The sequence below is a fragment of the Streptomyces sp. NPDC046862 genome, from assembly GCF_040704615.1.
Taxonomy (GTDB): Bacteria; Actinomycetota; Actinomycetes; order Streptomycetales; family Streptomycetaceae; genus Streptomyces.
The window spans coordinates 113437-170504 of sequence record NZ_JBEYXP010000023.1 but is presented as its reverse complement, the minus strand read 5'-3'; the positions used below and the strand labels follow the sequence as shown (position 1 = coordinate 170504).

The 57068-nt window shown below is 70.3% G+C and carries 49 protein-coding genes and 2 pseudogenes; 25 read left to right on the top strand and 26 right to left on the bottom strand.

What is annotated here, in order from left to right:
• Positions 1-48: 48 nt before the first annotated feature.
• From AB0959_RS25730 to AB0959_RS25720, 3 genes are all read left to right on the top strand, one after another.
• Positions 49-2094: a beta-galactosidase gene (locus AB0959_RS25730; RefSeq protein ID WP_366828896.1), complete on the top strand. Its 2046-nt coding sequence runs from the start codon at positions 49-51 to the stop codon at positions 2092-2094.
• 167 nt (positions 2095-2261) lie between these two features.
• Positions 2262-4334 carry a glycoside hydrolase gene (locus AB0959_RS25725; protein ID WP_366828895.1) on the top strand — a complete coding sequence of 691 codons (2073 nt, stop codon included), beginning with the start codon at positions 2262-2264 and terminating at the stop codon, positions 4332-4334.
• A gap of 103 nt (positions 4335-4437) precedes the next feature.
• Positions 4438-5121, top strand: a complete 684-nt coding sequence (locus AB0959_RS25720; protein WP_366828893.1) for a DUF2238 domain-containing protein — start codon at positions 4438-4440, stop codon at positions 5119-5121.
• A 9-nt stretch (positions 5122-5130) separates the two neighbouring features.
• Here the strand turns inward: AB0959_RS25720 and AB0959_RS25715 are convergent, their stop codons facing one another.
• The gene (locus tag AB0959_RS25715; RefSeq protein WP_366828891.1) at positions 5131-5724 is read right to left on the bottom strand and encodes a TetR/AcrR family transcriptional regulator; all 594 of its coding nucleotides are present in this window, start codon (positions 5722-5724) and stop codon (positions 5131-5133) included.
• Between the two features lie 147 nt (positions 5725-5871).
• On the opposite strand from AB0959_RS25715, the gene AB0959_RS25710 reads away from it, so the two are divergent.
• Positions 5872-6876, top strand: coding sequence for a patatin-like phospholipase family protein (locus AB0959_RS25710; RefSeq protein WP_366828890.1), 1005 nt, complete (start codon positions 5872-5874; stop codon positions 6874-6876).
• A 1-nt stretch (position 6877) separates the two neighbouring features.
• A complete protein-coding gene (locus AB0959_RS25705) occupies positions 6878-8371 on the top strand; it encodes an NAD(P)/FAD-dependent oxidoreductase (protein ID WP_366828888.1) in 1494 nt (497 codons plus the stop codon).
• Between the two features lie 24 nt (positions 8372-8395).
• Here the strand turns inward: AB0959_RS25705 and AB0959_RS25700 are convergent, their stop codons facing one another.
• Complete coding sequence (locus tag AB0959_RS25700; protein WP_366828887.1) at positions 8396-8704, bottom strand: hypothetical protein; 309 nt, start codon at positions 8702-8704, stop codon at positions 8396-8398.
• Between the two features lie 135 nt (positions 8705-8839).
• Positions 8840-9415 carry a TerD family protein gene (locus tag AB0959_RS25695; protein ID WP_366828908.1) on the bottom strand — a complete coding sequence of 192 codons (576 nt, stop codon included), beginning with the start codon at positions 9413-9415 and terminating at the stop codon, positions 8840-8842.
• A 229-nt stretch (positions 9416-9644) separates the two neighbouring features.
• On the opposite strand from AB0959_RS25695, the gene AB0959_RS25690 reads away from it, so the two are divergent.
• The 3 genes from AB0959_RS25690 to AB0959_RS25680 all read left to right on the top strand — a co-directional run bounded on the left by AB0959_RS25690 (position 9645) and on the right by AB0959_RS25680 (position 12627).
• Positions 9645-10034: a BlaI/MecI/CopY family transcriptional regulator gene (locus AB0959_RS25690; RefSeq protein ID WP_366828886.1), complete on the top strand. Its 390-nt coding sequence runs from the start codon at positions 9645-9647 to the stop codon at positions 10032-10034.
• A 6-nt stretch (positions 10035-10040) separates the two neighbouring features.
• Positions 10041-10973, top strand: coding sequence for a M56 family metallopeptidase (locus tag AB0959_RS25685; protein ID WP_366828885.1), 933 nt, complete (start codon positions 10041-10043; stop codon positions 10971-10973).
• A 268-nt stretch (positions 10974-11241) separates the two neighbouring features.
• The gene (locus tag AB0959_RS25680) at positions 11242-12627 is read left to right on the top strand and encodes an LCP family protein (protein ID WP_366828884.1); all 1386 of its coding nucleotides are present in this window, start codon (positions 11242-11244) and stop codon (positions 12625-12627) included.
• A gap of 67 nt (positions 12628-12694) precedes the next feature.
• Here the strand turns inward: AB0959_RS25680 and AB0959_RS25675 are convergent, their stop codons facing one another.
• On the bottom strand, positions 12695-13405 hold the full coding sequence (locus AB0959_RS25675; protein ID WP_366828883.1) for an alpha/beta hydrolase: 711 nt from the start codon (positions 13403-13405) through the stop codon (positions 12695-12697).
• Between the two features lie 289 nt (positions 13406-13694).
• On the opposite strand from AB0959_RS25675, the gene AB0959_RS25670 reads away from it, so the two are divergent.
• Positions 13695-14639: an ion transporter gene (locus AB0959_RS25670; protein ID WP_366828882.1), complete on the top strand. Its 945-nt coding sequence runs from the start codon at positions 13695-13697 to the stop codon at positions 14637-14639.
• 357 nt (positions 14640-14996) lie between these two features.
• Complete coding sequence (locus AB0959_RS25665) at positions 14997-15407, top strand: hypothetical protein (protein WP_366828912.1); 411 nt, start codon at positions 14997-14999, stop codon at positions 15405-15407.
• On the opposite strand, the pseudogene AB0959_RS25660 reads toward AB0959_RS25665, so the two are convergent.
• The 9 genes and pseudogenes from AB0959_RS25660 to hppD form a co-directional block, all read right to left on the bottom strand.
• A pseudogene (locus AB0959_RS25660) lies at positions 15299-15535 on the bottom strand (TetR family transcriptional regulator); the annotation flags it as partial. The gene AB0959_RS25665 and the pseudogene AB0959_RS25660 overlap by 109 nt on opposite strands.
• Before the next feature lie 27 nt (positions 15536-15562).
• Positions 15563-16747 carry a fumarylacetoacetase gene (gene fahA, locus AB0959_RS25655; RefSeq protein WP_366828881.1) on the bottom strand — a complete coding sequence of 395 codons (1185 nt, stop codon included), beginning with the start codon at positions 16745-16747 and terminating at the stop codon, positions 15563-15565.
• A complete protein-coding gene (locus tag AB0959_RS25650; protein ID WP_366828880.1) occupies positions 16744-17622 on the bottom strand; it encodes a hypothetical protein in 879 nt (292 codons plus the stop codon). Before AB0959_RS25650 ends, fahA begins: the two co-directional genes overlap by 4 nt.
• Positions 17619-18818, bottom strand: coding sequence for a cupin domain-containing protein (locus AB0959_RS25645; RefSeq protein ID WP_366828879.1), 1200 nt, complete (start codon positions 18816-18818; stop codon positions 17619-17621). The genes AB0959_RS25650 and AB0959_RS25645 overlap by 4 nt, the downstream gene beginning before the upstream one ends.
• A 28-nt stretch (positions 18819-18846) precedes the next feature.
• On the bottom strand, positions 18847-19806 hold the full coding sequence (locus tag AB0959_RS25640) for an MBL fold metallo-hydrolase (RefSeq protein ID WP_366828878.1): 960 nt from the start codon (positions 19804-19806) through the stop codon (positions 18847-18849).
• A gap of 63 nt (positions 19807-19869) precedes the next feature.
• Positions 19870-20277, bottom strand: coding sequence for a RidA family protein (locus AB0959_RS25635; RefSeq protein WP_366828877.1), 408 nt, complete (start codon positions 20275-20277; stop codon positions 19870-19872).
• Between the two features lie 346 nt (positions 20278-20623).
• The gene (locus AB0959_RS25630) at positions 20624-21646 is read right to left on the bottom strand and encodes a hypothetical protein (RefSeq protein ID WP_366828876.1); all 1023 of its coding nucleotides are present in this window, start codon (positions 21644-21646) and stop codon (positions 20624-20626) included.
• Positions 21647-21821: 175 nt separating this feature from the next.
• Positions 21822-23252, bottom strand: coding sequence for a PLP-dependent aminotransferase family protein (locus AB0959_RS25625; RefSeq protein ID WP_366828875.1), 1431 nt, complete (start codon positions 23250-23252; stop codon positions 21822-21824).
• A 75-nt stretch (positions 23253-23327) separates the two neighbouring features.
• Entirely contained in the window at positions 23328-24473 is a 1146-nt protein-coding gene (gene hppD / locus AB0959_RS25620; protein ID WP_366828874.1) for a 4-hydroxyphenylpyruvate dioxygenase, read from the bottom strand.
• 227 nt (positions 24474-24700) lie between these two features.
• On the opposite strand from hppD, the gene AB0959_RS25615 reads away from it, so the two are divergent.
• The 4 genes from AB0959_RS25615 (at position 24701) to AB0959_RS25600 (ending at position 29038) form a co-directional block, all read left to right on the top strand.
• Positions 24701-25726: a Glu/Leu/Phe/Val dehydrogenase dimerization domain-containing protein gene (locus tag AB0959_RS25615; protein ID WP_366828873.1), complete on the top strand. Its 1026-nt coding sequence runs from the start codon at positions 24701-24703 to the stop codon at positions 25724-25726.
• A 378-nt stretch (positions 25727-26104) separates the two neighbouring features.
• Positions 26105-27505, top strand: coding sequence for an amino acid permease (locus tag AB0959_RS25610; RefSeq protein WP_366828872.1), 1401 nt, complete (start codon positions 26105-26107; stop codon positions 27503-27505).
• 145 nt (positions 27506-27650) lie between these two features.
• On the top strand, positions 27651-28403 hold the full coding sequence (locus tag AB0959_RS25605; RefSeq protein WP_366828871.1) for a CoA transferase subunit A: 753 nt from the start codon (positions 27651-27653) through the stop codon (positions 28401-28403).
• Positions 28400-29038, top strand: a complete 639-nt coding sequence (locus tag AB0959_RS25600) for a CoA transferase subunit B (protein WP_366828869.1) — start codon at positions 28400-28402, stop codon at positions 29036-29038. Before AB0959_RS25605 ends, AB0959_RS25600 begins: the two co-directional genes overlap by 4 nt.
• Positions 29039-29643: 605 nt before the next feature.
• Here the strand turns inward: AB0959_RS25600 and AB0959_RS25595 are convergent.
• Positions 29644-30582 carry a hypothetical protein gene (locus tag AB0959_RS25595; protein ID WP_366828868.1) on the bottom strand — a complete coding sequence of 313 codons (939 nt, stop codon included), beginning with the start codon at positions 30580-30582 and terminating at the stop codon, positions 29644-29646.
• A 125-nt stretch (positions 30583-30707) separates the two neighbouring features.
• Between AB0959_RS25595 and AB0959_RS25590 the strand changes: the two genes are divergently transcribed.
• Positions 30708-31310, top strand: coding sequence for a WHG domain-containing protein (locus tag AB0959_RS25590; RefSeq protein WP_366828867.1), 603 nt, complete (start codon positions 30708-30710; stop codon positions 31308-31310).
• 39 nt (positions 31311-31349) lie between these two features.
• The gene (locus AB0959_RS25585; RefSeq protein WP_366828866.1) at positions 31350-32537 is read left to right on the top strand and encodes a GDSL-type esterase/lipase family protein; all 1188 of its coding nucleotides are present in this window, start codon (positions 31350-31352) and stop codon (positions 32535-32537) included.
• Between the two features lie 42 nt (positions 32538-32579).
• On the opposite strand, the gene AB0959_RS25580 is transcribed toward AB0959_RS25585, so the two are convergent.
• The 6 genes from AB0959_RS25580 to AB0959_RS25555 all read right to left on the bottom strand — a co-directional run bounded on the left by AB0959_RS25580 (position 32580) and on the right by AB0959_RS25555 (position 40367).
• Complete coding sequence (locus AB0959_RS25580) at positions 32580-34049, bottom strand: dihydroorotase family protein (protein WP_366828865.1); 1470 nt, start codon at positions 34047-34049, stop codon at positions 32580-32582.
• 35 nt (positions 34050-34084) lie between these two features.
• Positions 34085-34879 carry an ABC transporter permease gene (locus AB0959_RS25575; protein ID WP_366828864.1) on the bottom strand — a complete coding sequence of 265 codons (795 nt, stop codon included), beginning with the start codon at positions 34877-34879 and terminating at the stop codon, positions 34085-34087.
• Positions 34876-35658 (bottom strand): ABC transporter ATP-binding protein, encoded by a 783-nt coding sequence (locus AB0959_RS25570; protein ID WP_366828863.1) that lies wholly within the window; start codon positions 35656-35658, stop codon positions 34876-34878. Before AB0959_RS25570 ends, AB0959_RS25575 begins: the two co-directional genes overlap by 4 nt.
• A gap of 42 nt (positions 35659-35700) precedes the next feature.
• Complete coding sequence (locus AB0959_RS25565; RefSeq protein WP_366828862.1) at positions 35701-36834, bottom strand: ABC transporter substrate-binding protein; 1134 nt, start codon at positions 36832-36834, stop codon at positions 35701-35703.
• Positions 36835-37077: 243 nt separating this feature from the next.
• Positions 37078-39948, bottom strand: a complete 2871-nt coding sequence (locus AB0959_RS25560) for an ABC transporter substrate-binding protein (RefSeq protein WP_366828861.1) — start codon at positions 39946-39948, stop codon at positions 37078-37080.
• Positions 39949-40148: 200 nt separating this feature from the next.
• Positions 40149-40367 (bottom strand): hypothetical protein, encoded by a 219-nt coding sequence (locus tag AB0959_RS25555; RefSeq protein WP_366828860.1) that lies wholly within the window; start codon positions 40365-40367, stop codon positions 40149-40151.
• A 121-nt stretch (positions 40368-40488) separates the two neighbouring features.
• Between AB0959_RS25555 and AB0959_RS25550 the strand changes: the two genes are divergently transcribed.
• On the top strand, positions 40489-40737 hold the full coding sequence (locus AB0959_RS25550; RefSeq protein ID WP_152771042.1) for a helix-turn-helix transcriptional regulator: 249 nt from the start codon (positions 40489-40491) through the stop codon (positions 40735-40737).
• Positions 40734-41312, top strand: a complete 579-nt coding sequence (locus tag AB0959_RS25545) for a hypothetical protein (RefSeq protein WP_366828859.1) — start codon at positions 40734-40736, stop codon at positions 41310-41312. Before AB0959_RS25550 ends, AB0959_RS25545 begins: the two co-directional genes overlap by 4 nt.
• A 9-nt stretch (positions 41313-41321) precedes the next feature.
• Here AB0959_RS25545 and AB0959_RS25540 read toward each other — a convergent pair whose 3' ends face one another.
• Entirely contained in the window at positions 41322-42713 is a 1392-nt protein-coding gene (locus tag AB0959_RS25540; protein WP_366828858.1) for an alpha/beta hydrolase, read from the bottom strand.
• Positions 42714-42877: 164 nt separating this feature from the next.
• Here AB0959_RS25540 and AB0959_RS25535 point away from each other — a divergent pair, with 164 nt between their 5' ends.
• The 7 genes from AB0959_RS25535 to AB0959_RS25505 all read left to right on the top strand — a co-directional run bounded on the left by AB0959_RS25535 (position 42878) and on the right by AB0959_RS25505 (position 51126).
• Complete coding sequence (locus AB0959_RS25535) at positions 42878-44356, top strand: histidine kinase (RefSeq protein ID WP_366828857.1); 1479 nt, start codon at positions 42878-42880, stop codon at positions 44354-44356.
• Complete coding sequence (locus AB0959_RS25530) at positions 44353-45054, top strand: response regulator transcription factor (protein WP_366828856.1); 702 nt, start codon at positions 44353-44355, stop codon at positions 45052-45054. Before AB0959_RS25535 ends, AB0959_RS25530 begins: the two co-directional genes overlap by 4 nt.
• Positions 45055-45352: 298 nt before the next feature.
• Positions 45353-46444: a substrate-binding domain-containing protein gene (locus AB0959_RS25525; RefSeq protein WP_366828855.1), complete on the top strand. Its 1092-nt coding sequence runs from the start codon at positions 45353-45355 to the stop codon at positions 46442-46444.
• A 52-nt stretch (positions 46445-46496) separates the two neighbouring features.
• Entirely contained in the window at positions 46497-47270 is a 774-nt protein-coding gene (locus AB0959_RS25520; RefSeq protein WP_366828854.1) for an ATP-binding cassette domain-containing protein, read from the top strand.
• A gap of 98 nt (positions 47271-47368) precedes the next feature.
• Positions 47369-48547: a sugar ABC transporter permease gene (locus AB0959_RS25515; protein ID WP_366828907.1), complete on the top strand. Its 1179-nt coding sequence runs from the start codon at positions 47369-47371 to the stop codon at positions 48545-48547.
• 148 nt (positions 48548-48695) lie between these two features.
• Positions 48696-50093 carry a cation:dicarboxylase symporter family transporter gene (locus AB0959_RS25510; RefSeq protein ID WP_366828853.1) on the top strand — a complete coding sequence of 466 codons (1398 nt, stop codon included), beginning with the start codon at positions 48696-48698 and terminating at the stop codon, positions 50091-50093.
• Between the two features lie 394 nt (positions 50094-50487).
• The gene (locus AB0959_RS25505; protein ID WP_366828852.1) at positions 50488-51126 is read left to right on the top strand and encodes a hypothetical protein; all 639 of its coding nucleotides are present in this window, start codon (positions 50488-50490) and stop codon (positions 51124-51126) included.
• 42 nt (positions 51127-51168) lie between these two features.
• Here AB0959_RS25505 and AB0959_RS25500 read toward each other — a convergent pair whose 3' ends face one another.
• From AB0959_RS25500 to AB0959_RS25480, 5 genes and pseudogenes are all read right to left on the bottom strand, one after another.
• Entirely contained in the window at positions 51169-52200 is a 1032-nt protein-coding gene (locus AB0959_RS25500; protein ID WP_366828851.1) for an oligopeptide/dipeptide ABC transporter ATP-binding protein, read from the bottom strand.
• Positions 52193-53158 (bottom strand): ABC transporter ATP-binding protein, encoded by a 966-nt coding sequence (locus AB0959_RS25495; RefSeq protein ID WP_366828906.1) that lies wholly within the window; start codon positions 53156-53158, stop codon positions 52193-52195. The genes AB0959_RS25500 and AB0959_RS25495 overlap by 8 nt, the downstream gene beginning before the upstream one ends.
• A 456-nt stretch (positions 53159-53614) precedes the next feature.
• A pseudogene (locus AB0959_RS25490) lies at positions 53615-54418 on the bottom strand (ABC transporter permease); the annotation flags it as partial.
• A gap of 29 nt (positions 54419-54447) precedes the next feature.
• Positions 54448-55374: an ABC transporter permease gene (locus tag AB0959_RS25485; protein ID WP_366828850.1), complete on the bottom strand. Its 927-nt coding sequence runs from the start codon at positions 55372-55374 to the stop codon at positions 54448-54450.
• A 15-nt stretch (positions 55375-55389) separates the two neighbouring features.
• Positions 55390-56883: an ABC transporter substrate-binding protein gene (locus tag AB0959_RS25480; RefSeq protein WP_366828849.1), complete on the bottom strand. Its 1494-nt coding sequence runs from the start codon at positions 56881-56883 to the stop codon at positions 55390-55392.
• Positions 56884-57068: the final 185 nt, after the last annotated feature.

Genomic DNA, 57068 nt, shown 5'->3' with positions numbered 1-57068 from the left:
GCGGCGCCCGGCGCCGCCCCCCCCGTGCGACACACCGGAAGGACCACCATGACCTCCACCCGCCTGACCCGTGTGCTGAGCGGGCCGGACGGTGACTCCACTCCCCGTCTCGGCTACGGCGCCGACTACAACCCCGAGCAGTGGCCGCGCGAGGTGTGGGACGAGGACGTCCGGCTGATGCGCGAGGCCGGCGTCACCGTCGTCTCCGTGGGGATCTTCTCCTGGGCCCGCATCCAGCCGGCCGCGGACGCGTGGGACTTCACCTGGCTCGACGAGGTCATGGACCTGCTGCACCAGGGCGGCATCGGGGTCGACCTGGCCACCGCCACCGCGTCCCCGCCGCCCTGGCTCACCACGGCCCACCCGGAGATCCTCCCGGTGACCGCCACCGGTGAGACGGTCTGGCCGGGGGCGCGGCAGCACTGGCGCCCCACCTCACCGGTCTTCCGCGACCACGCCCTGCGCCTGGTACGGGAGATGGCGACCCGTTACGCGAACCACCCGGCCCTGGTGGCCTGGCACGTCTCCAACGAGCTGGGCTGCCACAACATCTACGACTACTCCGACGACGCGGCCCGCGCCTTCCGCGACTGGCTGCGCGCCCGCTACGGCACGCTTGACGCCCTCAACCACGCCTGGGGCACGGCGTTCTGGTCGCAGCGCTACAGCGACTGGGAGCAGATCCTGCCGCCCCGGCTGGCAGGCTCGCACCCCAACCCCACCCAGCAGCTGGACTTCAAGCGCTTCTCCTCGGACGCGCTGAAGGAGTACCTGCGCGCCGAGCGGGACGTCCTGCGCGAGATCACCCCCGACGTCCCCGTCACCACCAACTTCATGGTGATGGGCGGCACCAAGGGCATGAACTACCCGGACTGGGCGGACGAGATCGACTTCGTCTCCAACGACCACTACGTCCACCCCGGCCCCCAGGACCGCGACGAGCTGTCCTTCTCCGCCAACCTCACCAGCGGCATCGCCGCCGGACGGCCCTGGTTCCTGATGGAGCACTCCACCAGCGCCGTCAACTGGCAGCCCGTCAACGTCGCCAAGCGGCCCGGTGATCTGGCCCGTGACTCGCTGCTGCATGTCGCCCACGGCGCCGACGCCGTCTGCTACTTCCAGTGGCGGCAGTCCGCGGCCGGTGCCGAGAAGTACCACTCGGCGATGGTGCCGCACGCCGGGGAGGACAGCGACCTCTTCCGCGCCGTCGTGGCCCTCGGCGACACCCTCAAGACCCTGGCCCCCGTCGCCGGTTCCGAGCGCGAGGCCGCCCCCGTCGGCATCGTCTTCGACTGGGAGTCGTGGTGGGCGAGCGAACAGGACTCGCACCCCACCTCCCTGCTCGACTACCGCCAGGAAGCGCTCGACTGGTACTCGTCGCTCCTCGCCCTCGGCGTCCGCGCCGACGTGATCACCACCCGCACCGACCTCGACCGGTACCAGGTGCTGATCACGCCCGTGCTCCACGTCGTCCCCGCCGACCTCGCCAAGGAGCTCACGCGGTACGCCGAGAACGGCGGCCACCTCGTGACCACGTACTTCTCCGGCATCGTCGACGAGAACGACCACATCTGGCTCGGCGGCTACCCGGGCGCCCTGCGCGACCTGCTCGGCATCCGCATCGAGGAGTTCGGCCCGCTGCTCTCCGGTGAGAGCGTCGAACTGGACGACTCCAGCACCGGCAGCCTGTGGACCGACCGGATCACGGTCACGGACCCGGAGACGGACGTCCTCGCCGCCTACCGCACCGGTGTGCACACCGGGCGCCCCGCGGTCACCCGCCGGGCCACGGGCAGCGGTTCGGCCGCGTACGTCTCCACCCGGCTCGGGGTCGAAGGGCTCACCGGCCTGTTGCCGAAGTTGCTGGCTCCGGCCGGCGTCGACAGCGAACTGCCGGGTGATGCGAGGGGGTTGGTCGAACTGACCGTCCGTCGTGGTCCCGGGGCACGCTTCCTGTTCCTGGTCAACCGCAGCGACGGGACGGTGCCGCTGACCGGGCTGACCGGAGAGGTGCTGGTCGGCACCACCGACGCCGACGGCGCTCTCGTCCTGCGGGCCAGGGACGTCGCCGTAGTGCGGCAGCCGACCGGCTGACCCTGTCCCGCCCACCGACCTGACCCCCAGTTCCACCCGCGCGACCTGACCACGTCCCACCCACCGACTCCTCGAACGGCTCCGCACCCGTTCGAGGGCCATCCCCTCCCGCCCCCGACGGGCGGGAGGGTCCACCACAGCGACCACACCTGAGTTGGGAGCACACGATGGCACGCCGTACCCGCAGCAGACGGCTCCTCGGAGCCGCGAGTCTCACCGCTCTGGCGACCGGGGCCGCGCTGGTCTCCGCCCCGTCGTCCACGGCACAGGTGGCAGCGGCGGACACCGCCTCCGTCACCGTCCAGCCCGACCCGTCGTACAAGCAGGAGAAGTTCGAGGGCTGGGGCACCAGCCTCGTCTGGTTCGCCAACGCCACGGGCAACTACCCGAAGCCGATCCGCGAGAAGCTCGCCAAGCTCCTCTTCGACGACGACGGCCTCGCCCTCAACATCGCCCGCTACAACATCGGCGGCGGCAACGCCCCCGACGTCAAGGACTACCTGCGCGCCGGCGGAGCCGTGGAGGGCTGGTGGAAGGCCCCCGCGGGCACCACCCGCGAGGACACCGACTGGTGGAGCGCCGACGACCCGGCGGACTGGAACAAGGACGCCGACCTCACCCAGCGCTGGTGGGTGGACCGCATCAAGGACGACATCGACCACTGGGAGACCTTCAGCAACTCCCCGCCGTGGTTCATGACGGTCAGCGGCTACGTCTCCGGCGGGTTCAACGCCACCGACGACCAGCTCAAGCCCGAGTCCATCGACGACTTCGCCGCCTACATGGCGGGCGCGACCAAGCGGCTGGAGAAGGCCGAGGGCATCAAGGTCGACACCATCGACCCCTTCAACGAGCCCAACACCAACTACTGGAGCACCCGCCTGGGCGCCGACGGCGAGCCCGTCGGAGGCCGCCAGGAGGGCGCCCACATGGGCCCCGCCCTCCAGGACAAGGTCATCAAGGCCCTGGCACCCGCCCTGAAGAAGGCGAAGGCCAAGGCCGAGATCGCCGCGATGGACGAGACCAACCCGGGCACCTTCGCGACGAACTGGAGCGGCTACTCGGCCGAGTCCCGCGACCTCGTCGACCAGATGAACGTCCACACCTACGGCACCGGCCAGCGCACCACCGTGCGCGACATCTCCAAGGCCGAGAACAAGCGCCTGTGGATGAGCGAGGTCGAGGGCGACTGGGGCGACGGCCAGAGCTTCACGGACATGCGGCCGGGCCTCGGCCTCGCCCAGCGCATGGTCGACGACCTGCGTGAACTGGAGCCGCGCGCCTGGGTGTTCTGGCAGCCGGTCGAGGACTACGACAACATGAAGCCGGGCGGCGAGTCCGCCAAGGGCGGCAACTGGGGCGAGATCCAGCTCCCCTTCAGCTGCACCTCCAAGGACACCCTGGAGACCTGCCCGATCTACACGAACACCAAGTTCGACACCGCGCGCAACTTCACCCACTTCATCAAGCCCGGCGACCGGCTGATCCAGGTGAACGACACCTCCAGCGCGGCAGCGGTGACGAAGAACGGCAACGGCGCCTCGATCGTCCACGTCAACAGCACCACCGAGGCCCGTGACGTCACGATCGACCTGTCCAAGTTCCGTGACGTCAGCCGGAACGCGACCGTCACCCCCGTCGTGACCGACGCGAACGGCAAGCTGAAGAAGCACGACCCGATCAAGGTCACCGGCCGCACGGCCACCTTCACCGTGCCCGCGCAGTCCGTGACGTCCTTCGCCGTCAAGGGCGTGTCCGGTGTCGCCAAGGACGCCCCGCTGCTGCGCAAGGGTCACACCTACACGCTGACGGGCGTCCAGAGCGGCAAGGCCGTCACGGTCGCGGACAACGGCACCAGCCTGGTCATCCGTTCCGGCGCCGCGGACACCGCCGCTCCCGGCCAGCAGTGGCAGCTGCGTTCCGTGCGCTCCGACTCCGGGGTCCTCGACCGGTACGTCTTCACCAACCCCGTCGAGGGCAAGCGGCTGGCCGTCCGTGACAACACCCCGGTGGCCGAGCCCGACGAGGGCAAGCGTGACGAGGCCGCGCAGTGGATCCTGTCCAGCACCGGTGACGGCACCTGGACCCTCGTCAACGTCGCCACCCACCGGCTCCTGGAGGTAGGCGGCCAGGCGACCAACGAGGGCGCGCCCGTCACCACGTGGACCCCGAACTCCGGGTCCAACCAGCGGTGGAAGGTGGCCGACGTGACGGAGCAGGTGAGCGACGCCACCGAGTAGCACCTGGGCACCCTCACAGGTGCCGATGAGTACTCGTACTCATGCCCGGCGGTCGGGAGCGACCGGAAGATGATGACCACCCTGACACGAGGAGACCATCATCATGTCCGCCCTCCCGACCGCCGTCCGCTCTTCGGAGGGCCTCGGGCCCGCTGCCGGCCTCTCCGGCCGGCGGCTCCCCGTCGTCCTGCTGGCAGGCGTCACCCTCGCGCTCGCCGTGTCGGCGTGGCACCCGAAGGACCCGACCACCTGGGTGCTGGAGACCGTGTGGGTGATGGTCGGCCTGCCGCTGGCGGTCCTGCTCCGCAAGCGGTTCCCGCTCAGCGACCTGCTGTGCTGCCTGCTGGCCGCACACGCCCTGGTCCTCATCGTGGGCGGCCACTACACCTACGCGGAGGTACCCGCGGGTGACTGGGTGCGCGACTGGCTCGGCCTGGAGCGCAACCCCTACGACCGCTTCGGCCACCTCATGCAGGGCTTCGTCCCCGCGATCCTGGTCCGGGAGATCCTGGTCCGCACCTCGCCGCTGCGCGGCAGCCGCTGGCTCGCCCCGTTGACCGTCTGCGCCTGCCTCGCCTTCAGCGCGGTCTTCGAGATGCTGGAGTGGGCCGCGGCCGTCGCCGGCGGCCACGCCGCCGACGCGTTCCTCGCCACTCAGGGCGACGTCTGGGACACCCAGTGGGACATGTTCTGCGCCCTGATCGGCGCCACCTGCTCGCTGCTGCTCCTGAGCAGGGTGCACGACCGGCGTCTCGCCCGCCTGGGACACTCCCTAGGGCACTCCTGAGACACGCGCCTACGAGCCCATGCGCAGCACGAGCCGCAGTGTGTCGGTCAGTACGGCGGTGGGGACGGCCGGGTCGGCGATCCGCTGGACGCCGAGCCCGATGCCGAGGCTGAGCAGGGCCGTCGCCGCCCGGTCGGCGGGCATCGCCAGTGAAACGCCCAACTCCTGGGCCAACGCTTCGAGAAGCCGGGCCAGCGCCTCGTGGATCGCGGACACGCGGGCCGTGATCTCACGCCTGAGCTCCTCGTCGTGACGGGCCCGGGTGAGGAACTCGACCTCCAGCGTGGTCCAGGCCTCGTCGCCGATGTGCGCCTCGCCCCACGCGGTGAACGTCGCGAGACGGTCCTCGATCCGGGTGCCGCGCATGACGGACTCCGTGAGCAGCGCCAGTTGCTCGGCCCGGATGTCGTCGAGGACAGCCAGACACAGATGGTCCTTGCTGCGGAAGTTGGAGTAGACGGCCCCCTTGGAGTACCCGGCCGTCTCGGCGACGTCGCTGAGCGACGTGGCGCCGTAGCCGTCGCGCAGGAACAGCTCCCGCGCGGTGGCGACGAGCCGCTCGCGCGTGCGCTCCTGACTCTCGACGCGGCTGAGGCGGGCCATGTCTCGCTCCCTCTCCCGTCCGGCGCGGGGTTCCACTGAAGTCCCTTTGAAGCAATCGGATCTTATCTCCGCCCAGGGCTGTCCCAGCCCTTTCGGATACCGCTAGTATCCGGATCTCGTTGGTATCCGAATGGGCGGAGATTCTCAGTGACCGCAGCGGGCACACGAACGACCCTTTCCCGCGGGCTGGTGCTGGGCTGCGGTGGAACACTCGGCGCGGCCTGGACGATCAGTGCACTGCACTCGCTCCAGCAGGCCCTGCGATGGGATCCGCGCGACGCGAAGGTCCTGGTCGGCACCTCCGCCGGGGCGGAGCTGGCGGCCCTGCTGGGCGGTGGCATCGGCGTGGAAGAGCTGCTGGCCGCGCAACTCGCCGGGGACGACGCCCGCCCGGAACTGGTCCGCCACTTCGCTGCCGCACCCCGGGGGATCCCGCCCCGGCCGGCGCTCTTCTCCGGGTCGCCGGGGCTGGCGCGGCACGCGTTGCGCCGTACCGTTCCCACGCTCGCCGGGCTCTCCGGCCTGCTGCCGCAGGGGCGGGGCGACGCCGGCCGGCTGGCGGCCCTGGCGGACCTGCTGACACCTGCCGGACAGTGGGTCCGGCATCCCGCGACCTGGCTGGTGGCCACCGACTTCGACACCGGCCGGCGCACGGTCTTCGGACACCCCGACACGCCTGCGGTCGCCCTGCGCGACGCGCTGCGGGCTTCCTGGGCGGTGCCGGGATGGTTCCCGCCCGTACGCGTCGACGGACGGCGCTACGCGGACGGCGGCATCCTCTCCACAGCCTCCGCCGACCTCCTGGTGCCGAGCGGGCTCGACGAGGTGTACGTCGTCGCGCCCATGAGCTCGCTCGCTCCCGGACCGCGCAGAGGGCTCGGCCGGGCGGAAGCGCTGCTGCGCCGCACCATGACCCGCACCCTCACCGAGGAGTGCGCCGCGCTGCGGGCCGCGGGCACCCGGGTCGTCCGCATCGAACCCACCGCCACCGACCTGGACGTGATGGGCGGCAACTTCATGGACCCCCGGCGCCGCCAGGCCGTCCTGGAGACCTCCTTGCGCACGACACGGGCCGTCGTCCGCGACAGCCTCCGCCCACCCGCCCAGCACCACCGAACCGTCAGCCGCCCCGACGCCCGGACAGGAGCCTGACATGCCGCACCCCGACGGCCCCGCAGTGACCGTCACCCGTGAGACCCGCGACGTGGAGGCACTGATCATCGGCAGCGGTCTGTCCGGCATCGGAGCGGCCATCACACTGCGCCAGGCCGGAGTGCGGGACCTCGTCCTCATCGAGAAGGCGGACGACCTGGGCGGCACCTGGCGGGACAACACGTACCCGGGCTGCGCCTGCGACGTCCCCTCCGCCCTGTACTCCTACTCCTTCGCGCCCAACCCGGAGTGGACCCGCGCCTTCGCCGGCCAGCCCGAGATCCGCGCCTACCTGCACAGCACGGCGGCCACGTACGGCATCTCGCCCCTCATCCGCTTCGGCACCGAGGCCACGCGCGCGCAATGGGACCCCCACGAAGCCCGCTGGCACGTCGAGACGACCCGCGACCGCTACACCGCCCGCTTGCTGATCGCGGCAGCCGGGCCCTGGCACGAACCACTGCTCCCCGAGATACCCGGCCTGGCCGGGTTCCCCGGCGAGGTCTTCCACTCCTCGCGCTGGCGCCACGACCACGACCTCACCGGTGCTCGCGTCGCCGTCGTCGGCAGTGGCGCCTCGGCCGTGCAGTTCGTCCCCGCCATCCAGCCCCGCGTCGGCCGGCTGCACCTGTTCCAGCGCACCGCCCAGTGGGTGCTGCCCAAGCCCGACCACCACGTGCCGCGCGCCGAACGATGGCTCATGCGACGCTTCCCGGCAGCCCAACAGGCCTTGCGCAACGCCGAGTACGGGGCGATGGAAGCCCTGGGCGTCGGGTTCCGTCATCCGTCCCTCCTGCGCGCGGTGCAGAAGCTGGGCTCGCTCCACCTCAGGACTACGGTCAAGGATCCGCGACTGCGCCGGGCACTGACCCCCGACTACACGCTGGGCTGCAAACGGCTGCTGCTGTCGAGCACGTACTATCCGGCCCTGACCCGGCCCAACGTCACCGTCCACCCCACGGCCGTCGAGGCCGTGGACGGCGGTCGTGTCATCGGCGCGGACGGCAGCGTGGCCGACGTCGACACCATCATCCTGGGTACCGGTTTCCACATCCTCGACATGCCCGTCGCCCAGCGGGTGTTCGACGCCGACGGCGCCAGCCTGGACGACCACTGGAAGGGCAGCCCGGACGCCTACCTGGGCACCACCGTCAGCGGATTCCCCAACGCGTTCATCCTCCTCGGACCGCACCTCGGCACCGGGCACTCCTCCGCCTACATGGTCCTCGAAGCCCAACTGGACTACCTGGCGGGCGCGGTGCGCCACTTCCGCTCGTCGGGCTGGACCAGTATGAACGTACGCCCCGAGGTCCAGGCCGCCTTCAACGCGGAGGTGCAGCAGGCGCTGCCTTCCACCGTCTACAACGCGGGCGGATGCTCCAGCTACTACCTCGACGGCAACGGCCGCAACAGCTTCAGCTGGCCCTGGTCGACGGGCCGGATGCGGCGGCGTCTGGCCCGGTTCGACCCCGAGGCCTACGACACCACCACCTGAGGCCGGCGACGACGGCCGGGTCACTCAGTCGGAACGGGAAGGGTCCTGGCTGCTGGATGTGGTGCTCCGCGCGGGGTCGCGTACGGCCTTGCTCAGCAACGCGCCGAAAGCGAGAAGAGCGCTCAGTCCGGCGACGAGTGCCAGGATCCAGCCCGCGGTGACGAGGGAGCCTGGCAAGGTGCCCCGTAAGCCGGCCAGTTGGAGCGCATGGCCGAGCACGAGCAGGGCCGCGGCGGACGCGACGGCCAGGGGCGGAGTCAGTATGGCCAGGGCGGCCAGCAGGTCGCTACGGGCGTGCCGGTTCCGCACGGTAGGGCCGGTCGGGTGGGGCACGTGATCTCCTGACGGGTAGGGGTGCTCGAGTGCGGGACGGGGGCCGGGCCCGCCCCCGGTGAGCAGGCCCGGGGACGGGCTGTCCGTGTCAGACGTTGATGTGTCTCAGACGTTGGTGTCTCAGACGTTGATGTGTCAGACGTTGACGCCGAAGTCGGCGGCGATGCCGGCCAGTCCGGAGGCGTAGCCCTGTCCGACGGCACGGAACTTCCATTCGGCGCCGTTTCGGTAGAGCTCGCCGAAGACCATGGCGGTCTCGGTGGACGCGTCCTCGGAGAGGTCGTAGCGGGCGATCTCGGCGCCGCCTGCCTGGTTGACGACGCGGATGAAGGCGTTGCGGACCTGGCCGAAGCTCTGGCCGCGGTTCTCGGCGTCGTGGATGGAGACGGGAAAGACGATCCGGTCGACCTCGGTGGGCACGGCGGCCAGGTTCACCTTGACCGACTCGTCGTCGCCCTCGCCCTCACCGGTGAGGTTGTCTCCGGTGTGCTGGACCGAACTGTCGGGGCTCCGGAGGTTGTTGTAGAACACGAAGTGCTGGTCGGAGAGCACCTTGCCGGAGGTGTCGAGCAGCAGCGCGGAGGCGTCGAGGTCGTAGTCGGTGCCGGTGGTGGTGCGCACGTCCCAGCCGAGGCCGACCAGCACCGCGGTGAGACCGGGCGCCTCCTTGCTGAGCGAGACGTTGCCGCCCTTGGACAGGGAAACTCCCACTGCGTACTCCTTCATGAGTGAATGTGATCGGTTGAGCAGGTGTGATCGAGGACCCCAAGCGTGGCCCTCGCTCTAGAATCTACAACACTGTAGAAGTCGGGATGGAGTGCGTGAACGCGCGGAGGTGAAGGAAGGGGTGCGCGTGGCCGGGTGGGGCGGCGGTGGCAGTCGCCGTCATCTATACGATGTCCGCTCGGGAAACGGTCGGTCGGCGGAAGGGAGACAGGGCGTGACGGATCACCCACAGCGTGCCCGGCGGCGGGGGCAGGGTGAGCTCGAGGCACTGGTCCTTTCCGCCCTGCGGGAGGCGGACGGGCCCGCCACGGCGGGATGGGTGCAGGAGCACCTGGGCGGCGATCTGGCCTATACGACGGTGATCACGATCCTGACCCGGTTGCTGGCCAAGGGCGCGGTGACCCGGGAGCGCGCCGGCCGGTCCTTCGCGTGGACCTCTGCCTCGGACCAGGCCGGCCTCGCCGCGCACAAGATGCGCAAGGTGCTCGACAGCGAGAGCGACCGCGAGGCCGTGCTGGCGAGCTTCGTGACGGGACTGGGGCCCGACGACGAGCGGCTGCTGCGCGAACTGCTGGGCGGTGCCAAGGGCGAAGGGGAAGACTGAAGCCTGATGGGGGTGTTCGTCTTTCTTCCGCTGGTGCTGCCGTTGACGGCGTGGCCGATCGCACGGCTGGCCGAGCAGCGTCTGCACCCGAGGACCGCGACCCGTCTCCTGACCGCGGTGGCCATGGTGATGGCCGCGTGCAGCACGGTGTGCCTCGGGCTCCTCATGGTGGTCGGCACGGCCCAACTGCCGGGCAACCCGCTGCCCGACGGCTGGTCGGACCCCGAGGTGCGCGAGGCGGTGCCGTACGACGAGGTGGCCGGCAGGCTGGCCATTCCGGCGCTGCTCGCGGTCGTGCTGGCCTGCGCGCGCACCCTGTGGCGGCACGGCCGGATCCGCCGCGGTGCCCACCGGGCACTGGCCGCCCTGCCGGACACGGAGGTGGCGGTACTGCCCGACGCGGTGCCGTACGCCTATGCGCTGCCCGGCGGCCGTCGTGGCCGTGTCGTGGTGACCACGGCCTTGCTGGCCTCCCTCGAACCCGCCGAGCGGCGGGCGCTGTTCGCCCATGAGCGGGCTCATCTGGCGGCCAGGCATCACCGGTTCCTGCTCGCCGTCCAACTCGCCGCGCGCGCCAACCCGTTCCTGCGTCCGCTGCGTACGGCCGTGTCGTACACGGCGGAACGGTGGGCCGACGAGGACGCGGCGCACGCCGTCGGCAGCCGCAGAGCCGTGGCGCGTGCGATCGGCAAGGCGGCGCTCGTCTCCCGCGGGACCCCGGTGGCGACGCTCGCCGGCCTCGCCGCCGCGGGCCCCGTGCCCCGGCGGGTGGCCGCCCTGCTCGATCCCGCGCCCTCGGCGCGCAGTTGGCCCTCCGTGTTCACGTCGGTGGGCCTGGCCGCGTGGGGAGCGGCGGTGGGGGCGGCCGTGTCGGCGATGTCGTCGGCGAACTCGGCCGTGACCATGTTCTTCATCCTGTATGCCGCGACCCCCTTGTGAGCGCGAGGGGCGGAAGATGCGGAAGCGGGTGGAGAGGGGTAAGCGGAGGAAGCGTCAGCGGGGGCCGTCGGGCGGCGCGTAGGCTTCTGCGTCTCGACGACCTGCTGGGACGGGACGTGGAGCGTTCGGTTCCGGGTGCGGTGAGACGCGCCCGTCCGAACGTATGTATCTCTACATGACTGTAGAGTTACCGCGTCCGGTGCGCACCGGCATCGGACGCTCGGGGAGTCGACCGGCCCGGTGCGGCCGAGACGGGGGAGGGATGCCGGTGGGCAGCAGGGGAAAACAGAGGGGTGCGCCGAGCGGTGGCCGGCCGACGCGGCTGACCCGGCGGGGGCGGATCGTCATCTGGGGTGCCGGGGGACTGGCCGTGTTCGTCCTCGGCGCCGGCGGTGTCGGCACCTGGCTGTACCAGGACCTGAACAACAACATCGGGTCCGCCGACCTCGACAACAAGCTCGGCGAGGGCCGGCCGGTCAACCTCAGCCCCGGCTCGAAGAACATCCTCGTCGTCGGCTCGGACAGCCGCGACGGGGCCAACGCCAAGTACGGCAAGGACCTGACCACCATGCAGTCCGACACGCTGATGGTGATGCACGTTCCGGCGAACCGTAAGTGGGCGACCGTGGTGTCCTTCCCGCGTGACTCGTGGGTGGAGATACCGGAGTGCGACAAGGGTGACGGCGCCACATCGGGCGCCCAACGCTCCAAGATCAACGCCGCGTTCGCGATCGGGGGCAGCACCGGCGAGGTCGGTTCCGCCGCCGCCTGCACGATCAGGACGGTCGAGGCGAACACCGGTCTGCGCATCGACCACTTCATGTCCGTCGACTTCCAGGGCTTCAAGGGGATGGTCAACGCCCTGGAGGGCATCGAGGTCTGCCCGGAGCAGGCCATCCACGACGAGAAGGCACACCTCGACCTGGAAGCCGGCTGCCAGACCGTCAAGGACGAGAAGGCGCTGGGCTACGTACGCACCCGCTACTCCGTCGGTGACGGCTCCGACATCGGACGCATCGGCCGCCAGCAGGAGTTCATGGAGGCCCTGGCCGAGAAGGCGCAGTCCAAGCTGACGAGCCCGAGCGCGCTGTACGGCTTCCTCCAGTCCGCCACGAAGTCCCTGACCACGGACGAGGACCTGGCCGGCATCAAGCCCCTCTACGGCCTCGCCAACGAACTCAAGGGCATTCCGAAGGACCGGCTGACCTTCCTGACCGTGCCCAACTACCCGCGCGAGGCCGACGTGCCCACCGACAGGGCCAACGTGGTGTGGCAGTACCCGCAGGCCGAGAACCTGTTCACCTCGCTGGCCACGGACAAGGAAGTGGACAAGAAGAAGCTGACCGCGGACACGAAGAACCCGGTGTACGCCTCCTCCGTCCGCGTCCAAGTCCTCAACGGCACCGGTGTCAGCGGGCGGGCCGCCGCCGTCGCCGAGAGGCTGCGCGAGGACGGACTCACCGTCGTCGGCACGGGCAACGCCCCCGAGAACACCCGTACCACCAAGGTGACTTACCCCCAGGAGCTGCGCGAGCAGGCCGAGGCCCTCTCCTCCCGGCTGCCCGACACCAAGGCAACCCAGGACGCGGCCGCCGCCGCGGGAGTGGTGACGCTCGTCGTCGGGACGGACCTCGACCTCGACGCCATACGGTGACACCGACGGGCTGGACACCACGCGGGTCCGCGGTGTCCAGTCCGCCGCCCCAAGTGGGGGAGCCGGTTCAGGCGACGCCGTCGGCGGCGTTGAGGATCGTGGTGGTGACCGCTTCGGGGCTGGAGGTCGGCAGCGCGTGGGATGCGTCCGGCACCACGGTGACCTCCTTGGCGCCCGCGCGCTCCGCCATGAACTGATGCGCGGCCAGTGGGATGTTGCGGTCCAGCCCCGGGAAGACGAACCAGGACGGGACGGTCCGCCAGGCGGGCTCCCCGGAGGGCTCGTTGAGGGCGGTGTCGCGCAACGGGCGCTGGGCGGCGGCGTCGAGCGCGGCCTCCTCGGCGGGCAGGTCGGCGGCGAACTGCTGGTGGAAGGCGTCCTGGCGGATGTAGATGTCGTTGGTGCCGTCGGTCTGCGGCACGAACTCCAGGACGTCGGGCAGGGTGCTGCCGGGGAACCGGCCGGTGAGCGCGCCGATGCTCTCGCCGGGCTCGGGGGCGAACGCGGCGACGAACACCAGCGCGCGGACACCCGGCACCTCGAATGCCGCGTTCGAGGCCACCGCCCCGCCGTAGGAGTGCCCGACGAGCACGACCGGCTCCTCGATCGAGGTGAGCAGGCTCCGCAGGGCCTCGGCGTCGCCGGAGAGACTGCGCAGCGGGTTGGCGAACGCGATCACGCGGTGCCCGGCCGCCCGCAGCCGCTCGGTGACGGGGTTCCAGGCGGAGGACTCGGCGAACGCGCCGTGCACCAGAACGACGGTCGGCTTACCAGACATGGATCACTTCTCCTGATCATCACTTGCGCGGCGACCGCGTGCCGGCCGCCGCGCCCCGGCCTCCATGACACCAACGGGTCCCGCACCCGACTTGCCTCTCCGCGCACGGGCGTCGCGCCAACCGCGCACACCTGCGCGGGCGTTACGCCGACGTCTGAAGGGGGGCCCTGACGCGCGCGTATCTACAGTGCTGTAAAAGAATGTCCCGGAGCGTGATCGCTCAACAGGCCCGCCCGCCAACCCGGTTGGCGGGAACGTCGCGCCGCGCGAAGGAACGGGTACAGCCAGGATGACCGACCGTCACGACCCTACGGCCAAGGCATGGTGGTGCTCCCGCCAGGGGCTGGCACAGTGGGCACGCGCCGTTACGGAGGCCCGGTGGTTCGCCGTCACCGTCTTCACCCTCATCCTCGCCAACGCGGCCCTGCTGGGCGTGGAGACGTACAGCAGCCTGGCCGAGGACTGGCGGCACTGGTTACGCCTCGCCGAACACGTCTGTCTGGCCGCCTTCACCGCCGAGATACTGCTGCGTGCCTGCGCGCACGCCGACCGGCCGCGCGCGTTCTTCCGCGACCCGTGGAACCTGTTCGACCTGGCCGTGGTCGTCTCCGCGTTCCTGTCCGTCGTCCGCGAGAACGGCACCGTCCTGCGGCTGCTGCGCCTGGCCCGTGTCCTGCGTTCCGCCCGCTTCCTGCCGCAGCTCCGTGTCTTCATGGTCGCGGTGGGCCGCAGCCTGCCCGGCACCTTCAGCTTCCTGGTCGTCGGTGCCCTGTTGCTTTACGTCTACGCCATGGTCGGCTGGGTCTTCTTCGCCGACCACGATCCCGAGCACTTCGGCTCGCTCGGCCGTGCGGTGCTGACCCTCTTCCTCCTGATGACCCTGGACGGTCTGGGCGACGCCGTCCGCGCGGGACTGGAGATCTCCCGCTGGAGCATCGTCTACTACGCCTCCTACGTCCTTCTCGCCTCCTTCGTCCTCGTCAACGTCCTCATCGGTGTGGTCATCAGCTCTCTGGAGGAGGCGCGCGAACTGGAGAGGGAGGAGGAGGCGGAGGAGGTGCGGGCGGAGCGGGAGGAGGGGGACGGCCGGAGCGTCGGACCGACCGTTCTCCCGGCGCCCGCCGGCCCCGCGCTCGACGCCGAGAGCGAACTGCGCGACCGCATCACGGCCGCACGCCAAGCCCTCGACGACCTTGAAGCGAGTCTTCGGCGAGGAACCGCCCAGCGGCAGTGACGCGGCTACCGTCTGTCCGCCCGCTACGGCGATGACCTTTGGACGCTGACGCCGGCGTGGCTGCGCGCGGACCGCAAGCCTCACCGGCTCGACTTCACGCGGATCCCGTCCACGCACAGGGACACCGCCAAGCTCCTGTTCTACGCCCTGCTGATCGAGGACACCCCGCCCGGCGAGGAACCGATCACGATCTCCAGCATCCGCGCCTACTTCACCTGCGTACGCCAGTTCCTGCTGTGGGCACAGGGCCGCCAGCTCCCACTGGCGCAGCTGACGGGCGATGACCTGGACGCCTACCACGGCGAGCTGACGTCGTTGCGGCTGTCGGTCAGCGGGGCGTATCGCCACCGTCGTGCCGTGCGATTGCTGTGGGCCTACCGCTCCCGCCTGGCCGACCACCTCGGGCAGGACCCGTTGCGGCGCGCGCTGTGGCAGGCATGGGCACGCGCCAATCCGCGCCGGTATGACGAGAACCTCACCGCCCGCATCCCCGAGCATGTCATAGGGCCCATGCTGACCTGGGCGCTGCGCTGGGTGCACCTCCATGCCCTCACCCGCGCTGCCGTGACCCGCCACCGCTCCGGGGGGCGTCCGGTGTGCGGACGGCGACGGGCCATCGTCTGGTGCTCATGGGATTTGAGTGTGCTGGCCTGCGACTGGGTGCGGATCGTGTGGGCGACGGCCTCCTCGATGAGTGCGTTGCGTGAGCCGAAGTGGTGGACGACGAGGCCGTGGGTAACTCCGGCCTCTTGCGCGACGCCCCGGTAGGAGAGGTGGCGCAGGCCCCTGCGGGCCACAACACAGATGGCTGCGGTCAGCAGGGCCTCGCGTCCTTGTCCGTACGCCAATCGTCGGTGAGGCCGCCGGCTCCCGGGGATCTCTGTGGATTCGGTCATGGCTGATCTGTCAGTGTCGTCGGCTGTTCACTGATCCTCCGCGTGTGCGGGAAGGACGCGGCCACGCACCTCGCCCAGGCCGATGCGTCCTCCGGACGGGCCGGGAGCCGTCGCGGTGATGGTGACCTCGTCCGACTCGTCAAGGAAGGTGCGCTCTTCGCCGTTGACCCGGATCGGTTCCTTGCCTCCCCAGGTGAGTTCGATGAAGGCGCCGCGCTGGTCCTTCTGCGGTCCGGAGATGGTGCCCGATGCGTAGAGGTCGCCGGTGCGGGTGGAGGCGCCGCCTGCGGTCAGATGTGCCAGCATTTGCGCGGGCGACCAGTACATCTCCCGGTAGGGCGGACGTGAGACCGCCTGGCCGTTCCATTCAACCGTCAGGTCGATGTCCAGGCCCCAGGGTTGGTCTTCCTGGAGGTACGGCAGTGGCCGCGGGTCCTGTGGCGGGGTGGGCACGCGTGCGGCCTGCAGAGCGAGGAGAGGGACCACCCAGGGTGAGATGGAGGTCGCGAAGCTCTTGCCGAGGAAGGGGCCGAGCGGCACGTACTCCCATGCCTGGATGTCGCGTGCGGACCAGTCGTTGACCAGGACGACGCCGAAGACGTGGGTGGCGAAGTCGGCGGTCGTCAGTGGGTGGCCGAGCGGGGAGCCGGTGCCGACGACGAAACCGATTTCGGCTTCGATGTCGAGGCGGCGGCTGGGTCCGAACGTGGGGGCCTGCTCGTCGGGTGCCTTGCGTTGTCCGCTGGGGCGGACAATGTCGGTTCCGGAGACCACGACGGTCCCTGCCCGGCCGTGGTAACCCACCGGCAGGTGCTTCCAGTTGGGCATCAGAGGGGCGGAGTCGGGGCGGAAGAGCCGGCCGAGGTTGGTGGCGTGGTGTTCCGAGGCGTAGAAGTCGACGTAGTCGCCCACCTCGAACGGCAGATGCAGCCTCACCTCGTCGACGGCGACGAGCGCCTCGTCCGGTACGTCCTGGCGCAGCAGTTCGGTGAGCTGCTCGCGCACCTCGACCCACCGGCCGTGCCCTTTTGCCATGAAGGCGTTGAGGGACGGTGAGGCGAAGACGTCGTCGCCGAGCAGCCGGGCGAGGTCGACCACGCAGTCGCCGATGCGCACGCCGATTCGGGGGGTGCTGCCGGGTGTGGAGAAGACGCCGTAGGGCAGGTTGTCCAGCCCGAAGAAGGAGCCTTCGGGGACGTCCACGGTGGTCATGCGGGTTCTCCGATGCTGCTGCTCAGTGAAGTGGGGAGCAGGCCGAGGTCGATCAGTTCTGTGAGCGGCTCGGTGATGCTGCAGGTGCCGAACGAGAGGAACATCGAGCGGGCGGCGACGGCACGCTCTCCGTCCAGCTCGGCGATCTGGTCGGCGATGACGGCGGGGTCGCGCTGTGCGAGCAGCGCCGCCGGCTCGGCACGGCGCGCGCCGCGCACGGCGGCGTCCGTGGCGAGGAGCAGGTTGAGGAAGCCGTGCTGTTCGAAGCCGGTGCGTGGGTCGGTGTTGCGGACGGCGTGATGCAGCCCGGCAGTTGCCTTGAAGGGCACCTGGTGCCTGACCGCGGCGGCCACGGCCGCGGCCAGTTCCATCTCGTCGGGGTAGAGCTCGGCCTTCACCCCGCCGGTGCGGAACTTCGCGCTATACCGGGTGCCGGACAGGGCGGCGAGCACGGCCACGCGGCGGTCGTCTCGGGGAATCTCGACGAACACCTCGGTTCCCGGGGCGTCCGCGCAGCTCGTTTCCAGCGCGGAGACGAGTTCGGGGGCGGTCATGCCCTCCGGGACGGTGACCTCCAGTGCGCGGAGGCTGACCGGCAGGTTCCCCGCAGCAGCCAGTGCCGGGCCGATGCGTGCGGGCCCGGGCACGGTGATGGCCAACTGCAGTCGATGCCCGTTCGACGCGTCGGCGGGCGGCAGCTCGCCCAGTTCCTGCAGCGTGTTCGCAGCGAGGACGAAGGATCCCACCAAGTCGGCATGGTCGGCGCGCTGGTGGTCGCAGTGGGCGGCGACGGCTTCGGGGAGGGGGAGCAGGCCCGGCGGGAACACCGCCGCGTCGTCGCACAGGCGCCGGAAGATCATGGGCAGTCCGGTCATGTCCGTGGCCCCCTGTCTGCCCAGGTCCAGGCGTATCCGGGGTCCTCGCAGGCCAGTGCCGCCTCGCCGAGGTCGAGCGGGTGGAAGGTGTCGACCATGACAGCGAGTTCGTCGAAGAAGTCGGCCCCGATGCTGCGCTCGTAGGCGCCGGGCTGCGGTCCGTGCGCGTGCCCGCCGGGGTGGACCGAGACGGATCCCGGCCCGATGCCGGAGCCTTTGCGGGCCTCGTAGTCGCCGCCGCAGTAGAACATGATCTCGTCGGAGTCGACGTTGGAGTGGTAGTAGGGCACGGGCACGGCCAGCGGGTGGTAGTCCACCTTGCGCGGCACGAAGTTGCACACCACGAAGTTGTGCCCTTCGAAGACCTGATGGGCGGGCGGCGGCTGGTGGATCCGTCCGGTGATCGGCTCGAAGTCGTGAATGCTGAAGGTGTAGGGGTACAGGCAGCCGTCCCAGCCGACCACGTCGAAGGGGTGGTCGGCGTAGATCATGCGGGTGCCGGCGATCGCGTTGCCCGCGCGGTGCTTGACGAGGACCTCGACGTCCCTCGCCTCGGCCAGGAGGGGCTCGGTGGGGCCGTGCAGGTCGCGTTCGCAGTACGGGGCGTGTTCCAGCAGCTGGCCGAAGCGGGAGAGGTACCGGCGGGCCGGGGTGATGTGGGAGTTCGCCTCGATGCAGTACACGCGCAGGGGCTGGTCGCCGGCCGGTGTCCAGCGGTGTGTGGTGCCGCGCGGAAGGATGACGTAGTCGCCCTGCCGCGCCCGCAGTGTCCCGAACACCGTCTCCACGGTGGCCTCACCGGCCTCGATGTACAGGCATTCGTCGCCGATCGCGTTGCGGTAGAGCGGGGAGGGTGCTCCCGCGACGGCGTAGGAGAGGCGCACGTCCGCGTTGCCCAGCACGAGTCGGCGGCCCATGACCACGTCGTGGTCCTGCCACCGCTGCTCCAGGAACAGGGCGTGCAGCTTCAAGTGCCGTGGCTTGAGGGGGTGATTGGCCCGCGTGGTCAGGTCGGGGAGCGGCCACGGGGTGGCGTTCACGACCGCGGAGGGGATGTGCCGGTGGTAGAGGAGTGAGGAGTCGGAGGAGAAGCCCTCCTCGCCCATCAGCTCCTCGTAGTACAGGCCCCCGTCGGGGCGGCGGTGCTGGGTGTGCCGCTTGGGTGGGACGCTGCCCACCTGCTGGTAGTACGCCATGGGTGGTTTCCTGGTTCGTCCGGGTCGGTCAGTCCTGGAGGGCTGCCCATACCTCGCGGTCGCGTTCGGCCGTCCAGATCACCGGGCGCTCGGTGCCGGCGAGTTCGTCCCAGACCCGGGAGACGTCGAAGGGCAGGCAGTGCTCGAAGATGGGCCAGCCGCCATAGCGGTCGACGAGTGCGGCGTGGGTGGCCTGGAAGGCTTCCTTCAGGGTGCCGCCGCGCTGCTGGATGGCGCCGACCTCGGTCAGCATCACCTGCAGGAAGTGCCTGGTCTGGACGATGGCGGCCTGGACCTCGTCGCGTCCGCGGGCCACGGCGCCCCGGCCGCCGATGAGGAGCTCGGCGCCGTAGTCGGCGACGCGGTCGAGGGTGTCGGTGGACCACTCGCGGTGGAAGGCGTCGCCGGTGTAGAGCGCGGCCTGGGACTCGACGAGGTCGCCGGCGAACAGGATCCTGTGCTTGGGCAGCCAGGCGACGATGTCGCCCTCCGTGTGACCCCGCCCGACGTGCTCCAGGACCAGGTCGCCGCGGTCACCGCCGAGGTCGATGGTGACGCGGTCGCGGAAGGTCTGGGTGGGCCAGGTCAGGCCAGGGATGGATTCGGGCTCCTTGAACAGCCGGGGCATACGGCCGTACTCGGATTCCCAGTCCTGCCGGCCGCGTTCGGCGATCAGGTCCCGGGTGCGGTCGTGGGAGATGATCACCTGCGCGGCGAAGGCGCTCGCGCCCAGGACGCGTACGGCGTGGTAGTGGGACAGGATGAGGTACTCGACCGGCTTGTCGGTGTGCTCGCGCAGCCGGGCCAGCCACTCGCGGGCGGCGACCGGGGTGGCCAGGGCCTCGAAGCAGACGACGAAGTCCTCGCCCTCGATGGCGCCGACGTTCGGGTCGCCTTCGGCGGTCAGGGCGTACACGCCGTCGGCGAGGACCTCCAGGGTCTGCTTCTTCTCGGACAGGTCGCCCGCGGAGGCGAAGGTCTTGGACATGGGTGATCTCCTTCAATCGGCGGCGGGCCGGGGCCCGGCGGCGGAGGGCGGTGTGTGCGGGACCTACTCGGGCAGGACCGCGACCGCGCTGATCTCCAGCAGGAAGTCCGGGCGGGCCAGGCCCGCGACGACCAGCAGGGTGCTGGTGGGGGCCGGGTCGGCGGTCAGGTAGCGGCTGCGGACCTCGTTGACCGGGAGCAGCAGGGCGCGGTCGGTGACGTAGGTGGTGGTGGACACCACGTGCGACATGTCGCCGCCCGCGGCGCGCAGGACGGCGGCGAGGTTCTCGAAGACCTGCTCGGCCTGGCGGGTGATGTCGCCGGCTCCGACGACCGCGCCGTCGGCATCCATGGACACCTGGCCAGAGATCCAGAGCTGACGGCCGTGGAGGACGCCGTGGTTGTAGAAGAAGCGGGCGGCCGGTGCGGAGGCCAGTTCGGGTGCGCTGATGGCCTGCGGCTTGGTTGTCATGACGATCTCCAAAAGTCGTTCGGGCGGGGTGAGTTGTCTGGGAATGCCGTGTCGCTGTGAGGCTAGGCACCGTGCGGTCCGGAGGACCGGACCAAGTACCGACCGGTGCACCGGACCATCCCGGCGGCGTCGGCACCGGGGAGGGCGTCCGGCCTGGTGCGGCTCCGCGCTGAGCGCTCCGCCGCCTATGCCGTACTGCGGCTCCGCCGCGGGGCCGCGATGTGCCGTCGTTCGGCTGCGGCACCGTCGTGGCTGGTCGCGGAGTTCCCTCGGGTCCCTGAGGCGCTGCCGAACTGCAGCCGACATCGCCCGACCCGCTTGGTCCCGGACCGGCGGCGGGCAGCGGCTACGGGGCGAGCGACAGGAATCTCAACGGGTTTTCGCTGATGAGTAGCTGCGTACCGGCGGCGCCGAGTCGATCGCGCAGTACCGGGCGGATCTCCCGAGCCAGGTGTGCGTATCCCGGGCCGTCCCACCGCCGTAGGCCGTGGCGCATGCAGATGTCCTGGGACAGCAGGATGCGGTCGCCGTGGCCGGCGTCGACGAGGGACGTGATCATGTCCACGCGGTCGGGTTCGCTCACGGGCGGAAAGGCGCGGCCGAACAGGTCGAACTCCAGGTAGCAGCCACGGCGAGCGAGTTCGATCAGCGCGTTGCGGTCGGTCTCGTAGTCGATGTGGCTGAAGGCGATCTTCGCGGGGTCGGTGCCGCCGGACTCCAGCAGGGACAGCGCCTCATGAGCGTTGCCCAGTCCGTATCCGGGCTCGATGTGCACGTTGACCGCCAGCCCGGTGTGCTGGTGTGTGATGGCCGCCGCTTCGAGTGAACGCCGTTCGGCCTCGTGCGTTTCGACGCTGAGACCGATCTCGCCGATGACGCCGACGGCGCAGCCGTCGATCCCGTTCTCGGCCGTCTTCGTCCACTCCTCGGCGAGTGTGGCGGAGGGAAGGTCGCGCTCTTCCGGGGTGAGTGCGGCGACGATGTACCTGCCGACCGCGATCACTGTGTCCAGGCCCGCCGCGTCGGCCGCGCGGACGGCCAGCGACGGCATGGCGCCCAGTCCGTGCGCCGTGAGGTCGACGAGGAGGGTGCAGCCGGAGCGTCGCGCTTCGAGGAGTTCCTGTGCGGCGACGTACCAGTCGGACAGCATCAGGTTTTCCCGGACGGTGCCCTGTGAGTCACGGCGGACGACGTCGATCGTCTCCGGTCCGAGCGGGAGGCCGGGAGCATCGAGATCGTGCGCGTCGCCCTGGCCTGACCAACGCGCGCGCAGGTCACAGATGATGTGTTCGTGCGGCAGGACATAGCCGGAGCCGGGTGTGAGGGATCTGTCGCCCTTGGCTGTTCTGATGGTGTGGCTGGCCGTCACAGGGGCCTCTGTTCTCGGGTCGGGTGGGGGCGGTCGGAAGCGTCTGGCTTTGCGCGTGCGGATGGCTTCCCTGGCGCTGAGGGCGGTGATCGCCCGGGCAACGGGGGCGCCTGCGCCCAGGGCGCGTTGGCATCGCCGTGCTGGTGACCGGTGGATCGGCGGGCCCCGCTGGGGGTCAGTGCCTGGTGCCGCGCACGGTGGCGTATGCCGTTGCGAGCGCGGCGATGCCCGGAGCGATCTGCCGCGGCCGGGCCTTGCCGTAGCCGATGATCAGGCCAGGTCGCGCCGATGGCCTGCTGCTGTACTGGCTCAGACCGGTGATCTGCACGCCGTGTTTGCGTGCCTCCTGGAGCAGCGCGGTTTCGTCGGTGTCGTCGGGCAGGTGCACGGTCAGGTGCAGGCCGGCGTCGACGCCCTGAATGCTGGCGTCGGGCAGATACTCCGCCAGGGCCGTGCGCAGAGCGGTCAGGCGGGCAAGGTAGTCGACGCGGGTGCGGCGAAGGTGGCGGTCCAGGGTGCCGGACTCGATGAGGTGGGCCAGGGCCAGCTGGTCGACGGTCGCGGGGACGGGATCGCCGCACTCCCGCAGCCGCAGCACACCCGAGCGCAGTGCGGGCGGGGGCACCAGCCAGCCGAGCCGCACGCCGGGGCCCAGGGTCTTGCTGACCGTGCCCAGATAGGCGACGTGGTCGGGTGCCTGTGGCTGGAGCGCGGCCACGGGCCTGCGGTCGTAGCGGTACTCGGCGTCGTAGTCGTCCTCCAGGATCATGCCGTCACATGCGGCCGCCCACGCCAGCAGAGCCGTGCGCCGGAGCGGGGAGAGCACCACGCCGGCCGGGAACTGGTGCGCGGGCGAGACAAGGACAGCGCGGGCCGTGGTGTGCTCCAGTGCGGCGACGACGAGCCCTTCGTCGTCGACGGGCACTTGGACGGGTTCCAGCCCGGCGCGCCGCACGGCCCGGCTCAGCCGTGGCCAGCCCGGGTCCTCGACGGCGACCTGGCGGTGGCCGTGATCGCGCAGTACCTCGCACAGCAGGGTGAGTCCGTGGGTGACGCCCGCGCTCACGATCACGCCGTCGGTGTCCGTCCGTACCCCGCGGGTGCGGGCCAGGTGCTCGGCCAGGATGTGCCGCAGTTGCGGGACCCCCGCATCGGCCCCGTAGTCGAGGTGATGCGGCGGCAGGCTGCGCACCGTGTGCTGGATGGCACGCAGCCAGGTGCTGCGGGGAAAGGCGGCAAGGTCGGGCAACCCCGGCTCGAAGTCGGCCAGCAGGGGCACAGCCGCCGGTGCGGGGGTGACCGCATGCGCGCCGCCCTGTTCCGCCTGTGGGGTGATCACCGTGGTGCCGCCGCCGGCCCTGGTCCGAAGGAAGCCCTCGGCGGCGAGCTGCTGGTATGCCTCCACGACGACCCAGCGTGAGCAGCCCAGCTCGGTGGCCAGGATCCGGGAGGCGGGCAGCCGAGTACCGTCCGTGAACCGCCCGCTGCGGATGGCCTCCCGCAGGGCGCGCTCCAGCTGGGTGTGCAGCGGAGTGCCGCTGGTGGGGTCCATGGCCAGCAGCAGCTCGGATCCCCGTGCGGTCTGGTCGAAGGCCATAGGGGACATTACCAACCCCTTCGGGAAACGAACCTTTCGTGCCGCCTGGTGGGAACGGACGGAACCGGACCGTGCCGTGGGGGCTTACAGGTTGCCGCGGGCTGCCTGCTCGCGCTCAATGGCCTGGAAGAGGGCCTTGAAGTTGTTGATGCCGAAGCCGCGGGTGCCGTGCCGTTCGATGACCTCGTAGAAGAGGGTGGGCCGGTCCTGGGCGGGCTCGGTGAACAGCTGGAGCAGGTGGCCGTCCTCGTCCTGGTCGAACAGGACGTCCAGTCCGGCGAGAGTCTCCAGGTCGAGGCCCAGCGCGTCGACGTCGGCGCGGGCGCGGACCTCGTCGTAGTAGGTCTCCGGCACGCGCATGAACCGCACGCCGCCCTCGCGCATCGCCGCCACGGTCGTGGTGATGTCCTCGGTGGCGAAGGCGATGTGCTGGACCCCGGAGGTGCCGTAGTAGTTCAGGTACTCCTGGATCTGGGAGAGGGACTTGCCCTGGGCGGGCTCGTTGACGTTGAGCTTGATCTTGCCGGTGCCGTCCCAGACGACCTTGCTCATCATCGAGGTGTACTTGGTGCCGACGGTCTCGTCGTCGTAGTGGACCAGCTGGGTCAGGCCGAGGACCCGCTGGTAGAACTCGGTCCACAGGTTCATCTCATGCAGGGGCACGTTGCACACGATGTGGTCGATGTTGGTGATGCCGATGCCCTGGCCCTCGGGGACGGTCCACAGGGGCTTGAGCCCGCCGAGCTTGCCGGTGTCGCCGACCGCGCGGTAGCCGGGCAGGAAGGGCCCGGTGTAGTCGGAGGCGTCGACGAAGGTGTGGACGGTGTCGCCGTAGGAGGCGACGGTCGCCAGCCGCGCGGTGCCGTGCTCGTCGCTGATCTCGTGCGGTTCGGTGACCGGCTTGGCGCCGCCGGCGAGCGCGTACTCGAAGGCGGCGTAGACATCCGGTACGGCGAAGGAGACGTCCTGCACACCGTCGCCGTGCTGATGCTGCTGGTCGGTGACCTGGTGGCCGGGCAGCAGCCCGGCGGTGAGGACCAGGCGGACGTCTCCCTGGGCCAGCACCCATGAGGCGCTCTCGCGGTTGCCGGTCTCGGGGCCGGAGTAGGCGATGGGGGCGAAGCCGAAGGCGGTGCGGTAGTAGTGGGCCGCCTGCTTGGCGTTGCCGACGTGGTAGCGCAGGTGGTGGTAGCCGAGCAGGGGCTGACGGTCGGGTGCCGCATCAGACATGGGGGCCGCTCCTGTGAACGCCGCGTAAGCGGAGGGATCGGGTGTTTCCCCGACGCTAGGCAGCGCCGCCCGGCGAACGCCCGGACCAATGGAGTCCGGAAAGCCCGAACCAAGTCGCGGACGGGCCGACGGTCCGGTGCACCGGCCCCCACTTGGACCGGTTCACCGGCGCTTCCCCGTACCTACGGTGTGCCAACTTCTCCGACCTCCGCGACCAAGGAGTCACCGTGGCCCTGTTCGACCACCCGGCCTACGACGATCACGAGCGCGTCCTGTTCGCCCGCGACCACCGCTCCGGGCTGCGCGCGGTGATCGCCGTGCATCGCACCGGCCCCCGCAACGCCATGGGGGGCACCCGCATGTGGCAGTACGCCACCGAGGCGGACGGCATCGCCGACGCGCTGCGCCTGTCGCAGGCCATGACCTACAAGTCCGCGCTGGCCGGTCTGCCCTTCGGCGGCGGCAAGGCCGTCATCTTCGGCGCCCCGGGACGCGACAAGACCGCCGCGCTGCTGCGGGCCATGGGCAACGCCGTCGACACCCTCGGTGGCCGGTTCGTCACCGGCGAGGACGTCGGCATCGCCGTCGACGACGTCGCCGTGATGCGCGAGTCCACCGACCACGTCCTGGGCGGCGAGGGCGTCGACTCCGACGAGCCCGCCGCGGCCGGTGTGCTGGCCGCCATCCGCTCCGGCGCACAGCGCGTCTGGGGCACCCCCGACCTCGACGGCCGCACGATCGCAGTCCAGGGGCTCGGCAAGGTCGGATCCTTCCTGTGCCGGATGCTCGCCGAGGCGGGAGCCGACCTGCTCGTCGCCGACATCCGCCCCGACGCCGTACGCAGCGCCGTGAAGGAGTACGACGCCCGCGAGGTCGCCGTCGACGACATCGCCGGCCAGCCCGTGGACATCTTCGCCCCCTGCGCCCTGGGCGACGTCCTCACCCCGGCGAGCGTGCCACGCCTGAAGGCCAAGGTCGTCGCCGGTGCCGCCAACAACCAGCTCTCCGCCCCCGAGGTCGCCGATCTGCTGCGCGAGGCCGGCATCCTCTACGCGCCCGACTTCATCGCCAACGGCGGCGGCCTGATCAACAACGCCGCCCTCCTCGACGGCTACGACCGCGCCCGCGTCCTGAAGGACTGCGCCCGCATCGGCGACACCCTCACCGAGGTCTACGACCTCGCCGACAAGAACAACACCTCCACCCACACCGCGGCCACCGACCTCGCCCGCCGGCGGACCCGCGACCGGTAGGACCCGCTGCCAGGACGTCCGTCCGACCGACGGGATCCTTCGGCGGCGAGCCCGCGCCCACACCAGCCGGGTTCGCCGCCGGCCGTGGTCGGGCCGGCCCCGCTCCGCCAACCGGAGAGGGCCGGGCGGCTGAACGCCTCCCGCCCGGTGGGCGGTTGAGGCTGTCGCTCCCCGCGTCAGGGCAGAGCGACCGGCCGCTCTCCAGAGCCACCGGCATCGGGCCAGGGCATCGAGCCGGTTCGCCACGAGCACGCCCCCGCGCCGGATCGGCGACCGCACTGTGCCCCTCGTACCCCTTCCCCACCACTCACGTTTACGGAAACCCCCACCGCGCCTGGACCGACAGCACCCACCCACGATGAGAAAGGGGTGTCGCAGATGGACAAGACGCCCACCACCAGCGCCGGTTCCCCCATGGAACGCGGCCTGCGTAACCGTCACATCCAGATGATCGCGCTCGGTTCGGCGATCGGCACCGGCCTGTTCCTGATCTCGGGCTCGACGATCCAGACCGCCGGCCCCATCGTCCTGCTGGCCTACGTCGTGGCCGGCATAGTCCTCTTCCTGATCATGCGGATGCTTGGCGAGATGGCTGTCACCCGTCCCACCAGCGGCTCCTTCAGCGACTACGCCCACGAATTCCTCGGCCGCTCCGCGGGGTTCGTCGTCGGCTGGAACTGGTGGTTCACCTGCATCGTGGTGAGCATGCTCGAACTCACCGCCGCCGGAACCTTCATGGAGTTCTGGTTCCCGGGTCTGCCCACCTGGGTCACCGCCGGGGTCGCGCTGGTCGTCATCACCGGGGTCAACCTCATCCACGTGAGCGCGTTCGGCGAGTTCGAGTTCTGGTTCACGCTGATCAAGGTCGCCGCAGTCGTCGCCATGATCGTCTTCGGTGTGGCCATCATCTCCGGCGCCGGACACTACGACGTACACGGCCTGGAGAACCTCTGGAGCCACGGCGGCTTCGCGCCGCACGGCCTGTCCGGGCTCCTGCTGTCGCTGGTTGCGGTGACCTTCACCTTCGGCGGGATCGAGTCCCTCGGCTCCACCTCGGGCGAGGCACAGAACCCCGAGCGCACCATCCCCAAGGCCATCAACCAGGTGCTCCTGCGGATCCTGCTGTTCTACGTCGGCGCGATCGGCGTCATGCTCGTCATCTGGCCCTGGAACAAGGTCGGCACCGACGGCAGCCCGTTCGTCCTGATGCTGTCCAGCCTCGGCATCGGCGGCGCGGCCACGCTCCTCAACATCGTCGTGGTGACCGCGACCCTCTCGGTCTTCAACACGATGGTCTACAGCAATGCCCGGGTCCTGCACAGTCTGTCCGACCGGCGCCAGGCCCCCGCCTTCTTCGCCCGGACCAATGACCGGGGCGTCCCGGTCACCGGTCTCCTGGTCAACTCGGGCGTCACCGCCCTGGTCGTCCTCCTCAACTACCTCTTCCCCGGCCGCCTCCTGCTGGTCCTCGTGGCGATCATCCTCAGTGCCGAACTCATCACCTGGGGCTCCATCGCCCTCTCCCACCTGCGCTTCCGCAAGGCAGGAGAGCACAGCTCCTTCAAGGCACCGTTCCACCCCTACTCGAACTACCTCTGCCTGGCGTACTTCGCCATGATCGCCGTACTGATGACACGGATACCCGACTTCCGCGCCGGAGCCATCGCCCTCCCGCTCTGGCTCGGCGGACTCATCGCCACCTCCTTCATCCACCACCGGTACGCACGACGCCCCGAGGAGAAGGCCACAGCCGCAGAGGCCCCCGGCGTGCGGGCCTGAGGTTCCCACCCGGTCCTGCCTCCCCACACGCCCACATACCGACCCTCCACACCCACACACAGACACGGAGAACCAACCCCGTGAGCAAGAGCAGGTTGCCCGAAGACATCACACCGGCTCGTGCCGGTACAGGAGGTCTGCCGACATGGACAAAGTGATCTCCTCACCGGCCGATGCCATCGCCGACATCCCCTCGGGCTCCTCTCTCGCCGTGGGCGGGTTCGGACTGTGCGGAATCCCCAGCACCCTCATCGAGGCCCTCCACACCCGCGGCGTCGACGACCTGAGGGTGGTCTCCAACAACTGCGGAGTCGACGACTGGGGCCTGGGCATTCTCCTGGCCGCAGGCAGGCTCAGCCGCGTCACCGCCTCCTACGTCGGCGAGAACAAGGAGTTCGCCCGCCAGTACCTCGCAGGAGAACTGGAGGTCGAGCTGTGCCCCCAAGGCACACTCGCGGAACGGCTGCGCGCCGGGGGAGCAGGCATCCCCGCCTTCTTCACCCCGGCCGGCGTCGGCACACCCGTCGCCGACGGCGGCCTGCCCTGGCGCTACGACGGCCAGGGCGGCGTCGCCGTGACCTCACCGCCCAAGGAGACACGCGTCATCGCAGGCCGCGAATACCTCCTCGAACACGCCATCACCACCGACTACGCCCTCGTCCACGCCCACACCGGCGACCGCCACGGCAACCTTCGGTTCGCCCGCTCGGCCGCGAACTTCAACCCGCCCGCGGCCATGGCCGGCAAGATCACCATCGCCCAGGTCGAACACCTCGTCGAGCCGGGCGAACTCACCCCCGACGACATCCACCTGCCCGGCATCTACGTCCAGCGCGTGGTCCCCGTGACCGGCCTCGACAAACGGATCGAAAAGCGCACCACACAGGAGACCGGATGAGCTGGACACGAACCCAGATGGCTGCCCGGGCAGCGGCCGAACTGTCCGACGGACAGTACGTCAACCTCGGCATCGGACTGCCCACCCTCATACCCGACCATGTCCCGCCCGGTGTGCACGTCGTCCTCCACAGCGAGAACGGCATCCTGGGCACCGGCCCCTACCCCGCGGCCGACGCCGTCGACCCCGACCTGATCAACGCCGGAAAGGAGACCGTCACCGTCCGCCCCGGTGCGGCGTTCTTCGACTCCGCCATGTCCTTCGGCATGATCCGCGGCGGTCACATCGACATGGCCGTCCTCGGCGCCATGCAGGTCTCCGCGCAGGGCGACCTGGCCAACTGGATGATCCCCGGCAAGATGGTCAAGGGCATGGGCGGCGCCATGGACCTCGTGCACGGCGCCGGCCGGGTCATCGTCCTGATGGAACACACCGCGAAGGACGGCAGCCCCAAGATCCTCGACCACTGCACCCTGCCCCTCACCGGGCGCCGCGTGGTCCACCGCATCATCTCCGACCTGTGCGTCCTCGACGTCACCGAACACGGCCTCCTCCTGCGTGAACTCGCCGAAGACGTGAGTGAGGACGAGGTCCGCGCCAAAACGGAAGCGCCCTTGGTACGAGCCTTCGCCTGACCGGCCTGACCGCCTGTTCCCACAGGCCGGGTGCCAGGGGTGGCGCTTGGCAGACCTCAGCGTCGCCATCGCCGCTGATCCGCCGCCACCGTGAAGGCTCCCTACGCCCAGGTTGCCGTCCAACGCTGGACCCGCCGTCTCCGGGCAGGGCCACTTCAAGTTCAAGTTCGGTGATCTCGACCTCGACGAGTGGGTGCGAATGCGCCACTTCCACCAGCGCGGGGATGAGTAGACGGCGGGCTGCCGATTGCAGGCCCACGGCTCGGATCCTGCCGCGGACTTCCTGGGTCAGGTTTGCCAGGTCGGTTTCGGCGCTTTCGGCGACGTTCAGCAGGATGGCGGCGTGGCGGGCGAGCACTTTTCCAAAAGAACTCGCCGCGCCGAATGAGGACGCCTCTCATCAGATCGACAGCACACGCGTGTGAATCAGCGGCTGCGGGCCACAACCTCTCACCAGCTACTTGGCCGGCCCGACCGGCAACCTGACGCTCTTCCCCTCGCGCTGCCTCGCCGCGCAGGCACGCCACCCTCCGCATGGGCCTCAGATCAGCCGCGGACAACGGACGGACCAAACCCTGTCCAATAACGCGTGTCCGCCGCTCCGTCTAGCCGCCGCGCCGCCCCTTGAGCCGCTCCACCTCACGCGCTGCCGCGCGTGCTTCCCGTTCGGCCCGGCCGAGTGCGTCGGCCGCGGCACGGAGGCGTTTCTCCGCCTGCCCCTGGTCGCGGTCGGCCTGTTCGAGGGCCTCCCGCGCCTGACGCACCTGCTGCTCCGTGGCCTCGACCTGCTGGCGGGCCTGGTCCCGTCCGTCACGTGCCTGCTCGAGCGACGCCTCGGCGTCGGCGTGCTCCGCGCGCTGGTCCTTTAGCCGCTGCTCGGCCGCCTCGGCTGTCGTGCGGGCCCGGGCGAGTTCTTCCTCCCGGGCGCGTCGCCGCTCGGCGAGTTCGTCCGTCCGCCGCGCCCGGGGCGACGGAGCCGCGGTCTGCGGCCGTGCCTTCTCCCGCTGGGCGCCGGCCGCCGGAGGGGCGGCGGACGGGAAGACGGCCGGCGGGGTGAGGGTGCTGTGCAGACGGCCCGTGGCCCACTGGTCCGCGGCGTCCGGGTCGGTGAGCACCGCGTTCAGGGTGGATTCGACGTCGTGCAGCACGGAGTCCGAGAGTCGGTGCCCGGCATCGGTGGCGAACTGCGCGGCCTGCCGGGACATGGCGGTGACGACGCGCCGCCGCTGCGAGGACAGGTCCCTGACCGCGTCGGGATCCAGGGTGCGGTGGGCCTCGCGCAGTGATCTCCCCAGCTCCAGGAACTGCCGGCTCTCCTGCGGCTGGGAACGCAGGAGCAGGTTCGCGGCCCACGCCGCCAGCGTGGGGCGGCGGGCCGTGTGGATCCGGCGGGCGTCCTCGGCGTGTCCGGCCGTCCTCGCGGCGGCGGCCAGCTCCTCGCGGCGTGGCACGAAGTGGGCCGGGGGAGTGGCGTAGAGCTCGTCGAGCACCGCCTCCACGTCGTACTCCGCACCGCCGCGACGGCGCGCACTCCTGCGCTCCATGCCCCCAGGCTCCAACGGGCGGGACGTCGGCGCACGTCGGCCCTCGGGCTGCGGCACCACACACCTCATTTGCCTAAAGGCTTTAGGTAAATGCATAATCGATTAGGTTCAACGAGGGGATGGTTATGGCACGCGTGGGGCTGACCCCGGAACGCCTGGCCCGGGCGGGTGCGGAGCTGGCCGACGAGGTCGGCTTCGACGAGGTGACCGTCTCGGCCCTCGCCCGGCGGTTCGACGTCAAGGTGGCGAGTCTGTACTCGCACGTGAAGAACTCCCACGACCTCAGGACCCGGATCGCCCTGCTCGCCCTGGAGGAACTGGCCGACCGGGGCGCCTCGGCCCTGGCCGGGCGGGCGGGCAAGGACGCCCTGGCCGCCCTGGCGAACGTCTACCGCGACTACGCCCGCGAGCACCCCGGCCGCTACGCCGCGGCCCAGCTGAGGCTCTCCCCGGAGACGGCGGTCACCAGCGCGGGCCCAAGACACGCGCAGATGACCCGGGCGATCCTGCGCGGCTACGACCTGACCGAGCCCGACCAGACGCACGCGGTCCGGCTCCTGGGCAGCGTCTTCCACGGCTACGTCAGCCTGGAACTCGGGGGAGGCTTCAGCCACAGCGCGCCGGACACCCAGGAAACCTGGACACGCGTCATCGACGCCCTCGACGCACTGCTGCGGAACTGGCCCGCACCGGCCGCACCCTCCGCACAGACCAGCACATCGACATAGACCGGCACATCGATCGACAAGGTTGAGGCACCGCACACCATGGACACCAACTGGATCACCACGCCCGTCACCGCTGGCCTCCTGCGCGGCGCCCTCGACGTGGAGCGCACCGAGCACGGCGTCCTGCCGCACCGGCTGCCGGCCTGGGCCCGCGCCCAGTACGCCGACGGGCAACTGGCCATGGCCGAGTCCCAGCCCTCGGGCGTACGGCTGGTGTTCCGCAGCCGCGCCACCGCCGTGGAACTCGACACGCTGCCCACCAAGCGGCTCTACGTGGGCGCCCCGCCCCGCCCGGACGGCCTGTACGACCTCCTCGTCGACGGCCGCCCGGCAGGTCAGGGCAGTGTGGTGGGCGGCAACACGATGACCATCGACATGACCGCCGGGACCGCCGAGACGCGGACAGGCCCGCCCGGCACCCTCCGCTTCACAGGCCTGTCCGACGCCCTCAAGAACATCGAGATCTGGCTTCCGCACAACGAGACCACCGAACTCGTCGCCCTGCGCACCGACGCCCCGGTCGAGCCCGCCCGTGACCCCGGGCGCCGGGTGTGGCTGCACCACGGCAGTTCGATCAGCCACGGCTCCGACGCGGCGAGCCCCACCAGCATCTGGCCCGCGCTCGCCGCCTCCCTCGGTGGCGTGGAGCTGGTCAACCTGGGCCTGGGCGGCAGTGCCCTGCTCGACCCGTTCACCGCCCGCACCATGCGCGACACCCCGGCCGACCTGATCAGCGTCAAGATCGGCATCAACCTGGTCAACGCCGACCTCATGCGCCTGCGCGCCTTCACACCCGCTGTCCACGGCTTCCTCGACACCGTCCGCGAGGGCCACCCCACCACACCGCTGCTGGTCGTCTCGCCCATTCTGTGCCCCATCCACGAGGACACGCCGGGCCCCAGCGCTCCGGACTTCACCAACCTCGGCGCCGGACAACTGCGGTTCGTCGCCATGGGCGATCCTGCGGAACGATCCGCCGGCAAGCTGACCCTGGGCGTGATCCGGGACGAGCTGGCCCGCATCGTGGAGCAGAGGGCGGCGGAGGACCCGAACCTGCACTACCTCGACGGCCGCGACCTCTACGGCGAGTCCGACGCGGCCGAACTCCCGCTGCCGGACCAGCTCCACCCGGACGCCGCAACCCACCGCCGCATCGGCGAGCGTTTCGCCCGGCTGGTCTTCGACGCCCCGGGCGCCTTCACGGACCGCAGCGGCTCAACCGACTGAACCGGCCGAAGCAGCCGAAAGGCGCCCGAGAACGGACACCGCCTAGGAGCCGTGGGTCGGGCGGTGCAGATAGACCCCGACGGGCTCACCGACGAGCTTCCCCGCGCGCAGGACCTGGTGGCCCCTCAGGAAGGTGTCGGTGACCCGGGCGGTCAACTCGAAGCCCTCGAAGGGGGTGTACTCCTGTGTCGACTCCGACTCCGCGGCCCGCACGGTCCAGGTGTGGCCCGGATCGACCAGCGTGATGTCGGCGTCGAAGCCGGGCGCGATGGCCCCCTTGGTGCGCAGCCCGTAGCGCCGGGCCGGGTTCCAGGACGTCAGCGCGGCGATCCGGCCCAGGGGCAGGCCCCGTTTCGTGCCCTCGGTGATCACTCCGGGCAGGAGGTACTCGGCGCCACCGAACCCGGACCGGGCGAGGAAGACGTCGTCCTTGGGCTCGCCGAACTTCACCTCCTCGCGGCAGCACGCGTGGTCGCTGACGACCCAGTCGACGGTGCCGTCGAGCACGTACTCCCACAGCGCCTCGACGTCGTCGCGCGGCCGCAGCGGCGGGTTGACCTTGCCGCCGAGACCGTGCGCGGTGGTGATGTCGGCGAGCAGATGCCCGACGGTGACCTCGCGGCGGAAGTCGATGTGGGGGAACGCCCGGCTCATCCGCACGGCCGCGTCGACCGCCTTGCGGGACGACAGGTGCAGCAGGTTGACGGTCGGCAACCCGGTCTCGTGTGCCAGGTAGGAGGCGATGGAGACCGCGAGCCCCTCGGAGTGCTGCGGCCGGGAGGCGCTGTAGGCCGCGAGCCCGGTCAGTTCGCCCGCCTCCTCGACCAGCTTGGTGTAAGCGGTCATGATCTCGGCGGTCTCGCAGTGCAGGGACAGCGAGATCTCGTCGGCGAGGCCGGGGAACCTCTCGCGGGCCGCCTGCACCCCGCGCATGACGAACTCGAAGTGCGCGTAGTCGTACCGCTCGTCCTCGGGGATCATCAGGAACGCGTTCTGGTCGGCGGACCTGCCGTGCAGCCCGTGACTGCCGTAGAACATGAAGACCTTGAACGACGTGACGCCGAACCGCTCGACCAGGTCGGGGATCTCGGCTATGTGGCCGCGCGATATCGGCGCGAGGTGGAAGGCGTAGTCGATGTGGGCGCGGCCGGAGGCGGCTGCCAGCACCTCGGGGAAGAAGTCGGCGTACGCACCGCCCTTGTTGAGGTAGTACCGTCCGGTTCGCATGTAGGTCAGGGCGGTGGTCACCCCGCCCTGCGCGCACGCCCGGCTCTCGGTGACCGCGTCCTCGGCCAGCGGGTTGTAGATCCCCCAGTGCTGGTGGGCGTCCACGACACCGGGGAACGCCAGCCTGCCGCCGGCGTCGACCACACGACGCGCGCCGGCCTCGGCGATGCCGGGAGCCACGGCGGCGACGCGCCCGCCGCTGACGGCGATGTCCGCGGTCCTGGGGTCGTCATGGTCGTGGCTGACGACGCGGGCGTCCTTCATCACCAGGTCGTACTCGGTCACACGGGCCTCCTGCCTCTCGTCTGATCCTGAAGTCCTCATGCGCCGGACACCCGGTTCTCCTCGGCCCAGAAGACGAGGCGCTTCTGGGCGAACCGGATGACGAAGTGGGCGATCAGCCCCAGTACGGAGAGCACCACCAGCACGGCGAACATCCCGGCGATGTCGAAGTTGTAGTTGGTCTGCAGCAGGAGGTATCCCAGGCCCTCCTTCGCCCCGATGAACTCGCCGACGACGGCACCGAGGATCGAGAAGACGATCCCGATGTCGAGACCGGCGAAGATGAAGGGGAGCGCGCTCGGCAGCCGCACCATCCTGAACACCTGGAACCTGTTGGCGCCGAACACGGTGAGCATCTCGATACGGTCGGCATCGGCCGAGCGCAGCCCCTCGATCACGTTGACCAGCACCGGGAAGAACGAGATCACCGCCGCCATGACGACCTTGCTCGTCATCCCGAAGCCGAACCACACGACGAACAGCGGCGCCAGCGCCACCTTGGGCACCGTCTGGAAGGCGACGACGTACGGCATGAAGGTGCGCTCGATCAGCCGTACCTGCGAGATCGCGGTGCCCAGCACCAGCGCCGCCCCCACGCCCAGCAGGAAGCCGTACAGCGACTCCAACACCGTGACCTTCAGATGGCCCCAGAACAACGGATCGGACAGCTGCGTGCGCAGCGCGGCGAGGATCTGGGAGGGGCGCGGCAGCACGTAGTCGTCGATACCGAAGGCGGGGACCGCGAACTCCCAGACCAGGACGACGACCACGAACACTGCGGGAACGAGCAGCAGTTCGGGGCGCTCCCTCGGATCCACACGGAGCCGCTTCATGAGTCGAACACTCCGGCCGCGGCGAAGTGCCCGCGGATCCGCTCCACATGGGCCCCGGCACGGTCCGAGGCCATGACGCCGAGTGCCCGCGGGCGTTCCAGGTTGATCCCGACGATCTCCGCGACCCGGCCGGGACGGGGACTGAGGACCACCACCCGGTCGGAGAGGAAGACCGCCTCGGGGATCGAGTGGGTGACGAACACGATCGTCTGGCCGCTCTCCCGCCAGATCCGCAGCAGTTCGACGTTCATGTGCTCGCGGGTGAGGGCGTCGAGCGCGCCGAAGGGCTCGTCCATCAGCAGCACGGCCGGGTCGTGCACCAGGGCCCGGCAGATCCCGGCACGTTGCTGCATCCCGCCGCTGAGCTCATGGGGGTACTTGCCCTCGAAGCCGTCGAGGCCGACCATGCCGAGCAGTCTCTCGGCACGCTCCCGGTACGGTCGGGTGCCGAGCCCCCGTACCTCCACCGGCACCATCACGTTCTGCAGAATCGTGCGCCACGGAAGAAGGGTGGGCGCCTGGAAGACCATGCCCACCTCGGGCAGTGGCCCCGTGACGTCGCGGCCCGCGACACGGACCGTGCCCTCGCTCCTGGGGACGAGCCCGGCGAGGATCTTCAGCAAGGTCGTCTTGCCGCACCCCGAGGGCCCGACCACCGAGACGAACTCACCGTGCCGGACGGTGAGGGTGATGTCCGAGAGCGCGTGGGTCGGCGGGGACCTGCGCGGCCGGTAGATCTTGTGCAGTCCGTCGACCTCGATCCAGCGGTCTTCGTCCATGACGGCTTCCTGACCTCCCTGCAGGTGGCGTCCGGTCGCTCGCTACTTGGCGGCCTTCGCCTTCTCGATCACCGCCGCGCTGTCGAAGTCGTTCGCGTCCCGGAGCAGACTGTCGTCCCACAGTTCCGCGACATCGACGTCCTTGGTGACCTGGCCGGACGCCTTGGTGTAGGCAGCCGTCTTGTTCCACTCGGCGTCGCTGATCGCGCCCCAGTCCTTGAAGCTCTCGGGCTCACCGGCGGCGGGAACGGCGGTCCTGATCCAGGCGTCGAGGCTCTTGCTGTCGTCGCCGATCCGGTCGTCGGCCTTCTTGCCCGTCAGCAGCCGCGGGAAGACCTCGTAGCCGTCGCGCATCGCGGCCTCGGGGTTGACGGCGGAGAAGAGCAGCGCCTTGTACGAGGCGCGCAGGTAGCGCGTCAGTACGTCCTTCTTCTCCTTCAGCGTCCTCTCGGTCACCGCGAACGTCAGGGAGCGGATGCCCTCGAAGGCATCGGAGTTGGCGAGGTAGCGAAACGTCGCGCCGGTGTTCTCGATCGTGGTGTACGCCTGCGTGAACAGTGCGAGCACGTCGACCTTGCCGTCCTGAAGCGCGGACAGGGCCTGCGCGCCCACCCCGACCGGCAGCAGCTCGATGTCCTTGGCCGCGTCCAGGCCGGCGTCGTCGGCGTAGGCCCGCGCGTAGATGGCCGAGCCGGAGGCGAGGCTGATGACCCCGATCTTCTTCCCCTTGAGGTCGGCAGGGGTCTTGATCTCGCTGTCCGGCCGGACCGCCATGCGCCACGGCCAGTTCCGCACCAGGCCGCCGATGGCTGTGACGGGGACGCCCTTCTCCCGCGCGGCGAGGACGGCTCCCGCGTCGGCCGGTGTGATGTCGGCGCTGCCCGAGGCGACGGCCTGGACCGCGGCGACGGAACCGTCGGTGCTGATCACGTCGACCTTGAGCTTCTCCTCGGCGAAGTAGCCCTCGGCGTCGCCCACCGCGTACGTGGCGACCTCCTCCTTGGGAGCGACGACGGCCGAGGCGATGGCCAGGTCGAGTGTCGCCCGGCCGCCTAACTCGTCTCTGGAGGACGGCGAGGGCGAGGAATCCCCGTCCCCGCAGGCGGAGAGCGGGGCGAGGACGGCAAGGACGGCGGCACTGACGCCGAGTCGCAGGGCGTGCTTCAAGTCGGGCACCTCTTTCGATCCGATGGACCAGGTGGCATTGACGCGCTGTTCAGCGATGGGGACGAGACCGGCATGGATCACGGTGCTGTCGCGCTGCTCGCTCAGTCGTCGGGCCGTACGCCCTCGCGGCGCTCGTCGACGAGCCGCCGGGAGACGTCGGCCGGCCCGGCGGCAGGCCTCCAGAATGTCGGAGGCGGACCGGACGCGGAAGAACGACTCCTCGGTGCACCCGGCATTGTTGTGGGGCGCGGCTCAGCCGCGGCGCTTGATGGCGCACTCCTTCTCGGTCAGCGCACGCGCGTCGCCGGCCACCCTTCTGCACACGACACGCGACTTCGAGGCCCCGTCGTCGGCGCGCCAGACCTCCCTCAGGACGATGCTGTGGCCCTTCCTGTCGCCGTAGAGCGGTGCGTCGGTGAAGTCGATCGTGCCCGTGGCCATGCCCTGAAGCTTGACCGTTCTGAGGTTCACCCAGGTCGCCGCCCGGCTCTGCGGGACGCCGTCACGGGTGGCCGCCCAGTACAGAGCGCGCGTCGCGTCGTGGGACAGGGCCGTCTGGCCGCTGGCGAACGCGGGCGTGTCGTAGCGGACGGGCTGCTCGCCGAGCCCCGGGAGGTACTTCCGGGCGTCCTCGTAGAACCGCGTCCCGGAGGCCGCCTCCTGCAGCTCGGCGAGCGCGGCGTGGTACAGCGTCACGTTCGGGGCCACCGCGTCCTCGCCCTGGGAGAAGTCGGCCTTGGAGAGGTCGTCGCCCGTGATGACGGACATCTTCTTGCGCGCGCAGCCGGGTTCCGTGCCGAGCTGGGTCATCAGGGGATCGACGTCCTCGACACGGCCCGCGAAGTAGATCACGGACGGTACGCGGCCGCCACGGCAGATCTTCTCGGTGTGCAGACGGAACTCGGGCTTGCCGCCGTTGAGGGTGTAGCGGCGCTCGCGCAGGGGCGTGAAGCCGTACTTGTCGAGCATCGCACCGCCGTAGCGCGCCTGTTCGGTGGTGTAGCGGTCGTCGGTCCTCTTCGTGTCGCGGGCCAGTACGAGGGCGTACTGCGTTCTGCCGGGTGTGCGCAACTGCTGTGCTATAAGGCCGAGTTGAGCGGACTGCCATTCGTCCGTGGCGGCCAGGCTGAACCAGTTGGCGAAGTCGCGCGGCAGGTAGGTCGCGGAGTTCGTCCCGGACACGACGGGCAGCCCCGCGTTCTGGAGCCTGCGCGTCGTCGCCGTACTGGACTTCAGGTCCCGTCCGGTGCCGACCACCCCCACCACCGTCGGGTCCTTCGCCGCGTAGGCGGCTATGGCGTCGGCCATGTCGGTCTGGTGGTGCAGATCCACGCCCCCGTTGGCGACCAGGACGCGCAGCTTCACCGTGAAGGTGTCGTTGATAACGGCCTGCGCCAGGTACACGCCCGCCAGTTCCTCAAGACCCTTCACCGGCGAGGAGCCACCGTCGGGGTCGGCGCTGAGCGGGCCCGCGTACACCACGGTGACGTAGCGGTCCGGGTGCTTGGCGAGGACCTCGTCGTTCTCCTTGGCGATACGCCCTTCGACCTCGCCGACGGACCAGGGCGCCCCGTGTCCGTCGGACAGCGCCTTGGCGCCGGTCTCCCCGGTGCCGTGCGGCAGCCAGTCGGAGAAGCGCACGTCACCCGTCGCGATCCCTATGCACTCGGTGCCGCCGTCCGGTGCGGGTCTGCGCTCCGTGTCGCGGTTGGCGGTCAGTACGGACGCCGAGCAGTATTCGTCGGAGAGCCTCTCGGTGCGCCAGGCGGCGGTCGCGACGGTCAGGACCAGCACCAGGGCGAGCGTGTGCAGGGCCCACACCACGCGGGCGACGGTGGGCCGTGTGGCGGCCTTCACGCAGTGCCGCTGCCGGTCCGGGAGCGGTCTCAGTTCGTCCTGAGGGAGCGGGATCTTCAACACCCAGGGCAGAACCGCCCGTTCGCGGCTCGGCGACTGCTCCGCGCGCAGGTTCCGCGCCCACTCGTCGTACCAGCCCCGCAACCGGGCCTGGAAGCCCTGGTCGGGACCGCCGGCGTGCACGCCCTGGACGACACTGCGCTCCAACCGCCGTACGTCGGTGGCGCGTACGGCCGCGACGAGGAGCAGCGGGTCCAGTTCGCTGCGGCGGCTGCGCACGTCGCTGACCGCCTTGATCAGCTCAAGGCCGCCGTTGTCCGGGCCGGCCTGCGGCACGAACAGCATGGGCGGCCGCAGGCGTTTGAAGCCGCGCAGATCCCAGCTCCGGCGACGGTGGTTGTCCCGCAGGTCCTCGAACAGGGCCAGTACGTAGAGCTGCAGCTGGAACTCGTGGCCCGCCTTCAGCGCCTCCGCCACGTCGTACGCACGCGCCGCGATCGCCTTCCAGGAGCGGACCGGCCGCAGCAGCGACACCTCGGTGGGACGGTCCTGGGCGGCCGCCCTGAGGAAGGTCGTGGTCATGAACCAGCGGCTCTCCCGGCGCAGCCACAGGAAGATCGGCGCGCGCCCGGGCAGTACGTAGTTGAGCACCGCCAGCAGCAGCAGGAAGCCGACGCCGGACGCCACGGCCATGTACCAGTCGCTTCGGGCGAGGAGCGCGGCGAGGACCGTCACCAGGCTGGCCGGCAGGATGTGCGCCATGTCGAACATGGGCAGCCCCGAGTGCCAGCGGGCGGTCCCCTCGGGACGCCACCGCTGTTTGGCCAGCTGGTTCAGCAGGGCCTGCGCGGGATCGTGCCCGGTCTCCGGGGGCGCGGACCCGGTGCCCGGGCCGGGCCAGTCGGCCCCCAGAGCGCGGACGGCGTCCTCGATGGCGTGCACGAGCCGGACACGGGGGAAGGCGTACCGCCGGTAGATCGAGTGCCGGCCGCCCCACTGCTTCGGGTCGCCGAGATCCCGTACGAGACGTGCGGCCCGCAGGACCTCCGTCGAACCCTCCTGTGCCGTCGGCGCGACCGCACAGCGCGTCCCGTGCGCGTTCTGCCCGTTGTGCAGTTCGCCGACGAGCCCGGTGACCTGGCTGTCGTCGGCTGCCTCCTCGGAGTGCAGGACCACGACAGGCATGGGTGGCTCACTGGTGGTCCGAAAGTCACTGATGAGCGTCTCCAGCTGCCGCTGGACCTCGATCCCGCCCTCGGTCGACATCCCGGGATGATCCGCCGAGCAGGTCGGTAGTCTGTCACGATCCCCGTTGCGCACGTCCGTTCCCCCCGTTCACTTCGCCCACCGGCAAGCTCAACCGACTTCCTGTGGGACAGAAGTGCTTTCCCTCGTACCTCCGTGCACTAAACGAACTCAGGGGCGACGAAACGACAACGGGACTGACGAAACGACAGGTTCGGGCGTCAGGCGGCGCCGTTCCAGTCGTACGGTCCGCCGCCGCGCCACTCGATCAGTTCGGGGTCGTCGATGGCCTTGTCCTCGGTGGGCAGGTCGGCGCCGTGCAGGAGGTCCAGCACGTCGAACAGGCTGTACGCGGTGCCCGCGTCCTCGCCATGGATCGTCACCTGCCGCCCACCGTCCGGTGAGGGCGGCAGCACCACCACAGGGGCACGGCTGTCCATGCCACCACCATGCACCGGAACGGGTCGCCCCGCAGTTCCACAGCCCCAGGCGAGTGGGGCGGCGGCCGGATCGCGGCCACGGAGATTGCAGTTCTCTTCTGGCATGTAGTACTTCTTATACATGAGCGAGCAGGTGCACAACAGGTTGGCGATGGTGCGCGCCGAACGGAAGGTGTCGCGTCAGAGCCTGGCCGAGGCCGTGGGGGCGCACTACCAGACCATCGGCTACATCGAACGGGGGCAGTACAACCCGAGCCTCGACCTGGCCCTGAAGATCGCGAAGTACTTCGGGTTGCCGGTGGAGGCGCTGTTCTCCCTCGAACCATTCCGGCCGCTCACCGACGAGGTCTACGGGAGGAAACAGCCATGACGACGACGCGGATGACCCGCTACGACCGCAGCATGCTGAGGCTGATGAACGACCCCAGGGGGCGGCCTCTGTACGCCACGGCCGCGCGCCGACGCCTGGCCGTGGCCGCGCATGTCGCGCTCACCGTCGCCATCGGGGCGCTGTTGGCCCACTTCTACCTCGCGAAGGCGGAGCCCTTGTGGGCTGGCGTCGTGATGGCGGTGCTGTTCCTGCCGTGGATGGTCGTCACCGGAGTGATCAACGGTGCCACCCGAGGCCTGCTGGAACTGCGCGAACACGCCCTGGACGAGCGGCAGTCGGCCGAACGCAGGCGAGTCCTGGCCGTTTCCCACAGGGCGATGACCCTGCTGCTGGGCGCGGCCGTGGCCGCCCTGCTGATCGCGGGCGCGATCGGGGGCGACGCGCTCACCGCGTACGCGGCGCCCCTTCTCGTCGCGGTCCTCGTGCCGCATTGGCTGATGCCGTTGTGGGTGGCCGGGCTCATGGCTCGGAACGAGCCGCTCGACGAGGTTGACGAGCTGGACGAACTCGACGACAAGGGGCCCGCGGGCCGGCCGCAGCCGAGCGTTTCCTGATGCGGGCGTTCAGTGTCCGCAGGTCAGGGTCGCCACGGAGCAGAACCCGACCTCGGGGTAGCGCGGAGACGGCTGGTCCAGCAGCGGCTGAGGCCTGTTCCGGAGGTGCAGATCGAGGAAGGCCCCGGCGTAGCGGCGGGTGATCCGGGCTGCCCGGGAGGCCGGCAGGGTCGCGCCGATGTCGAGGCCGAGCTGTTCCGCGAGGAGTCCGACGTCGGTGAAGGAGGCGTGCTCGGCGCCGGCGACCACGAGCCAGCGCTTCCAGCCGGTCAGGTGCTCCCAGTCGCGCTCCCAGGCGGCGGCCGGGCCGCCGGCTCCCGGGGTGTAGACCGACTGCCGGCCCAGGAACAGGAACGGCCGCGACAGACCGCTGTCGGGGAGCGGCAGTTCGGTGGTGCCGTCGATGTCGATCCCGGCGCGTATCCGGGAGTCGGCCACCATGGCGGCGCCGGCACTCGCACCGCCGACCGAGTGGCCCACCATCGCGATCCGGCGAGGGTCGATCAGCCGAGTGCCCGTCCACTGGGGGCGCGGTCCCGTCAGTTCGTCGAGCACGAAGGACACGTCGGCTGCCCGGCCCGCCACGAGCTTCTGCCAGAACGCCTTGTCATGGTCGACCTCGCAGGCGGCGCAGGTGGTGACTCGCCCGTCGGGGAAGGTCGTGGCGACGTTCTCGTACGTGTGATCGACTCCGGCCACCACGTAGCCCCTGCTCGCCAGCTCCTCGGCCAGCGTGGTGAGCGTCGCGCGGGGTTTGGTGAAGCCGGGCGAGAGCACGACCAGGGGCAGACTGTGCCGGCGTCCCGCGGGCCGCGCCTCGCTGACCGCGTTGGTTCGGGTCGTGCTCAGCGCGTCGAGTGGTACGCCGGTGATGCCGCCGTCCCGCAGGAGGAGCTCGGACTCCGTCGGTGTCATGTACGGGGCCCGCCCGCCGTCCGACGGCTCCGCCGGGTACCACAGGGAGACCATGAGCTCCCGTGCGTTCCGGTCGGGGACCCACGGGTCGGGTCGGGAAGTGTCCGTCAGATGGAGGAACGTCCTGCCGACCGGGTGCCGTCCGGTGGGTCTGGGCAGGTACGGCGTGTCGCTCTGGCCGGCCGACGCGTCGGTGGACAGGCGTGCGGCGGAACCGGCTGAGACGAAACCGCCCGCGGCGGAGGCGTCCGAGGCGGTACCGCCCGCGGTGGAGATGCCTGTGGTGGAGGCGCCTGGGAGGGGGGCGCCTGCCGCGGAGGCGGGCGGGCACGCCGCCGCGACGAGGAGTCCGAGGACGGCGGCAAGTCCTCGGCGCGGCATCCGGTACCGCGGCGTTGGCGGTGGGCTGCCCGGGGCCGTGCTCCCGTCGTCGTGGCTCCTGCCTCCGTGGCTCACGGCGGCCGGGCGGGTCGGCGGTGCGGTCATGGTCGTCTCTCTCCTTCGGTCGTCAACTCCGGTCCCCTGGACGCTAGGAGCGGGACCGGACCGGGCGCGTCGGTCGTCGGGACGGCTTCGGCTGACGCGTCCGGAGGACACCGGCCGGCGTCATCCCCGCGATGTAGTCGATCGATGTGTCCCGGGTGCTCGCGATGACCATCGGGAGGGATGTCGCCGTCCGCGACGTCGGAGAGAATGAGCCGGTGACGACCGTGCCAAGGGCGGACTTACAGCGGGAGCAAGTCGTATGGGACCGGGTGAGGAGGTGGCGCGGACCGGACCGATCGGGCCGACCGGGGCAGTGGGTCGCACTGCTGACGCGCCCGACCGGCCCGGCGTCCCGGCCCACCCGGCGCGGCCAGGTCTTCGACGCGGCAGTCGCGCTGGCCGTCGGCATCGGCGCCGTCTACTACGTACTCGACAACATGACCGCCGTCGTCGACCGCGGAGACCGGCCCGCGCCCACGCCTGGCGAGTGGATCGTCCCGGTGATCATTGGGGTCGTCGCCGCGGCACCCTTGGCGCTGCGGCGCCGGTACCCGCTCGCGGTCCTCTGGATCGTGCTGGCCGCCGTCATGGTGACGCCGCACGACGCGCCGCGGCTCACCTTCTACGCCTGTGTCGTCGCGGCGTACAGTGCCGCGGCCTACAGCCCCCATCGCGTGCCGACACTGGCGAGCCTCGCCGTCGCCGTGCTCCTGGTCGGCACCGACTCGGCGCTGCCCACGGTCCCGGACCAGTACGCCCCCTACCTCATCCTGGTGCCGATCGTCGTGGCGGCCAACGGTCTGCGCACCTGGAAGCTCAGGACCGACGAGGGCCACAGACGGCTGTCCGTGATGGAACGGGAGCGGGCCGAGGCGCTGCGCCGCGCGGTCGAAGACGAACGCGCCAGGATCGCCCGCGAACTGCACGACGTGGTGACGCACAACGTCAGCGTGATGGTCATCCAGGCCGGCGCCGCCCGCAAGGTCATGGACGCCCATCCCGACCAGGCCCGCGAGGCGCTCCTCGCGGTCGAGGCCGGCGGCCGGGCGGCGATGACAGAACTGCGGCATGTCATGGGACTGCTCACCACGCACCGCCACGGCGGCCCCGGCGACCCCGACGGCCCGGACCTCGCGGAGCCGCCACATCCCGCAGCTTCGGCCGGGGCGGAAGGCAGCCTGGAAGGCATGGTGGATCTGGCGCCCCAGCCCGGCCTGGACCAGCTGGAGACACTCGTCGCGCGGGTGCGCGACACCGGGATGCCGGTCGAGCTGACCGTGACCGGTCCGGTGCGTCCGCTGCCGCCCGGCGTCGAACTGGCCGCCTACCGGGTGGTGCAGGAGGCACTGACCAACACGGTCAAGCACGCCCCGGGCGCGAGCGCGGCGGTCACCGTCGACTACGCCGCCGACCACCTCCGAGTGGGCGTCACCGACACCGGCACTCCTGGCACATCAGGCACACCGGGTACACCGGGTACGCCGGTGCCCCGTAAGCCGTCCGTCACCGGTGCCACCGGAACCGGACGCGGGCTGATCGGCCTGCGTGAGCGCCTCGCCGTCTACGGCGGAACCCTGCACACGGGGCCGCACCGCGTCGGCGGTTACCGCGTCACCGCACTCGTCCCTCTGGAGGTCTCGTGACCGGCTCACCGCGCGTGGTGATCGCCGACGACCAGGCGCTGGTCCGCACCGGCTTCCGGATGATCCTCACGGCCGACGGCATCGACGTGGTGGCTGAGGCGACGAACGGCACGGAAGCCGTCGACGCGGTTCGGCGCACCCGGCCCGACGTGGTCCTGATGGATATCCGCATGCCGGAACTGGACGGTCTGGAAGCCACCCGGCGCATCCTGACCGGTGCGGGTCACGAACCCCGAGTGATCATGCTGACGACGTTCGACCTCGACCGGTACGTCTACGCGGCCCTGTCCGCCGGGGCAGCCGGTTTCCTCCTCAAGGACATCACTCCCGAGCACCTCGTCGCCGCCGTCCGCATGATCCGGTTCGGTGACGCGCTGCTTGCCCCGGCCATCACCCGCCGTCTCGTCGAACGGTTCGCCCGTCAGGACCCCCGCGCCGCCGCGGCCCACCGCGACCTGTCCGCACTGACCCCACGGGAACTGGAAGTCCTGCGGCTGCTGGCCCAGGGCCTGAGCAACGCCGAACTCGCCGGCCACCTCCATCTGGCCGAGACCACCGTCAAGACCCACGTCGCCCGCATCCTCGCCAAACTCGGGCTCCGCGACCGCGTCCAGGCCGTCATCGCCGCCTACCGGACAGGGCTCGTCAGCCCCACGGGGGACGAGGAGGCCTCGCCGGCCGCCGACGCACAGCCTTGATCGTCTCCCGCGCGCCGCGCGCCGCGCCCCGTGCCGCGTACCGCACACCGGGAACAGGCGCGTGACCTGCCCGCTCGCAGGTCACCGCGGTGGGTGACACACTTACCAGGTGGCCGTCTTACCGCTTCCGGGCGGTACGTTTCCGGCACACCGCGTCCGGTGCCCGCACCGGTGCTGTCTGCCTGGCGGTCCTGCCAGGGTTCCTCCTTGCCGGCGCTGCGGCGTCCTGCCGGTACTCCGCCCCTGAGGCGTCTGGTCGTGCCTCGCCTTCCGGGGAAGGACAGAGGAGGTCTCTCGGATGAAGACCCGTATTCGCGACGCTGCCGTCGCCGTCGTCGCGGTGTCGGCGGCCGTCGCACTCGCGGACTGCGGACAGGGCGGGGGCGGCGGCTCCGGCGGCGGGAGCGACACGCGCATCGGTCTGCTGTTGCCGGACGCCACGACGGCTCGCTGGGAGACGCAGGACAAGCCCCTCATCGAGAAGGAGATCAAGGAGCTGTGCGACGGCTGCACGGTCGAGCACGCCAACGCCAAGGGTGATGTGGCCACGCAGCAGCAACAGGTGGACTCCATGATCACCAGGGGAGTCGACGCGATGGTACTCGTGGCGGTGGACGCGAGATCGCTCGGCGCCGCGGTCCAGAAGGCACAGCAGGCGAACATCCCGGTGATCGCCTACGACCGCCTCGCGGAGGGCCCGATCTCGGGCTACGTCACCTTCGACGGCGAGGAGGTCGGCAGACTCCAGGGCCGGGCGCTCCTCCAGGCCATGGGTGACAAGTCCGACGGCGGCCAGATCGTCATGATGAACGGCGACCCCAACGACCCCAACGCGATCGCCTTCAAGAAGGGCGCGCTGTCCGTGCTCAGTGACAAGGTCAAGATCGGCAAGGCGTACGACACACCCGGCTGGCGGGCCGAGGTCGCCAACATGAACATGTCCTCGGCGATCTCCGCCCTCGGCGCGGACAACATCGACGGCGTCTACGCGGCCAACGACGGCCTCGCCGCCGGCAGCATCTCCGCGCTCAGGGCGAACAAGGTCAGCCCGCTGCCGCCGGTCACCGGGCAGGACGCCGAACTGGGCGCCGTACGACGCATCGTCGCCGGCGACCAGTACATGACGGTCTACAAACCCTTCGCGCCCGAGGCCAAGGCCGGCGCCGCCATGGCCGTGGCAGCGGCCCGCGGGGAGAGTCTCAACAGCATCGCGAAGGACTCGGTGCGTGCCAGCACCGGCAAGACGGTGCCCGCCGTTCTGCTCACCCCGGTGTCGGTGACCGCCGGCACGATCAAGGACACGCTGGTGAAGGAGGGCGTGTACACGGTCCCGCAGATCTGTACCCCGCAGCTGAGGGCGGCCTGCGAGAGGGCCGGACTCACCGGATAACCCGGTGCCCCATCGACCGGGCCCGCGTCGGGAAGTCGGGAAGGAGATGCCCGTGCCGCCTCCACCCCTGCTGGCGCTGCGCGGCGTGTGCAAGCGCTTCGGCGTCGTCCAGGTGCTCAACGACATCGAGCTGGAGGTGCGCGCCGGCCAGGTCGTCGCGCTTCTGGGCGACAACGGGGCGGGAAAGTCCACCCTGGTGAAGGTGATCTCGGGCGTCGCCCCGGCGGACAAGGGCGTCATCGAGTGGGAGGGCCGGGCGGTGCAGATCAGGCGCCCCCACGACGCCCGGGACCTCGGCATCGCCACCGTCTACCAGGACCTCGCGCTGTGCGGGAACCTCGACGTCGTCGGCAACCTCTTCCTCGGCCGGGAGATCCGCAGGTTCGGGTTCCTCGACGAGGTGGAGATGGAACGCCGCACCCGGGAGCTGCTGGACCACCTGGCGACGGGTGTCCCCGATCTGCGGGCTCCGGTCGTCTCGCTGTCCAGCGGCCAGCGGCAGACGGTCGCCATCGCCCGCTCGCTCCTCGGCGAGCCCCGTGTACTCCTTCTGGACGAACCGACCGCCTCCTTGGGCATCCGGCAGACCAACGAGGTCCTGGACCTCGTCGACCGGCTGCGCGAGCGGGGCCTGGGGGTGCTGCTGATCAGCCACAACATGGGTGACGTCAAGGCACTCGCGGACCGGGCCGCCGTCCTGCGACTCGGCCGCAACAACGGGTTCTTCGACGTGAACACCGTGTCCCAGGAGCAGATCATTTCCTCCATCACCGGCGCCACGGAGAACGTGCCCCGCCGTACGGCTTCCCGGGAGGAGGAGTGGTGAAGGAGAGACGCCGAACGGCGGACGAATCCCCGGCCGGCCCCGACACCTCCAGTACGCGGGCCCGTCGGCCGCACCGTGGGCGGCGCGTCGCCGACACCCTGGAGAGCCGGGCCGCCGCCTTCCGGCTCAGGCTGAGCGTCGGCGAACTGGGTTCGCTCCCGGTCGTCGTCGTTCTCATCGCGGTCTGGATCGTCTTTCAGTCCCTCAACGACAACTTCCTCTCACCGCGCAACCTCTCGAACCTCAGCGTGGACATCGTCGGTACGGGTCTGATCGCGGTCGGTATCGTCTTCGTGCTGCTCATCGGCCAGCTCGACCTGTCGGTCGGCTCCGTCAGCGGTCTCGCGGCGGCCGTCTTCGCCGTGCTGAACGTGAACAACGGTGTGCCGGAATGGCTCGCGCTCATCGTCGCGGTGCTCACGGGTACCGTCGTGGGGGCCATCCAGGGCTTCTCGTTCGCGAGAACGCGCGTGCCCGCGTTCGTCGTCACGCTCGCGGGGCTGCTGACCTGGAACGGCCTGATGCTCTACATCCTGGGCACCAGCGGCACCATCAATCTCGACGAGAACGGCCTCGTAGCCGACCTGACCAGCTACTACTTCAACCACGACAGCGCCGCCTACGGTGTGGCGGCGATCGGGGCGGGCCTGGTCTTCCTGACGTCCTACCGGGACAGGCAACGCCGCAAGGCGGTCGGCATGCCGCACCGTTCGCTGCTCGAGATCGGGATGCGCACGGGAGTGCTCGCGGTGGTCGCGTTCGCCGCCGCGTTCGTGCTCAACCGGTTCCAGGGCCTGCCCCTGGCCTTCCTGATCTTCCTCGTCGTGGTCGCAGCCTTGGACGTGGTCCTGCGTCGCACGCACTACGGGCGGCAGGTCTACGCACTCGGCGGCGGCGTCGAGGCGGCCCGCCGTGCCAGCCTCAGGGTGATCCGCGTGCAGACGGCGGTACTCGCCGTCTCGGGCACGATGGCGGCGGTCGGCGGACTGTTCCTGGCCTCCCGGATCACCTCGGTGAGCCAGGCCTCCGGCTCCGGTGTCCTGTTGCTGAACGCCATCGCGGCGGCGGTCATCGGCGGCACCAGTCTGTTCGGCGGACGCGGTACGACCTGGTCCGCGGTCCTCGGCATGCTGGTCATCGAGTCGGTCGCCTCGGGCATGGCGATCACGGACACCCCGGTCGCCGTCCAGTTCATGATCACCGGTGGCGTCCTGTTCGCCGCGGTGGTCATCGACTCCTTCGCCCGGCGGTCCCAGGAAGCACACGGCCGCGCCTGAACCCGAGCACGTGGTTTGGATGAAGATCCAAGATTTGGGCTCGGTCTGCTTCTCGTCTTCTGCCGGATCGACTCGTGGGCCATAGTGACGCAATGACGCGATTCGGAAGTGAGTTTCCGCATCGCAGAAGTTGCTAGGAGGGGTGCCCGTGCCGCCATCCATACCGTCCCCCCTGCGACGTGCCGCACGTCTGCTGCGCACGTCGCTGTTCATCCAGGTCACCTGCGCGCTCCTACTCGGAGTCCTGGTCGGACGGCTGTGGCCCGGTGTGGGCACAGCCGTCCAGCCGCTCGGCGACGGATTCGTACGGCTCATCAAGGCGGTCATCGCACCCTTGGTGTTCTGCGTCGTCGTCACCGGAATCGCCAAGGCCGGAAACCTCAGAGCGTTCGGGCGGATCGGGTTGAAGGCCCTGATCTGGTTCGAGGTCGCGACCACCTTCGCCCTGCTCATCGGGCTGGTCGCCGCCAACCTGGTCCAGCCGGGCGCCGGTATGAACGTGGATGCCTCGAAGCTCGACTCCTCCGCCGTGGCCGCCAAGACCGGCGGCGGCGAACTGCCCTCGACGAGTGAGTTCGTCCTCCACGCGCTTCCCGACAGCGCCGTCGGCGCGTTCGCCGAGAACTCGCTGCTCCAGGTGCTGGTCCTCGCCTGCCTCGTCGGCGCCGCGCTGCTGCACCTGGGCCACACTAAGGTGCCCGCGATCCTGCCCGCCGTCGAGCAGGTCCAGGACATCGTCTTCACCGTCGTCGGCTTCGTCATGCGGCTGGCGCCCCTCGCGGTGTTCGGTGCCACCGCCCACCTGGTCGGCGAGTACGGGCTCGGCGTGATGTCGACCTACGGCAAGCTGATCGGCGTCTGTTACGCCGTGGCGCTCCTGTTCCTCGCCCTCCTCGCCGTCGCCCTCAAGGCCGTCACCGGACTGAGCCTGTGGAAGTTCGTGCGCTACACACGGGAGGAGATGCTGCTCGCGCTGGGCACGGCCTCCAGTGAGACCGTCATGCCGCGCATGATGCAGAAGCTGCGCCAGGCGGGCGCCCGCGACGACGCCGTGGGCCTGGTGCTGCCCACCGGCTACTCCTTCAACCTCGACGGCGCCTCGATCTACCTCTCCATCGCCACGCTGTTCATCGCGCAGGCGGTCGGCGTGGACCTCAGCCTGGGCCAGCAGATCACGGTGGTCCTGATGCTGATGCTGACCAGCAAGGGCATGGCGGGCGTGCCCGGATCGGCCTTCCTCGCCCTGTCCGCCACCGCGTCCGCCCTCGGTGTCATCCCGGCGGGTGCCGTCGCCCTGCTGCTCGGCGTGGACCGCATCATGGACTCGATGCGCGTCGCCACGAACCTGCTCGGCAACTGCGTCGCGGTCTTCGCGGTCTCCCGCTGGGAGGGTGCCCTGGACATGGTGCGCGCCAAGAAGGTTCTGGGCGGCGACATCCCCTTCGTTCCCGATGACGACGACCCGCGTACGCAGAGCTCCGGTGATTCCAAGAGCTCCGTTGATACCAAGAGCTCCGGGGAGCCCCGGACGGAGTCCCTGCCGTAACACGACGGCCCCGTGTCCGGTCGCCGGGCACGGGGCCGTTCTCTCCCCCTCACGCCCCGCCTCGTCGTACGCGGCACCGTCGCCGGGATGAATGGGGCAGAGAAATGAAATCGCCCTTTTCGATGGGGAGTTGTTCGCGCGGGGCCTCTTGACGCCACACTTCGCGGCTGGATACTTGCGGGCATCGGGTTATCGGAGTCGCTTGGACATTTCGTTCGACACGCGGCTTCCTGCTGCGGGAATTCAGAAAGCGCGCACCCTTTGTCCCTCGCCGACATCAGGCCTGTTCCATACCTGTTCCATATCTGTTCCATATCTCGAACGGCGCGTGCGGTTCTGCTCGGAAATGCGATTCCTGATTCCCCCAAATGCCCCCCACAGGAGGAACCCCCCAATGAGTTCACGACGGGCGCCGAAGCGCACCGAGCGAAGGACCATACCCTGGCGCAACAGGGCGGTCGTGGCCACGCTGGCAGCCGCCGCGCTGGCCGGGCCCGGCGTCGCGCAGGCCGCCCCGCAGGCCGCACCCGTGTCCCAGGAACAGGTGGCGGCGGCCACCATCACCTGGACCCTCGAGCGGGCGAGCAACCCCACCCAGGACCAGCAGACGGCGTACAACCTCATCACGGCGGCCATGAACGCCGGCGTGGCGCGGTACAACAATCTCAGCGACCTGGGCAAGAGCATCACCGTCCGCTACGACCCGAGCGTCCCCACAGCTGACGGCAACATCAACGGGACCATCCGCTTCGGCAACCGCAGCTACATGACGGAGAGAACCGCCCTCCACGAGATCGCCCACACCATCGGCGTGGGCACGAGTGCGGGCTGGTCCCGCCTCGGCGGCAACGGTACCTGGACCGGCGCGCAGGCCACGGCACTCGTCAGGCAGTTCGATGGTTCGGCCGCCAAGATCTCCACCGGTGGTGGGCACTTCTGGCCGTACGGCCTGAACTACGACAACGAGTTCTCGAACACGGCGGCCGACCGCCACGTCCAGATCGTCGCCGCCATGGTGCGTGACGGTTTGTAAGTCCCAGGGCCATGTCCGGGGGTGGCAGCCGCCGCCCCCGGACTACGTGGAACCATGCCGTCCTTCCAGGTGGCTTTGAGCGGCCGTCGGTGTCTCCTGAAGAGGGAAGTGGCAGGCCGCCGTGTGCGGCAGCGCCCCGCGCGGGTGGACGGGGACCGCTTCGGCGCACACGTCCTCCGCACGCCAGCAGCGGGTCCGGAACCGGCACCCGGACGGTGGGTCGGCCGGCGAGGGGATCTCGCCCCTGAGCACAATGCGCTCCTTCTTCGCCTCGACCCGGGCGGTCACCGAGGGGGCCGCCGAGAGAAGCGCCGCCGTGTACGGGTGGTTCGGCCGGTCGAAAACCTCCTCCGCCGGGCCCGACTCGGCGATCCTGCCGAGGTACATCACCGAGACGCGGTCGGCCACGTGCCGTACCACGGACAGGTCGTGCGAGATGAACACGTACGACAGTCCCAGCTCGTCCCGCAGGTCGCCCAGCAGATTGAGCACCTGAGCCTGCACGGACAGATCCAGCGCGGAGACGGGCTCGTCGCACACGATGACATCCGGCTCCAGCGCCAGGGCGCGGGCGATCCCGATGCGTTGCCGCTGTCCACCCGAGAACTCCTGCGGATAGCGGCGCGCGTCGGAGGCGCGCAGCCCGACCATCTCCAGCAACTCGGCCACACGCGCGGCCCGCTTCGGGGCAGGTACGAGCCCGCGGTGGGTCAGCCAGGGCTCGCTGATCAGATCCGTCGCACACATCCGGGGGTTGAGCGAACCGAACGGGTCCTGGAAGACCATCTGCACCTTGCGACGCCAGGCGAGCAGCTTCGCACCCGACAAGGTGAACGGGTCCACGCCCTCGAAACGCACGGCCCCCTCGTCGGGACGCTCCAGCATCAGCAGGATCCTGGCCAGCGTGGACTTGCCGCACCCGGACTCGCCGACCAGGCCGAGCGTCTCCCCGCGTCCCAGACGCAGGTCCACACCGTCGACCGCGCGCAGCCTGGTGCTGCCCTTCGCGGTGCGCGGTACCGCGAAGCTCTTGACCAGGCCCGTGGCCTCCAGCAGCGTCCCGGGCTCAGGCATCGGCCAGTTCCTTCCCGAAGTGACAGGCGGCGGCGCGGTCGGCTCCTGTTCCGGCCTGCGTCGGCCGGTGAGTGGAGCACACCTCGCGAGCCATCGGACAGCGCGAACGGAAGGCACATCCGGTGGGCACGGAGCGCGGGTCGGGAGGCGAACCGGGAATCGAGTCCAGGCGGGAGCCCTTGTGCTGTTCGGCCGGCACGGACTCCAACAGGCCGCGTGTGTACGGGTGGTGGGGTTTGCCGAAGACGTCGGCCACCGGCCCGGTCTCGACGACCGTACCCGCGTACATCACGGCGACCCGGTCCGCGTGCTCGGCGACCAGCCCGAGGTCGTGGGTGATGAGGACCAGAGCCATGCGCTGCTCGCTCCGCAGTTCGGCGAGGAGGTCCATGATCTGGGCCTGCACCGTCACGTCGAGCGCCGTCGTGGGTTCGTCGGCGAGCAGCACCTTCGGCCGCAGCGCGACCGCCATCGCGATCAGCAGCCGCTGCCGCATGCCTCCGGAGAACTGGTGAGGGTACGCGCTCACGCGGGAGCGCGCCTCGGGAATGCCGACACGCTCCATCAGCTCGACGGCCTTCTCCCGCGCTGCACGCCGGGACAGCCTCTCGTGGATACGGAACGGTTCCGACAGCTGTGCCCCGACCGTGAGGACCGGGTTGAGCGCGCTGAGCGCGTCCTGGAAGACGATGCTCAGGCCGGGCCCCGCGAGTCTGCGCCTGGCCCTGGGCCCGAGCGCCAGCACGTCGTCGCCGTCCAACCGCGCCTGTCCGCCGACGACTTCGGCGGCCGGATCGAGCAGACCGGCGACGGCGTGAGCGGTCATGCTCTTCCCGCATCCGGACTCGCCCAACAGGGCCAGCGTCTCGCCCGAGCGCACGGCGAAACTCACGCCGCGTACGACAGGGACGGGTCCCGCGGCGGTACTGACGTCGACGGAAAGGCCGTCGACGACCAGGGTGTCCGTCCGCACGCCAGGGTCGCCGGACGGCGCCGGGGAGACGCCCGCGGGTCGTTGGAGCGTGGCCCTTGTCGGGGTGGGGGCCGCGGCCGCGGTCGGGGGCGGGGTCGGCTTGGCACCGGTGCTCGGCTTGGCGAGGGCCGGGTGGGCTGTGGTCTCTCGCTCGGCCGGGGGCGGTTCAGCTGCGGGTGGCTGGGTTCCGGCTGCCTTCGCGGTGGCGGTGGCGGTGGCGGTGGCGGTCGCTGCCGCGGGCGGGGTCGGCTCGGCCGCGGTTCCCGCCTCGGCCGAAGGTGGTTGGGCCGCGGTTTCCCCCTCGGCCGTGGTCGTCGGGCCGGGGCGGGTGGCGCCGTCCCCGGTCGTCGGACGAGGACGGCGTGACGGCCGCCCGCTCCGCCGCAGACCGTGCCGCCATCGCTGCCCCGGGTCGGTCGACAGCCGGGCCCAGGCGGCGAGGATCGTCGCCGCCACCGTCGTGATGACGATGGCGAGCCCGGGGAAGACCGCGATCCACCACGCGCTCTGCAACTCCTGCCGCCCCTGAGCCACCATCAGCCCCCAGCTCACATCGGGCGGCTGGATACCTATCCCCAGGAAGCTCAACGACGACTCTGTGAGCATCACGAAGCAGAAGTCGAGGGCTGCGACGGTGAGCAGGGTCGGCAGGACCGTCGGAGCGACATGGCGCCGGATGCTCGCCCAGCCGCCGGTGCCGAAGGTGCGGGCCGCGTCCATGAACAGCCGGCTGCGCAACTCGGCGGATTCCGCCCGCGCGGTGCGCAGGTACACCGGGATCCGGGCGACGGCGAGGACCGCGACGATGCCGACGGCGCTCGGCGAGAAGACGTACAGCACGACCACGGCCAGCAGGAGGGACGGGAAGCTGAGGATCACGTCGGCGATCCGCAGCGACACGTTCTCGCGCCAACCGCCGTGATAGCCCGCCCACATGCCCCAGACCGAGCCGACGGCGAGTGAGCACAGCACGGCGGGCACCGCCACGGACAGGGTGGTACCGGCCGCAGCTATCAGCCGGGCGGCGACGGGACGGCCCAGGGAGTCGCTGCCGAGTACGAAGGCCCAGCCGTGGTCCAGGCTGAAGGGCGGCCGGCCCGGATCACGCAGGTTCTGACGCGTGGCCAGGTCACCGATGAGGTAAGGGCCGAGTACGGCGCACACCGCCACGGCGAGAAGGACCAGAGCCGCCGCGAAGGCGAACCGGTCCCGCAGGAGCAGAGCGGGCCACCTGTGCCGGGACATGTCTTTCTCGGGCATGTCACTTCCTTGACTCATGCCGCCGCCCGCTGCCGCACACGCGGGTCGAGGAGCGCGTGGCTGACGTCCACGAGGATGTTGAGCGCGAAGATCACGAGAGCGGTCAGCAGCACAGCGGCCTGGAGCACCGCGAAGTCCCGCTGCAGCACCGAGTCGATCATGAGCTTGCCGATGCCGGGCCAGCCGAAGATGGTCTCGACGACGACGGCCCCGTTCACCAGCCCGACGGCCAGGTCCCCCGCGACGGTGAGCGCGGGCGCGGCCGCGTTGCGCAGGGCGTGCCCGAAGACCACCCGTGACTCGCGGGCACCCTTGGCCCGCGCCACCTTGACGTAGGGGGCGGACAGCGCCGAGACCATGGCTCCGCGCACGACCTGGACCAGCACTCCGAACGGGCGGATCAGGAGCGTGGCCACGGGCAGGACCCAGGCCGACGCGCCGCTCGTGCCGGAGGTGGGAAGCCAGCCCAATGTCACCGCGAAGACCAGCACGCCCATGATGGCGAACCAGAAGTCGGGGACGCTGGCGGCCGTCGAGGACAGGAAGCTCGCGACCCGGTCGGTCACCGAGTTGGGACGGTACGCGGCCAGGCTGCCGATCACCACGGCACCCACGATGGCGAGCAGCATCGTCCACCCCGCCAGCTGGAGCGTGGCGGGGAAGGCCCGCAGCACCGCCTCACCGGCCGGCTGGGCGGTGCGCAGCGACTCGCCGAAGTCGAGGTTGGCGACCTGGGCGAGATAGTCACCGAACTGGGTGACCAGCGGCTCGTCGAAGCCGTTGCGGGCGGCGAACTCGGCCCTCATCTCGGGTGTCGCGCTGAGCGGAAGGTACAGATTGGCGGGATCTCCGGTGAGGCGGGCGAGGAAGAACACCCCGAGGACCACCACGAGCAGGGGGATGACGCTGGAGACCGCGCGACGGCGCAGCATGGTGAACATCGGTCCGCTCCTCCCTCAGTCCGCGCGTCGCATGTCGGCGAGCCGCATCTCGTCATTGGTGGCCGAGTCCGGCCGGTAACGGACGTTCGGGGAGAGGGCCAGGATGCCGGTCATGTTGGCCATCACGGCGTCCCGTACGACCTCGTCGTTCTGCTCGGCGAACGCGTCCGCGAACGCCTTCTGCCGCTCGTCGCCCGAGGCCAGCTGCGCCTTCGTGATCGACGCGTCGAGCCCGCGGGTGCCGTAGCTGCTCTGGGCGCCCTTGCTGCCGTAGATCTGTCCCATGGTGAACGCGGCGTCCCCGGCCTGGTTGCCGTGCTGCGCCTGGAGGAGGGTGGGGCCCGTGCCCCGGGGGAAGGGGCGCAGCAGGTACTCCAGCCAGGCGTTGACGTCGAGCATCTTGATCCTGACGTTCAGCCCGGCCTTCAGCAGGCCGTCCTGCACCACCTCCATCGCCTCGGCGGCCTTCGGGTAGATGCCGTTGCGGCCGATGATGGTGATGGTGGTGTCGGTCGGGACGCCGTCGGCGCGGGCCTCGGCGACCAGCTTCCTGGCGCGTTCGGGGTCGTACGGCCACGGCCGGACGCGCGGGTTGTACCCGGTGACGCCCTTCGACACGAGCTGCCCGCTCGGCCGGCCCGCGAAGACGGCCGTGACCAGGCCTTCCCGGTCGATGGCGTAGTTGATGGCGCGGCGGATCCGGATGTCGTCGAGGGGCGCCTTGGTGGCGTCGATCCGGAGGTAGGAGACCTCGTTGGTGGTGTACTCGACCGCCCGGTCACCCGCCCCGTCCTCGGGCGCGAGCCCGATCGCGACGTCCGCCTCGTTGTTGGTGACCATGGCCGCGCGCACGCTGCCCTCCGCCCGCCACACGTACTTGGCGGCGGCGAAGTCGGGGGCCTCGCCCCAGTACCCGGGGAAACGCTTCAGCCGCAGGAAGCGGCCCTGGCTCCACTCGCCGATCCGGTACGGCCCGGTACCGATCGGCTTGCGCACCCGGGCCGCTGGGTCCGTGCTCGTCGGCACGATCTCGACGAAGGACAGGCGCAGGGGGAGGATCGGGTCCGGTTTCCGCGTGGAGACCTCAAGCGTTTTGTCATCCACGGTAGTTGCCGTGACTTCGGTGTCCGCGAAGATGTATCCGTCGACGTTGCACTCGATGTCGGAGTCCGTGGCGCGCTTGATGGAGAACGCGGCGTCCTCGGCCGTGAACGGCGAACCGTCATGGAACGTGACGCCCTCGCGAAGTGTGAACGTCCATGAAGTGGCCGATGTACGCGTCCACTTGGTGGCCAGCGCCTGTTCCAGCTCTCCCGTGACCGGATCGCGCTCGGTCAGGGCCTCCGTGATGTTGGCGCGCGTCACCCGGCCGGTGGCGGTGAGCGAGGCGTCACAGGGTTCAAGAGTCGGTGGTTCCTCGGGCAGGACGATCCGCAAGGTGCCCGGTCCCTCACCTATGGGGTCGGCGCCGGCGACCGAGCAGCCGGAGACCGCGAGAAGAACGACCACGGACGTGAACGCGCCCGCCGCTCGCCCCCGGCGGCGGACGAACGAACGAGTGCGTACTAAACCTGAACCTGAACCCGTCACCGCCACCGCCACTGTGCCTCCGCGCTGTTCGAGGTACGAGCCGGACCAAGGGCAAAAGTCCACAAGGGAAAACAGCGTTTAGATATGTGGACGCAGACAGTTTC

Excerpts from the sequence above, each read along its gene's own strand:
- AB0959_RS25675 (WP_366828883.1), bottom strand. The coding sequence starts at position 13,405 with ATGTCTGGTAAGCCGACCGTCGTTCTGGTGCACGGCGCGTTCGCCGAG.
- AB0959_RS25570 (WP_366828863.1), bottom strand. The coding sequence starts at position 35,658 with ATGGACGAAGACCGCTGGATCGAGGTCGACGGACTGCACAAGATCTAC.
- AB0959_RS25575 (WP_366828864.1), bottom strand. The coding sequence starts at position 34,879 with ATGAAGCGGCTCCGTGTGGATCCGAGGGAGCGCCCCGAACTGCTGCTC.
- AB0959_RS25605 (WP_366828871.1), top strand. The coding sequence starts at position 27,651 with ATGGACAAAGTGATCTCCTCACCGGCCGATGCCATCGCCGACATCCCC.
- AB0959_RS25595 (WP_366828868.1), bottom strand. The coding sequence starts at position 30,582 with ATGGAGCGCAGGAGTGCGCGCCGTCGCGGCGGTGCGGAGTACGACGTG.
- AB0959_RS25485 (WP_366828850.1), bottom strand. The coding sequence starts at position 55,374 with ATGTTCACCATGCTGCGCCGTCGCGCGGTCTCCAGCGTCATCCCCCTG.
- AB0959_RS25560 (WP_366828861.1), bottom strand. The coding sequence starts at position 39,948 with ATGTCGACCGAGGGCGGGATCGAGGTCCAGCGGCAGCTGGAGACGCTC.
- AB0959_RS25525 (WP_366828855.1), top strand. The coding sequence starts at position 45,353 with ATGAAGACCCGTATTCGCGACGCTGCCGTCGCCGTCGTCGCGGTGTCG.
- AB0959_RS25635 (WP_366828877.1), bottom strand. The coding sequence starts at position 20,277 with ATGACAACCAAGCCGCAGGCCATCAGCGCACCCGAACTGGCCTCCGCA.
- AB0959_RS25685 (WP_366828885.1), top strand. The coding sequence starts at position 10,041 with ATGGGGGTGTTCGTCTTTCTTCCGCTGGTGCTGCCGTTGACGGCGTGG.
- AB0959_RS25670 (WP_366828882.1), top strand. The coding sequence starts at position 13,695 with ATGACCGACCGTCACGACCCTACGGCCAAGGCATGGTGGTGCTCCCGC.
- fahA (WP_366828881.1), bottom strand. The coding sequence starts at position 16,747 with ATGACCACCGTGGACGTCCCCGAAGGCTCCTTCTTCGGGCTGGACAAC.
- AB0959_RS25500 (WP_366828851.1), bottom strand. The coding sequence starts at position 52,200 with ATGCCTGAGCCCGGGACGCTGCTGGAGGCCACGGGCCTGGTCAAGAGC.
- AB0959_RS25705 (WP_366828888.1), top strand. The coding sequence starts at position 6,878 with ATGCCGCACCCCGACGGCCCCGCAGTGACCGTCACCCGTGAGACCCGC.
- AB0959_RS25610 (WP_366828872.1), top strand. The coding sequence starts at position 26,105 with ATGGACAAGACGCCCACCACCAGCGCCGGTTCCCCCATGGAACGCGGC.
- AB0959_RS25650 (WP_366828880.1), bottom strand. The coding sequence starts at position 17,622 with ATGACCGGACTGCCCATGATCTTCCGGCGCCTGTGCGACGACGCGGCG.
- AB0959_RS25545 (WP_366828859.1), top strand. The coding sequence starts at position 40,734 with ATGACGACGACGCGGATGACCCGCTACGACCGCAGCATGCTGAGGCTG.
- AB0959_RS25645 (WP_366828879.1), bottom strand. The coding sequence starts at position 18,818 with ATGGCGTACTACCAGCAGGTGGGCAGCGTCCCACCCAAGCGGCACACC.
- AB0959_RS25585 (WP_366828866.1), top strand. The coding sequence starts at position 31,350 with ATGGACACCAACTGGATCACCACGCCCGTCACCGCTGGCCTCCTGCGC.
- AB0959_RS25505 (WP_366828852.1), top strand. The coding sequence starts at position 50,488 with ATGAGTTCACGACGGGCGCCGAAGCGCACCGAGCGAAGGACCATACCC.
- AB0959_RS25715 (WP_366828891.1), bottom strand. The coding sequence starts at position 5,724 with ATGGCCCGCCTCAGCCGCGTCGAGAGTCAGGAGCGCACGCGCGAGCGG.
- hppD (WP_366828874.1), bottom strand. The coding sequence starts at position 24,473 with ATGTCTGATGCGGCACCCGACCGTCAGCCCCTGCTCGGCTACCACCAC.
- AB0959_RS25720 (WP_366828893.1), top strand. The coding sequence starts at position 4,438 with ATGTCCGCCCTCCCGACCGCCGTCCGCTCTTCGGAGGGCCTCGGGCCC.
- AB0959_RS25600 (WP_366828869.1), top strand. The coding sequence starts at position 28,400 with ATGAGCTGGACACGAACCCAGATGGCTGCCCGGGCAGCGGCCGAACTG.
- AB0959_RS25725 (WP_366828895.1), top strand. The coding sequence starts at position 2,262 with ATGGCACGCCGTACCCGCAGCAGACGGCTCCTCGGAGCCGCGAGTCTC.
- AB0959_RS25550 (WP_152771042.1), top strand. The coding sequence starts at position 40,489 with ATGAGCGAGCAGGTGCACAACAGGTTGGCGATGGTGCGCGCCGAACGG.
- AB0959_RS25555 (WP_366828860.1), bottom strand. The coding sequence starts at position 40,367 with ATGGACAGCCGTGCCCCTGTGGTGGTGCTGCCGCCCTCACCGGACGGT.
- AB0959_RS25540 (WP_366828858.1), bottom strand. The coding sequence starts at position 42,713 with ATGACCGCACCGCCGACCCGCCCGGCCGCCGTGAGCCACGGAGGCAGG.
- AB0959_RS25590 (WP_366828867.1), top strand. The coding sequence starts at position 30,708 with ATGGCACGCGTGGGGCTGACCCCGGAACGCCTGGCCCGGGCGGGTGCG.
- AB0959_RS25640 (WP_366828878.1), bottom strand. The coding sequence starts at position 19,806 with ATGTCCAAGACCTTCGCCTCCGCGGGCGACCTGTCCGAGAAGAAGCAG.
- AB0959_RS25625 (WP_366828875.1), bottom strand. The coding sequence starts at position 23,252 with ATGTCCCCTATGGCCTTCGACCAGACCGCACGGGGATCCGAGCTGCTG.
- AB0959_RS25730 (WP_366828896.1), top strand. The coding sequence starts at position 49 with ATGACCTCCACCCGCCTGACCCGTGTGCTGAGCGGGCCGGACGGTGAC.
- AB0959_RS25535 (WP_366828857.1), top strand. The coding sequence starts at position 42,878 with ATGACCATCGGGAGGGATGTCGCCGTCCGCGACGTCGGAGAGAATGAG.